The organism is Phytobacter palmae (genome assembly GCF_039409775.1).
Classification (GTDB): domain Bacteria; phylum Pseudomonadota; class Gammaproteobacteria; order Enterobacterales; family Enterobacteriaceae; genus Phytobacter; species Phytobacter palmae.
In genome coordinates this window covers 57,672-115,342 of the sequence record NZ_JBCIVJ010000013.1, presented here as the reverse complement: position 1 = coordinate 115,342, position 57,671 = coordinate 57,672, and the positions used below count along the sequence as shown (strand labels likewise).

General features: G+C 52.7%; 52 protein-coding genes and 1 pseudogene (2 of these 53 cut by a window edge). 29 read left to right on the top strand and 24 right to left on the bottom strand.

Annotated features, from left to right (window positions below; translation table 11 throughout):
* The 11 genes from ftsW to mutT all read left to right on the top strand — a co-directional run.
* Window positions 1-703, top strand: partial view of a cell division protein FtsW gene (gene ftsW, locus AAIG39_RS16500; RefSeq protein ID WP_047371825.1) — the 3' portion only. The gene continues 542 nt to the left of window position 1, outside the view; 703 of the gene's 1,245 nt are visible here — the last part of the coding sequence; its start codon lies beyond the left edge, outside the window; its stop codon occupies window positions 701-703.
* Window positions 700-1,767: an undecaprenyldiphospho-muramoylpentapeptide beta-N-acetylglucosaminyltransferase gene (gene murG / locus AAIG39_RS16495; RefSeq protein ID WP_090081619.1), complete on the top strand. Its 1,068-nt coding sequence runs from the start codon at window positions 700-702 to the stop codon at window positions 1,765-1,767. Before ftsW ends, murG begins: the two co-directional genes overlap by 4 nt.
* 56 nt (window positions 1,768-1,823) lie before the next feature.
* A complete protein-coding gene (murC, locus tag AAIG39_RS16490; protein ID WP_249569304.1) occupies window positions 1,824-3,296 on the top strand; it encodes a UDP-N-acetylmuramate--L-alanine ligase in 1,473 nt (490 codons plus the stop codon).
* Window positions 3,289-4,209 (top strand): D-alanine--D-alanine ligase, encoded by a 921-nt coding sequence (locus AAIG39_RS16485; RefSeq protein ID WP_090081624.1) that lies wholly within the window; start codon window positions 3,289-3,291, stop codon window positions 4,207-4,209. The genes murC and AAIG39_RS16485 overlap by 8 nt, the downstream gene beginning before the upstream one ends.
* A 1-nt stretch (window position 4,210) precedes the next feature.
* Window positions 4,211-5,041 carry a cell division protein FtsQ gene (gene ftsQ / locus AAIG39_RS16480; RefSeq protein WP_249569303.1) on the top strand — a complete coding sequence of 277 codons (831 nt, stop codon included), beginning with the start codon at window positions 4,211-4,213 and terminating at the stop codon, window positions 5,039-5,041.
* On the top strand, window positions 5,041-6,297 hold the full coding sequence (gene ftsA, locus AAIG39_RS16475; RefSeq protein WP_039078371.1) for a cell division protein FtsA: 1,257 nt from the start codon (window positions 5,041-5,043) through the stop codon (window positions 6,295-6,297). Before ftsQ ends, ftsA begins: the two co-directional genes overlap by 1 nt.
* A 60-nt stretch (window positions 6,298-6,357) precedes the next feature.
* Window positions 6,358-7,509: a cell division protein FtsZ gene (ftsZ, locus tag AAIG39_RS16470; RefSeq protein ID WP_039078372.1), complete on the top strand. Its 1,152-nt coding sequence runs from the start codon at window positions 6,358-6,360 to the stop codon at window positions 7,507-7,509.
* Between the two features lie 100 nt (window positions 7,510-7,609).
* Window positions 7,610-8,527 (top strand): UDP-3-O-acyl-N-acetylglucosamine deacetylase, encoded by a 918-nt coding sequence (gene lpxC, locus AAIG39_RS16465; protein ID WP_090081628.1) that lies wholly within the window; start codon window positions 7,610-7,612, stop codon window positions 8,525-8,527.
* A gap of 286 nt (window positions 8,528-8,813) precedes the next feature.
* Entirely contained in the window at window positions 8,814-9,314 is a 501-nt protein-coding gene (secM, locus tag AAIG39_RS16460; RefSeq protein ID WP_090081629.1) for a secA translation cis-regulator SecM, read from the top strand.
* Window positions 9,315-9,372: 58 nt separating this feature from the next.
* Window positions 9,373-12,078, top strand: a complete 2,706-nt coding sequence (gene secA / locus AAIG39_RS16455; protein ID WP_090081632.1) for a preprotein translocase subunit SecA — start codon at window positions 9,373-9,375, stop codon at window positions 12,076-12,078.
* A 58-nt stretch (window positions 12,079-12,136) separates the two neighbouring features.
* Window positions 12,137-12,526, top strand: a complete 390-nt coding sequence (gene mutT, locus AAIG39_RS16450; protein ID WP_343194284.1) for an 8-oxo-dGTP diphosphatase MutT — start codon at window positions 12,137-12,139, stop codon at window positions 12,524-12,526.
* 39 nt (window positions 12,527-12,565) lie between these two features.
* On the opposite strand, the gene yacG is transcribed toward mutT, so the two are convergent.
* Genes yacG through coaE form a run of 3 tightly spaced genes read right to left on the bottom strand, consistent with a single transcriptional unit; the run spans window position 12,566 to window position 14,133 of the window.
* Complete coding sequence (gene yacG / locus AAIG39_RS16445; RefSeq protein WP_039078377.1) at window positions 12,566-12,760, bottom strand: DNA gyrase inhibitor YacG; 195 nt, start codon at window positions 12,758-12,760, stop codon at window positions 12,566-12,568.
* A 9-nt stretch (window positions 12,761-12,769) separates the two neighbouring features.
* Complete coding sequence (gene zapD / locus AAIG39_RS16440; RefSeq protein ID WP_090081637.1) at window positions 12,770-13,513, bottom strand: cell division protein ZapD; 744 nt, start codon at window positions 13,511-13,513, stop codon at window positions 12,770-12,772.
* Entirely contained in the window at window positions 13,513-14,133 is a 621-nt protein-coding gene (gene coaE / locus AAIG39_RS16435) for a dephospho-CoA kinase (protein ID WP_090081639.1), read from the bottom strand. Before coaE ends, zapD begins: the two co-directional genes overlap by 1 nt.
* A 328-nt stretch (window positions 14,134-14,461) precedes the next feature.
* Between coaE and AAIG39_RS16430 the strand changes: the two genes are divergently transcribed.
* Window positions 14,462-15,505, top strand: coding sequence for a GMP reductase (locus AAIG39_RS16430; RefSeq protein ID WP_249569299.1), 1,044 nt, complete (start codon window positions 14,462-14,464; stop codon window positions 15,503-15,505).
* Window positions 15,506-15,537: 32 nt separating this feature from the next.
* Here AAIG39_RS16430 and hofC read toward each other — a convergent pair whose 3' ends face one another.
* From hofC to nadC, 4 genes and pseudogenes are all read right to left on the bottom strand, one after another.
* On the bottom strand, window positions 15,538-16,740 hold the full coding sequence (hofC, locus tag AAIG39_RS16425; protein WP_343194301.1) for a protein transport protein HofC: 1,203 nt from the start codon (window positions 16,738-16,740) through the stop codon (window positions 15,538-15,540).
* Window positions 16,741-18,114, bottom strand: a pseudogene (gene gspE / locus AAIG39_RS16420) (type II secretion system protein GspE); the annotation flags it as partial. It abuts the gene before it with no gap.
* Between the two features lie 9 nt (window positions 18,115-18,123).
* Window positions 18,124-18,558 carry a prepilin peptidase-dependent pilin gene (gene ppdD, locus AAIG39_RS16415; RefSeq protein WP_343194283.1) on the bottom strand — a complete coding sequence of 145 codons (435 nt, stop codon included), beginning with the start codon at window positions 18,556-18,558 and terminating at the stop codon, window positions 18,124-18,126.
* Between the two features lie 235 nt (window positions 18,559-18,793).
* Complete coding sequence (gene nadC, locus AAIG39_RS16410; RefSeq protein ID WP_047371810.1) at window positions 18,794-19,687, bottom strand: carboxylating nicotinate-nucleotide diphosphorylase; 894 nt, start codon at window positions 19,685-19,687, stop codon at window positions 18,794-18,796.
* 142 nt (window positions 19,688-19,829) lie between these two features.
* On the opposite strand from nadC, the gene ampD reads away from it, so the two are divergent.
* Window positions 19,830-20,393 (top strand): 1,6-anhydro-N-acetylmuramyl-L-alanine amidase AmpD, encoded by a 564-nt coding sequence (gene ampD / locus AAIG39_RS16405; RefSeq protein WP_090081651.1) that lies wholly within the window; start codon window positions 19,830-19,832, stop codon window positions 20,391-20,393.
* Complete coding sequence (gene ampE / locus AAIG39_RS16400) at window positions 20,390-21,244, top strand: beta-lactamase regulator AmpE (RefSeq protein WP_090081653.1); 855 nt, start codon at window positions 20,390-20,392, stop codon at window positions 21,242-21,244. The genes ampD and ampE overlap by 4 nt, the downstream gene beginning before the upstream one ends.
* Before the next feature lie 16 nt (window positions 21,245-21,260).
* On the opposite strand, the gene AAIG39_RS16395 is transcribed toward ampE, so the two are convergent.
* The 3 genes from AAIG39_RS16395 to aroP form a co-directional block, all read right to left on the bottom strand.
* Window positions 21,261-22,211 carry a glycoside hydrolase family 43 protein gene (locus tag AAIG39_RS16395; protein ID WP_090081654.1) on the bottom strand — a complete coding sequence of 317 codons (951 nt, stop codon included), beginning with the start codon at window positions 22,209-22,211 and terminating at the stop codon, window positions 21,261-21,263.
* Window positions 22,208-23,614 (bottom strand): glycoside-pentoside-hexuronide (GPH):cation symporter, encoded by a 1,407-nt coding sequence (locus AAIG39_RS16390; protein WP_090081657.1) that lies wholly within the window; start codon window positions 23,612-23,614, stop codon window positions 22,208-22,210. The genes AAIG39_RS16395 and AAIG39_RS16390 overlap by 4 nt, the downstream gene beginning before the upstream one ends.
* 167 nt (window positions 23,615-23,781) lie before the next feature.
* Window positions 23,782-25,155: an aromatic amino acid transporter AroP gene (gene aroP, locus AAIG39_RS16385; protein ID WP_343194282.1), complete on the bottom strand. Its 1,374-nt coding sequence runs from the start codon at window positions 25,153-25,155 to the stop codon at window positions 23,782-23,784.
* A 534-nt stretch (window positions 25,156-25,689) separates the two neighbouring features.
* Here aroP and pdhR point away from each other — a divergent pair.
* The 8 genes from pdhR to AAIG39_RS16345 all read left to right on the top strand — a co-directional run bounded on the left by pdhR (window position 25,690) and on the right by AAIG39_RS16345 (window position 38,303).
* The gene (pdhR, locus tag AAIG39_RS16380; RefSeq protein WP_039078390.1) at window positions 25,690-26,454 is read left to right on the top strand and encodes a pyruvate dehydrogenase complex transcriptional repressor PdhR; all 765 of its coding nucleotides are present in this window, start codon (window positions 25,690-25,692) and stop codon (window positions 26,452-26,454) included.
* Window positions 26,455-26,739: 285 nt separating this feature from the next.
* Entirely contained in the window at window positions 26,740-29,403 is a 2,664-nt protein-coding gene (gene aceE / locus AAIG39_RS16375; protein ID WP_343194281.1) for a pyruvate dehydrogenase (acetyl-transferring), homodimeric type, read from the top strand.
* 14 nt (window positions 29,404-29,417) lie between these two features.
* Window positions 29,418-31,322: a pyruvate dehydrogenase complex dihydrolipoyllysine-residue acetyltransferase gene (aceF, locus tag AAIG39_RS16370; protein WP_249569295.1), complete on the top strand. Its 1,905-nt coding sequence runs from the start codon at window positions 29,418-29,420 to the stop codon at window positions 31,320-31,322.
* A gap of 196 nt (window positions 31,323-31,518) precedes the next feature.
* Complete coding sequence (lpdA, locus tag AAIG39_RS16365; protein ID WP_090081862.1) at window positions 31,519-32,943, top strand: dihydrolipoyl dehydrogenase; 1,425 nt, start codon at window positions 31,519-31,521, stop codon at window positions 32,941-32,943.
* Window positions 32,944-33,098: 155 nt separating this feature from the next.
* Window positions 33,099-34,535 carry a hypothetical protein gene (locus AAIG39_RS16360; RefSeq protein ID WP_343194280.1) on the top strand — a complete coding sequence of 479 codons (1,437 nt, stop codon included), beginning with the start codon at window positions 33,099-33,101 and terminating at the stop codon, window positions 34,533-34,535.
* Between the two features lie 270 nt (window positions 34,536-34,805).
* Window positions 34,806-37,403, top strand: a complete 2,598-nt coding sequence (gene acnB, locus AAIG39_RS16355; RefSeq protein ID WP_343194279.1) for a bifunctional aconitate hydratase 2/2-methylisocitrate dehydratase — start codon at window positions 34,806-34,808, stop codon at window positions 37,401-37,403.
* A gap of 205 nt (window positions 37,404-37,608) precedes the next feature.
* On the top strand, window positions 37,609-37,971 hold the full coding sequence (gene yacL, locus AAIG39_RS16350) for a protein YacL (RefSeq protein WP_039078394.1): 363 nt from the start codon (window positions 37,609-37,611) through the stop codon (window positions 37,969-37,971).
* A gap of 158 nt (window positions 37,972-38,129) precedes the next feature.
* Window positions 38,130-38,303: a hypothetical protein gene (locus AAIG39_RS16345; protein WP_249569293.1), complete on the top strand. Its 174-nt coding sequence runs from the start codon at window positions 38,130-38,132 to the stop codon at window positions 38,301-38,303.
* Window positions 38,304-38,384: 81 nt separating this feature from the next.
* On the opposite strand, the gene speD is transcribed toward AAIG39_RS16345, so the two are convergent.
* The 3 genes from speD to AAIG39_RS16330 all read right to left on the bottom strand — a co-directional run bounded on the left by speD (window position 38,385) and on the right by AAIG39_RS16330 (window position 40,504).
* Window positions 38,385-39,179: an adenosylmethionine decarboxylase gene (gene speD / locus AAIG39_RS16340; protein ID WP_090081666.1), complete on the bottom strand. Its 795-nt coding sequence runs from the start codon at window positions 39,177-39,179 to the stop codon at window positions 38,385-38,387.
* A 14-nt stretch (window positions 39,180-39,193) separates the two neighbouring features.
* On the bottom strand, window positions 39,194-40,060 hold the full coding sequence (speE, locus tag AAIG39_RS16335; RefSeq protein ID WP_090081669.1) for a polyamine aminopropyltransferase: 867 nt from the start codon (window positions 40,058-40,060) through the stop codon (window positions 39,194-39,196).
* Window positions 40,061-40,156: 96 nt separating this feature from the next.
* The gene (locus AAIG39_RS16330) at window positions 40,157-40,504 is read right to left on the bottom strand and encodes a YacC family pilotin-like protein (RefSeq protein WP_047373393.1); all 348 of its coding nucleotides are present in this window, start codon (window positions 40,502-40,504) and stop codon (window positions 40,157-40,159) included.
* Between the two features lie 155 nt (window positions 40,505-40,659).
* Between AAIG39_RS16330 and cueO the strand changes: the two genes are divergently transcribed.
* Window positions 40,660-42,243: a multicopper oxidase CueO gene (cueO, locus tag AAIG39_RS16325; RefSeq protein ID WP_343194278.1), complete on the top strand. Its 1,584-nt coding sequence runs from the start codon at window positions 40,660-40,662 to the stop codon at window positions 42,241-42,243.
* A gap of 207 nt (window positions 42,244-42,450) precedes the next feature.
* Here the strand turns inward: cueO and AAIG39_RS16320 are convergent, their stop codons facing one another.
* Entirely contained in the window at window positions 42,451-44,838 is a 2,388-nt protein-coding gene (locus AAIG39_RS16320; RefSeq protein ID WP_249569291.1) for a glucose/quinate/shikimate family membrane-bound PQQ-dependent dehydrogenase, read from the bottom strand.
* Window positions 44,839-45,045: 207 nt separating this feature from the next.
* Here AAIG39_RS16320 and hpt point away from each other — a divergent pair, with 207 nt between their 5' ends.
* Entirely contained in the window at window positions 45,046-45,582 is a 537-nt protein-coding gene (gene hpt, locus AAIG39_RS16315) for a hypoxanthine phosphoribosyltransferase (RefSeq protein WP_343194277.1), read from the top strand.
* 72 nt (window positions 45,583-45,654) lie between these two features.
* Here the strand turns inward: hpt and can are convergent, their stop codons facing one another.
* Entirely contained in the window at window positions 45,655-46,317 is a 663-nt protein-coding gene (gene can / locus AAIG39_RS16310; protein WP_039078401.1) for a carbonate dehydratase, read from the bottom strand.
* 106 nt (window positions 46,318-46,423) lie between these two features.
* Between can and AAIG39_RS16305 the strand changes: the two genes are divergently transcribed.
* The 4 genes from AAIG39_RS16305 (at window position 46,424) to AAIG39_RS16290 (ending at window position 49,983) form a co-directional block, all read left to right on the top strand.
* Window positions 46,424-47,350: an ABC transporter ATP-binding protein gene (locus AAIG39_RS16305; protein WP_343194276.1), complete on the top strand. Its 927-nt coding sequence runs from the start codon at window positions 46,424-46,426 to the stop codon at window positions 47,348-47,350.
* Window positions 47,347-48,117 (top strand): ABC transporter permease, encoded by a 771-nt coding sequence (locus AAIG39_RS16300; RefSeq protein WP_343194275.1) that lies wholly within the window; start codon window positions 47,347-47,349, stop codon window positions 48,115-48,117. The genes AAIG39_RS16305 and AAIG39_RS16300 overlap by 4 nt, the downstream gene beginning before the upstream one ends.
* Window positions 48,118-48,234: 117 nt before the next feature.
* Window positions 48,235-48,675 carry a PTS sugar transporter subunit IIA gene (locus AAIG39_RS16295; RefSeq protein ID WP_090081683.1) on the top strand — a complete coding sequence of 147 codons (441 nt, stop codon included), beginning with the start codon at window positions 48,235-48,237 and terminating at the stop codon, window positions 48,673-48,675.
* 63 nt (window positions 48,676-48,738) lie between these two features.
* On the top strand, window positions 48,739-49,983 hold the full coding sequence (locus tag AAIG39_RS16290) for a polysaccharide deacetylase family protein (RefSeq protein ID WP_090081686.1): 1,245 nt from the start codon (window positions 48,739-48,741) through the stop codon (window positions 49,981-49,983).
* Window positions 49,984-50,044: 61 nt separating this feature from the next.
* Here the strand turns inward: AAIG39_RS16290 and panD are convergent, their stop codons facing one another.
* The 9 genes from panD to thpR form a co-directional block, all read right to left on the bottom strand.
* The gene (gene panD, locus AAIG39_RS16285; protein WP_039078406.1) at window positions 50,045-50,425 is read right to left on the bottom strand and encodes an aspartate 1-decarboxylase; all 381 of its coding nucleotides are present in this window, start codon (window positions 50,423-50,425) and stop codon (window positions 50,045-50,047) included.
* A gap of 140 nt (window positions 50,426-50,565) precedes the next feature.
* Window positions 50,566-51,420 (bottom strand): pantoate--beta-alanine ligase, encoded by an 855-nt coding sequence (gene panC / locus AAIG39_RS16280; RefSeq protein WP_090081688.1) that lies wholly within the window; start codon window positions 51,418-51,420, stop codon window positions 50,566-50,568.
* A gap of 11 nt (window positions 51,421-51,431) precedes the next feature.
* The gene (gene panB / locus AAIG39_RS16275) at window positions 51,432-52,223 is read right to left on the bottom strand and encodes a 3-methyl-2-oxobutanoate hydroxymethyltransferase (RefSeq protein WP_343194274.1); all 792 of its coding nucleotides are present in this window, start codon (window positions 52,221-52,223) and stop codon (window positions 51,432-51,434) included.
* 117 nt (window positions 52,224-52,340) lie between these two features.
* A complete protein-coding gene (gene folK / locus AAIG39_RS16270; RefSeq protein WP_343194273.1) occupies window positions 52,341-52,826 on the bottom strand; it encodes a 2-amino-4-hydroxy-6-hydroxymethyldihydropteridine diphosphokinase in 486 nt (161 codons plus the stop codon).
* Window positions 52,827-52,895: 69 nt separating this feature from the next.
* Entirely contained in the window at window positions 52,896-54,293 is a 1,398-nt protein-coding gene (gene pcnB, locus AAIG39_RS16265; protein ID WP_343194300.1) for a polynucleotide adenylyltransferase PcnB, read from the bottom strand.
* 55 nt (window positions 54,294-54,348) lie between these two features.
* On the bottom strand, window positions 54,349-55,245 hold the full coding sequence (gluQRS, locus tag AAIG39_RS16260; protein WP_343194272.1) for a tRNA glutamyl-Q(34) synthetase GluQRS: 897 nt from the start codon (window positions 55,243-55,245) through the stop codon (window positions 54,349-54,351).
* Between the two features lie 125 nt (window positions 55,246-55,370).
* Window positions 55,371-55,826: an RNA polymerase-binding protein DksA gene (gene dksA, locus AAIG39_RS16255; protein WP_001155227.1), complete on the bottom strand. Its 456-nt coding sequence runs from the start codon at window positions 55,824-55,826 to the stop codon at window positions 55,371-55,373.
* Between the two features lie 180 nt (window positions 55,827-56,006).
* Window positions 56,007-56,711 (bottom strand): DNA/RNA nuclease SfsA, encoded by a 705-nt coding sequence (gene sfsA / locus AAIG39_RS16250; protein ID WP_090081702.1) that lies wholly within the window; start codon window positions 56,709-56,711, stop codon window positions 56,007-56,009.
* Between the two features lie 12 nt (window positions 56,712-56,723).
* Window positions 56,724-57,254: an RNA 2',3'-cyclic phosphodiesterase gene (gene thpR / locus AAIG39_RS16245; protein WP_090081705.1), complete on the bottom strand. Its 531-nt coding sequence runs from the start codon at window positions 57,252-57,254 to the stop codon at window positions 56,724-56,726.
* 136 nt (window positions 57,255-57,390) lie between these two features.
* Here thpR and hrpB point away from each other — a divergent pair, with 136 nt between their 5' ends.
* On the top strand, window positions 57,391-57,671 hold the 5' portion of the coding sequence (gene hrpB, locus AAIG39_RS16240; protein ID WP_343194271.1) for an ATP-dependent helicase HrpB. The gene runs 2,149 nt beyond the window's last position; only the first 281 of its 2,430 coding nucleotides appear in the window; the start codon lies at window positions 57,391-57,393; its stop codon lies beyond the right edge, outside the window.

Here is a 57,671-nt window from a genome sequence, read left to right as displayed (position 1 = left end):
GATGGGCGTCATTATGGTGCTTGCCGTGCTACTGCTGGCTCAGCCCGACCTGGGTACTGTGGTTGTGCTCTTTATTACGACGCTGGCGATGTTATTCCTGGCAGGGGCAAAGCTGTGGCAGTTCATCGCCATTATCGGCTCTGGTATCGCAGCGGTGATTTTGCTGATTCTGGCTGAGCCATACCGTATCCGTCGTGTGACATCGTTCTGGAACCCCTGGGATGATCCCTTTGGCAGCGGCTACCAGCTGACGCAATCGCTGATGGCATTTGGTCGCGGTGAGCTGTGGGGACAAGGACTTGGGAACTCAGTACAAAAGCTGGAGTATCTGCCCGAAGCTCATACCGACTTCATCTTCGCCATCATCGGCGAAGAACTGGGTTATATCGGTGTGGTACTGGCACTTTTAATGGTATTCTTCGTCGCTTTCCGCGCCATGTCCATCGGACGCAAAGCGCTGGAAATTGATCAGCGGTTTTCTGGTTTCCTGGCCTGCTCGATTGGCATTTGGTTCAGCTTCCAGGCATTAGTAAATGTCGGCGCTGCCGCAGGTATGCTGCCGACTAAAGGGCTGACTCTGCCGCTCATCAGTTATGGCGGCTCCAGTTTATTGATTATGTCGACGGCAATCATGCTGTTGTTACGAATTGATTATGAAACGCGTCTGGAAAAAGCCCAGGCGTTTACACGAGGTTCACGATGAGCGGTCAACCGAAGCGGTTAATGGTGATGGCAGGCGGTACCGGCGGACATGTTTTCCCCGGGCTGGCGGTTGCGCACCATTTAATGGATCAGGGCTGGCAAGTACGCTGGCTCGGAACCGCTGATCGCATGGAAGCCGATTTAGTACCGAAGCACGGTATTGAGATTGACTTCATCCGTATTTCCGGTCTTCGCGGTAAAGGGGTAAAAGCCCTGTTGCTTGCGCCGGTGAGAATTTTTAACGCCTGGCGTCAGGCGCGCGCGATTATGCAGCGCTTTAAGCCAGACGTGGTGTTGGGTATGGGGGGATATGTCTCCGGCCCTGGCGGTTTAGCCGCATGGTCGCTGGGTATTCCCGTCGTGCTGCATGAGCAAAATGGCATTGCAGGGCTGACCAACAAATGGCTGGCGAAGATCGCCACCAAAGTCATGCAGGCTTTCCCGGGCGCATTCCCGAAGGCAGACGTGGTAGGAAACCCGGTACGTGTGGATGTACTGGCACTGCCATTGCCACAAGAACGTTTGCCGGGGCGTGAAGGGCCGGTACGTATTCTGGTCGTGGGTGGTTCGCAGGGGGCGCGCGTACTGAATCAGACCATGCCGCAGGTCGCGGCAAAACTGGGCAGCACGGTGACTATCTGGCATCAGAGCGGAAAAGGAGCTCAGCAAGCCGTTGAGCAGGCTTATGTCGATGCTGGTCAGCCTCAGCATAAAGTGACCGAATTTATTGATGATATGGCGCAAGCCTATGCCTGGGCGGATGTCGTGGTATGCCGTTCCGGCGCACTGACGGTGAGTGAGATCGCTGCCGCTGGCCTTCCAGCGTTATTTGTTCCGTTCCAGCATAAGGATCGACAGCAATACTGGAATGCACTGCCGCTGGAAAAAGCAGGCGCAGCGAAGATTCTGGAACAGCCGCAATTTACGGTCGATGCCGTGGCAGAGACACTTGCGGGCTGGAACCGGGAAGCATTACTGGAAATGGCTGAGCGTGCACGCGCCGCCGCCATTCCCGATGCCACTGAACGGGTGGCAAATGAAGTGAGTCTTGCAGCACAGGCTTAATACTGGCGACGCCTTTTGCGTCGCGCGAATTTGAAGTGGTAGATGGCGTTTAGAGAATGAATACACAACAACTGGCGAAACTGCGTTCAATCGTGCCCGAGATGCGTCGCGTTAGGCACATTCACTTTGTCGGCATTGGCGGTGCTGGCATGGGCGGTATTGCCGAAGTTCTGGCTAACGAAGGCTATCAAATCAGCGGTTCTGATTTGGCGCCGAATCCGGTAACGCAGCAGTTGGCGTCGCTTGGCGCGACAATCTATTTCAACCATCGCCCGGAGAACGTTAGCGATGCAAGTGTTGTCGTGGTGTCCAGCGCGATTGCGGCAGATAACCCGGAAATCGTCGCTGCTAATGAAGCGCGTATCCCTGTGATTCGCCGTGCCGAAATGCTGGCCGAGCTTATGCGCTTTCGCCACGGTATCGCTATCGCCGGTACGCATGGTAAAACGACAACCACGGCGATGGTTGCCAGCATTTATGCCGAAGGCGGGCTTGATCCTACCTTTGTGAATGGCGGTCTGGTGAAAGCGGCAGGCGTACATGCTCGTCTGGGCAACAGCCGTTATTTGATTGCGGAAGCAGACGAGAGTGATGCGTCATTCCTCCATCTGCAGCCGATGGTGGCGATTGTCACCAATATCGAAGCTGACCATATGGATACTTACCAGGGCGACTTCGAGAATTTAAAAACAACCTTTATCAATTTCCTGCATAACCTGCCGTTCTATGGCCGAGCGGTGATGTGCGTGGACGATCCAGTTATTCGCGAATTACTTCCGCGCGTGGGTCGTCAGCTCACTACGTACGGCTTTAGTCAGGATGCGGATGTGCGCATTGAAAATTATCAGCAGCAGGGCGCGCAAGGGCATTTCACCCTGATTCGTCAGGACAAGCCGGAGCTGCATGTCACGCTGAATGCGCCTGGTCGCCATAATGCGCTTAATGCAGCGGCTGCGGTCGCGGTGGCGACTGAGGAAGGCATCGACGACGAAGACATTCTGAGCGCGCTGGAGAGCTTCCAGGGCACCGGGCGTCGTTTTGATTTCCTTGGTGAGTTTCCGCTGGAGTCCGTGAACGGTAAACCAGGGACTGCGATGCTGGTGGATGATTACGGTCACCATCCGACGGAAGTGGATGCCACCATTAAAGCGGCCCGCGCAGGCTGGCCGGATAAAAATCTGGTGATGGTATTCCAGCCGCATCGCTTTACCCGTACACGCGATCTGTATGACGATTTTGCCAACGTTCTGACGCAGGTAGATTCGCTGCTGATGCTGGATGTTTACCCTGCGGGCGAAACGCCGATCCCTGGTGCAGATAGCCGTTCCCTGTGTCGTACCATTCGTGGTCGTGGAAAAATCGATCCGATTCTGGTATCCGACCCGGCGCAAACCGCGGCAATGCTGGCGCCGGTCCTGACCGGTAATGATTTAATTCTTATCCAGGGCGCGGGCAACGTCGGCAAGATTGCACGTCAACTGGCAGAAGTGAAACTCAGGCCGCAACAGGAGGACGAGCGCAATGGCTGATAAAGTCGCGGTCCTGCTGGGCGGGATTTCTGCTGAACGCGAAGTGTCGCTAAACTCCGGCGCTGCGGTGCTTGCGGGTTTACGTGAGGGGGGGATTGATGCGCACCCGATTGACCCGCGTGATGTGGATGTCACTCGCCTGAAAGCAATGGGCTTCGATAAAGCATTCATTGCGCTGCATGGGCGTGGCGGTGAAGACGGTACGCTGCAAGGGGTGCTGGAGCTAACCGGCGTGCCTTATACCGGCAGCGGTGTTATGGCATCGGCTATTGCAATGGATAAATTGCGCAGTAAGTTGCTCTGGCAAGGTGCAGGGCTACCTGTTGCCCCGTGGGTTGCTTTAACACGCAGCGAATTTGAATCGGGACTTAATAACGACGTTATTCAGCGCATTGATGCGTTAGGTTTACCGGTTATCGTTAAACCGAGCCGTGAAGGTTCAAGCGTCGGTATGTCAAAAGTTGAAGAATCTGGTGCGTTAACGGGTGCGTTAGCGCTTGCCTTTCAACATGATGATGAAGTTCTTATCGAAAAATGGCTAAGTGGGCCCGAATTTACAGTTGCCATGCTCGGAAAAGAAATTTTACCTTCAATTCGTATTCAGCCCGCTGGAACCTTCTATGATTATGAGGCGAAGTATCTCTCTGATGAGACGAAGTATTTCTGTCCGTCAGGTCTGGAAGCTAAAGATGAGGCCAATTTACAAAACCTGGTACAGAAAGCCTGGCGTGCGCTGGGATGTCGGGGCTGGGGGCGGATTGATGCCATGTTAGACAGTGATGGTCAGTTTTATTTGTTAGAAGCCAATACCGCGCCGGGTATGACTAGTCATAGCCTGGTACCGATGGCAGCGCGACAGGCGGGGTTAACATTCTCGCAATTGGTCGTGCAAATTCTGGAACTGGCGGAGTGATATGTCTCAGGCTGCGCTGAACACGAGAAATCGCGATGTCGAGGAAATGCCATCCTCCCGCCGCAATAATGGAACGCGTCTTGCAGGAATCCTGTTCCTGCTGACGGTGTTATGTACCGTGTTGGCTAGCGGCTGGGTAGTCCTGGGCTGGATGGAAGATGCGCAACGGTTACCGTTGTCGAAGCTGGTGTTGACAGGCGATCGTCATTACACCCGCAACGACGATATTCGCCAGTCAATTCTGGCGCTTGGCGCACCCGGCACGTTTATGACGCAGGATGTCAATATTATCCAGAGCCAGATTGAACGTCTGCCCTGGATAAAGCAGGCGAGTGTCAGAAAGCAATGGCCTGATGAATTGAAGATTCATCTGGTTGAATATGTGCCTATAGCACGTTGGAATGATCAGCATCTGGTGGACATGGACGGTAATTCGTTCAGTGTTCCTGCGGATCGAACCAGCAAGCAGGTTTTACCCATGCTGTATGGCCCGGAAGGGAGTGAGAGCGAAGTTTTACAGGGCTTCCATGACATGGGGCAGGTGCTGGCGAAGGATAAATTCACGTTGAAAGAGGCAGCGATGACTGCCCGGCGGTCGTGGCAGGTGACGCTCAATAACGATATTAAGCTCAACCTCGGCCGTGGCGATACGATGAAACGCCTGGCGCGCTTTGTCGAACTCTATCCGGTTCTGCAACAGCAGGCGCAGGTGGATCGCAAAGAAATTAGTTACGTGGATTTACGCTATGACTCTGGCGCGGCGGTAGGTTGGAAGCCGGCCCCAGTTCAGGACCCTAATCAGCAACAGAATCAGGCACAGGCAGAACAATAATGATCAAGGCGACGGACAGAAAACTGGTAGTAGGACTGGAGATTGGTACCGCGAAGGTAGCCGCTTTGGTAGGGGAAGTTCTGCCCGACGGTATGATCAATATCATTGGGGTGGGAAGCTGCCCGTCCCGTGGAATGGATAAAGGTGGCGTTAACGACCTGGAATCTGTGGTGAAATGCGTTCAGCGAGCCATCGATCAGGCCGAACTGATGGCCGATTGCCAGATCTCTTCTGTTTATCTGGCGCTGTCGGGTAAACATATTAGCTGCCAGAATGAAATTGGTATGGTGCCGATTTCAGAAGAAGAAGTGACGCAGGAAGATGTAGAGAACGTGGTGCATACGGCGAAATCGGTGCGTGTGCGTGATGAACACCGCGTTCTGCATGTCATTCCTCAGGAATATGCCATTGACTACCAGGAAGGTATCAAAAACCCGGTAGGTCTTTCGGGTGTGCGTATGCAGGCGAAAGTACATTTGATCACCTGCCATAACGATATGGCGAAAAACATTGTTAAAGCAGTGGAACGTTGCGGTCTGAAAGTTGACCAACTTATTTTCGCCGGGCTGGCCTCCAGTTATTCCGTATTGACGGAAGATGAACGTGAGCTGGGTGTCTGCGTTGTAGACATTGGTGGTGGTACAATGGATATGGCCGTCTATACAGGCGGAGCGCTGCGCCACACGAAAGTAATCCCGTATGCAGGGAATGTCGTGACCAGTGATATCGCCTATGCGTTCGGTACGCCGCCAAGCGACGCCGAAGCAATTAAAGTTCGCCATGGTTGCGCACTGGGTTCTATCGTAGGTAAAGATGAGAGCGTTGAAGTGCCGAGCGTGGGAGGTCGTCCACCACGTAGCTTGCAGCGCCAGACGCTGGCTGACGTGATTGAGCCGCGTTATACCGAGTTGCTCAATCTGGTGAATGATGAGATTTTGCAGTTACAAGAGCAGCTTCGTCAGCAAGGGGTTAAACATCATCTGGCGGCGGGGATTGTGTTAACGGGCGGGGCAGCGCAAATTGAAGGTCTGGCGGCATGTGCCCAGCGTGTATTCCATACGCAAGTGCGTATTGGCGCGCCGCTCAATATTACTGGTTTAACGGATTACGCCCAGGAGCCGTATTACTCAACGGCGGTGGGATTGCTGCACTACGGGAAAGAAACCCATCTGAGTGGTGAAGCAGAAGTGGAAAAACGTGCATCAGTCGGCTCGTGGTTTAAACGAATCAATAGCTGGCTGCGTAAAGAATTTTAATTTTCGGAGACCTGAAAACATTAGCGGTCTCAGGCGACAGGCACAAAACGGAGAGAAATTATGTTTGAACCTATGGAACTGACCAACGACGCGGTGATTAAAGTCATCGGCGTCGGTGGCGGCGGCGGTAATGCCGTTGAACACATGGTGCGCGAGCGCATTGAGGGTGTTGAATTCTTCGCAGTGAATACCGACGCGCAAGCGTTGCGTAAGACTGCGGTGGGTCAGACCATTCAGATCGGCGGTGGTATCACCAAAGGTCTGGGCGCTGGGGCTAACCCGGAAGTAGGTCGTAATGCGGCAGAAGAGGATCGTGAAGCACTGCGCGCTGCGCTTGATGGTGCTGACATGGTCTTTATCGCAGCGGGTATGGGCGGCGGCACCGGCACGGGTGCGGCACCGGTCGTTGCGGAAGTGGCTAAAGATTTGGGTATCCTGACGGTTGCTGTCGTGACCAAGCCTTTCAACTTTGAAGGCAAGAAGCGTATGGCATTCGCTGAACAGGGTATTGCTGAGCTGTCCAAACATGTGGACTCGCTGATTACTATCCCGAACGATAAACTGCTAAAAGTTCTCGGTCGAGGTATCTCTCTGTTGGATGCATTCGGTGCGGCCAACGATGTATTGAAAGGCGCAGTGCAGGGTATCGCCGAACTGATTACCCGTCCTGGTCTGATGAACGTCGACTTTGCGGACGTGCGTACCGTGATGTCCGAGATGGGCTATGCCATGATGGGCTCCGGCGTTGCGAGAGGCGAAGACCGCGCAGAAGAAGCTGCGGAAATGGCGATTTCCTCTCCGCTGTTGGAAGATATCGATCTGTCTGGTGCGCGCGGCGTGCTGGTTAACATCACCGCGGGCTTCGACCTGCGTCTGGATGAGTTCGAAACAGTGGGTAACACCATTCGTGCATTCGCATCTGACAATGCTACTGTTGTTATCGGTACGTCGCTGGATCCGGATATGAATGACGAGCTGCGTGTGACTGTTGTAGCAACCGGTATTGGTATGGACAAACGTCCGGAAATTACCCTTGTGACCAACAAACAACAGCAGCAACCGGTGATGGACCGCTACCAGCAGCACGGTATGTCGACGATGCAGCAGGAGCAGAAACCTCAGTCTAAAGTGGTTAATGACAATACGCCGCAGACGACTAAGGAACCGGATTACCTGGATATTCCAGCATTTTTGCGTAAGCAAGCTGATTAAGAATACGCTGGAAGTTGGGCATCTTCGCTCTTTGTGCTAAACTGCCCCACCGATTGTGTAGTACACTTCGGTTGGATGGTTAATTAGGCGAGATTATACGATGATCAAACAAAGGACACTTAAACGTATCGTTCAGGCGACTGGTGTCGGTTTACATACCGGCAAGAAAGTCACACTGACGTTGCGCCCTGCGCCGGCCAACACCGGGGTCATCTATCGTCGCACTGACTTGAATCCACCGGTAGATTTCCCGGCTGATGCTAAATCTGTGCGTGATACAATGCTCTGTACGTGTCTGGTGAACGAGCATGACGTGCGGATTTCAACTGTAGAGCACCTTAATGCTGCTCTGGCCGGTCTGGGTATCGACAACATTATTGTTGAAGTTGATGCGCCGGAAATCCCGATTATGGATGGCAGTGCTGCACCGTTCGTTTATCTTCTGCTGGATGCAGGCATCGAAGAACTGCGCAGTGCGAAGAAATTCGTGCGAATCAAAGAGACGGTTCGCGTTGAAGACGGTGATAAATGGGCAGAGTTCAAGCCGTTTAACGGTTTCTCTCTCGATTTCACCATCGACTTTAACCACCCGGCCATTGATGCCAGCACCCAGCGTTACGCGATGAACTTTTCTGCCGACGCGTTCATGCGCCAGATTAGCCGCGCGCGTACTTTCGGTTTCATGCGTGATATCGAATATCTGCAGTCCCGTGGTTTGTGCCTGGGCGGCAGCTTCGATTGTGCCATCGTTGTTGACGATTATCGCGTATTGAACGAAGACGGTCTGCGTTTTGAAGACGAATTCGTTCGTCACAAAATGCTCGACGCGATTGGTGACTTGTTCATGTGTGGTCACAATATCATCGGTGCGTTTACCGCATATAAATCAGGTCACGCGCTGAACAACAAATTGTTGCAGGCAGTCCTTGCGAAACAGGAAGCCTGGGAATATGTGACCTTCGAAGATGATGCTGAACTGCCATTGGCGTTCAAAGCACCGACGATGGTTCTGGCGTAATACCAGACAATTAGTAAGATCTAAATTCGACTGGTCCACCTGGCACACTCTCTCCTGCCAGGCGCGCCAGTCGTTTTTTATTTTAAAATCTGTACTTTTGCCTCGCTTTGGTTCATGAAGATTCTTTTTACCACTCAATGAGCGCGATCGCTGCTTTCCTGGCCGTTTTTATCCCCCGGAGCGCCTTATAATCGCTGTCCTCCCGCTGCATTAATGGTAATATCTTTGCGCAAAATAACGCATACCGAAGTAAAAAGCGGACAACAGTGATTTTTTGGTGGGCTGAGTGAGCGGAATTCTGACGTGCTGGCGACAATTTGGCAGACGTTATTTCTGGCCGCATCTCTTATTGGGGATGGTCGCGGCAAGCTTTGGCATGCCTGCGTTCAGCAACAGCAACCACACTGAACCAGCCAAAGCGACGACGCGTAATCATGAAGGCGCTGGCAGCGTTAACTTCACCAATTTCGCGCTGCTTGAAGGGACTCGCCGTCCGAGCTTTACTGTTGATTACTGGCATCAGCATGCCATCCGTACCGTTATTCGACATCTCTCTTTCGCGATGGCGCCACAGGCGTTACCCGTTGTGGAAGAGCCGCTGCCTTTGCAGGCTCACCACCTTGCTCTGCTGGATACGCTCAGCGCACTGCTGACCCAGGAGCAGAGACCGTCGGCAATTGTTAGCCAGACATGTGGTACCGATTCCCCCACCCATTCCGCGTTTAGCGTTCGGGCCTGGATCAGCCAGGTCCAGGGCATCCGTGCGGGACCTCAACGCCTTAGCTGAAAAATTATCCTTCAACTAAATTTGTGACTCCGCAGAGCGGGGCGTTTGAGATTTTATTATGCTTATCAAATTATTAACAAAAGTATTCGGTAGTCGTAACGATCGTACACTGCGTCGTATGCGCAAAGCAGTCGGCATCATCAATGCGATGGAGCCGGAAATGGAAAAGCTGTCAGACGATGAGCTGAAAGCAAAAACAGCGGAATTTCGTGGCCGTCTGGAAAAAGGCGAAACAGTTGAAAGTTTGATCCCGGAAGCGTTTGCCGTTGTGCGCGAAGCCAGTAAACGTGTCTTCGGTATGCGCCACTTCGACGTTCAGTTACTCGGCGGCATGGTATTGAATGAACGTTGCATCGCAGAGATGCGTACCGGTGAAGGTAAAACCCTGACCGCGACGCTACCTGCGTATGTTAATGCCCTGAGCGGCAAAGGTGTTCATGTGGTCACCGTGAACGACTATCTGGCGCAACGTGACGCCGAAAACAACCGTCCATTGTTCGAATTCCTTGGCATGACCGTTGGGATCAACCTGCCGGGTATGCCGTCTGCGGCGAAGCGCGAAGCTTATGCCGCTGATATCACTTACGGTACTAACAACGAATACGGTTTTGACTATCTGCGCGACAATATGGCGTTCAGCCCTGAAGAACGTGTACAGCGCAAACTGCACTATGCGCTGGTGGATGAGGTGGACTCCATCCTCATCGATGAAGCGCGTACACCGCTGATCATTTCTGGTCCGGCTGAAGACAGCTCCGAAATGTACAAAAAGGTGAACAAAATCATTCCACATCTGGTTCGCCAGGAGAAAGAAGACTCTGATACCTTCCAGGGCGAAGGGCACTTCTCGGTGGATGAAAAAGCGCGTCAGGTTAACCTGACCGAACGTGGCCTGGTGCTGATTGAAGAACTGCTGGTTAACGAAGGCATTATGGATGAAGGTGAGTCACTGTACTCTCCGGGCAACATTATGTTGATGCACCATGTTACCGCAGCGTTGCGCGCGCACGCTTTGTTCACCCGTGATGTGGATTACATTGTTAAAGATGGCGAAGTTATCATCGTCGACGAGCACACTGGCCGTACCATGCAAGGGCGCCGCTGGTCTGATGGTCTGCACCAGGCCGTGGAAGCCAAAGAAGGTGTGGATATTCAGAACGAAAACCAGACGCTGGCTTCTATTACCTTCCAGAATTACTTCCGTCTGTACGAGAAACTGGCGGGGATGACAGGTACTGCTGATACCGAAGCATTCGAGTTCAGTTCTATTTACAAACTCGATACCGTGGTGGTGCCGACCAACCGTCCGATGATCCGTAAAGATATGCCGGATCTGGTCTACATGACCGAGGCGGAAAAAATTCAGGCAATTATTGAAGATATTCGTGAGCGTACTGCCGCAGGCCAGCCGGTACTGGTAGGTACGATCTCCATTGAGAAATCCGAAGTGGTTTCCAATGAGCTGACGAAAGCGGGTATCAAACACAACGTACTGAATGCTAAGTTCCACGCCAAAGAAGCAGATATTGTGGCTCAGGCGGGTTATACCTCAGCGGTAACGATCGCAACTAACATGGCTGGTCGTGGTACCGATATCGTGTTGGGTGGTAGCTGGCAGGCAGAGGTCGCAGAGCTGACCGACCCGACGCCGGAACAGATTGCGCAGATTAAAGCCGACTGGCAGGTACGTCACGATGCTGTGCTTGCTGCGGGCGGTCTGCATATCATTGGCACCGAGCGTCACGAATCGCGCCGTATCGATAACCAGCTGCGTGGCCGTTCTGGTCGCCAGGGCGACCCGGGTTCATCCCGCTTTTACTTGTCTATGGAAGATGCGCTGATGCGTATTTTTGCCTCAGATCGCGTATCGAGCATGATGCGTAAACTGGGCATGAAACCGGGCGAGGCGATTGAACACCCGTGGGTAACCAAGGCGATTGCCAACGCACAACGTAAAGTGGAAAGTCGCAACTTCGATATCCGTAAACAGCTGCTGGAATATGATGACGTGGCGAACGATCAGCGTCGCGCGATTTATACCCAGCGTAACGAACTGTTGGATGTGTCTGATGTTAGCGAGACCATTAACAGTATTCGTGAAGACGTGTTCAAGGCGACCATTGATGCCCATATTCCACCACAGTCTCTGGAAGAGATGTGGGATGTTCCTGGCTTACAGGAACGCCTGAAAAATGATTTCGACCTCGATCTGCCGATTGCTGAGTGGCTGGATAAAGAGCCGGAATTGCATGAAGAGACCCTGCGTGAGCGTATCCTCGCGCAGGCAGTCGAAGTCTATGGCCGCAAAGAAGAAGTTGTTGGCGCCGAGATGATGCGCCACTTCGAAAAAGGCGTCATGCTGCAAACGCTGGACTCTCTGTGGAAAGAGCACCTGGCGGCGATGGATTACTTGCGCCAGGGGATCCATTTACGTGGTTATGCGCAAAAAGATCCGAAGCAAGAGTACAAGCGAGAATCTTTCTCGATGTTCGCTGCGATGCTGGAGTCGCTGAAATATGAAGTGATCAGCACCCTGAGTAAAGTTCAGGTACGTATGCCGGAAGAAGTTGAAGCAATGGAACAGCAGCGTCGCGAAGAAGCAGAGCGTCTGGCGCAGATGCAGCAACTGAGCCACCGTGACGATGAATCTGAGGCGGCTGCAGCGCTGGCGGCGCAGACCGGCGATCGTAAAGTTGGTCGTAACGATCCTTGCCCTTGCGGATCAGGTAAAAAATACAAACAGTGCCATGGTCGTCTGAGCTAAGGCACGAATAAATGAAGAAAGGCGCAGATATCTGCGCCTTTTTTATGGAGTAACGACAATGAAAATACTGCAAATCGCCGTCGGGATTATTCGCAACCCACAGGATGAAATCTTTATCACCCGCCGCGCAGCCGATGCGCATATGGCTAATAAATGGGAGTTTCCTGGCGGCAAGATTGAAGAAGGCGAAACGCCTGAACAAGCTGTTGTCCGCGAGTTGCACGAAGAAGTGGGTATCAAAGCTGGAACTGTCAGTCTGTTCGACAAGCTGGAATATCGTTTCCCGGACCGCCACATTACGCTCTGGTTTTTTCTTGTAGAGCAGTGGGAAGGTGATCCATGGGGAAAAGAGGGACAGCCTGGACGTTGGGTTCATCAGACTCAACTGCTGGCGGATGAGTTCCCGCCAGCCAATGAACCAGTTATCTCAAAACTGGCAAGTATGTGATCGTTCAGGATGTGGCGGGATTACCCGCCACCGCGCAATTTACTGCTGCTCTTCGCTCCAGTCGTCGCTGTCGGAAAGATCTCCTGCACTCGGGATGCGTTTTTCCTCCGCAGCCCATTCACCCAGATCTATTAACTGGCAGCGTTTTGAACAGAACGGACGAAACGGGCTGGTTTCGCTCCATACCACGCTTTTACCGCAGGTTGGACAATTAACACGGGTTGCGTCTGACATCATTTCTCCTTAACAACAAGCTAATTCGAAATCCAGGCGTTCCGGAACGATGCCATTTTCACTGTCGAGCGGCAGGAAACGAATCGCAAAACGACTTTTATGACCCGAAATCTGTGGGAAAAGCTGGCTACCTAAGTCCAGATGCAGGCGAAGCAGATCGGCATCTTCACCATTATCCTGGTAAAAACCGTTCAGACTGGTTTGCTTACGGAACGGGGCTGAGTTACGGATCAAATCCAGAATCAGTGACAACGTGTGATTGAGTGGCGTCAGGCTGGACAGCCAGATATTGACCTGCTCGTCACGCTGAACCTGAGGCAAATGAAGCCAGACATGCAAAGTGGGCAAATCAAAGCTGCAACAACCGCCGGGTATACTCAGACGCTGGCGTACCAGGCCGATTAGCCTATCTTCACGCAGAAGCTGCCCAATGCGGGGAGCCGCCATCAGCATGGTGCTGGTCTCTTTTAACTGCTGGCGGATAGCATCGATACGTCCCTGATCAACGCCAGGTACTTCGGCCCAGGCTTTCAATTTACGTTGCTGGCGTTCCAGTTCTTTAAGCAACTCGGTACGCGTGTCACCACGTTCGAAAATATCCAGTAGCTCACCGGCGTTACGGAAGAAATGCAGTGCGTCTGCATGATCGGCAAGAGGAAGGCGAGCTGTCAGTTGCTGGAGCAGGAATTCGATACGTAGCCATGTGCGCATCTTTTCATTGAGCGGGTGTTCAAATAGGACGTGGGTCTGCATTAAGGATTTTCCTGTGAAACTGCCTGCGATGCATAACTCAAATAAGCCGCATGCAGGCGGGCAACATCCGATGCAATTGCATCTGGTGCGCCATTATTGTCAATAATATCATCCGCAACGGCAAGGCGTGCTTCACGTGTCGCTTGCGCCGCCAGAATATGCTCAGCATTTTCACGGCTTACGCCGTCACGCTGCATCGTTCGCAAAATTTGCGTCTCAGGGGAGACGTCGATAACCAATATCCGGTCGGCTTTGTTCTGTAAGTGGTTTTCAACCAACAATGGAACAACCCACAATACATAGGGGGAGGTTGCCTCGGCTATTTGTCTCTGGGTTTGCTGATGTATTAACGGGTGCAGCAAACCATTAAGCCAGGCTTTCTCGACTGGGGAAGCAAAAATCCGTTCGCGTAATAAGCGACGGTTCAGTGAACCCTCCGGTGTGAGGATGTCCGAACCAAAATGTTCCGCGATGGCATGTAATGCAACAGAGCCCGGTTCAACAACCTGACGGGCAATAATATCCGCATCGACAATATCCACCCCTAAACGGGCGAAGGCATCAGCGACCGTACTTTTGCCGCTACCTATACCTCCGGTTAACGCGACCGTATACCCCATAGCGCCTGATCTCAAAAAGTCGGTGAAAAAAATCATAACCCACACGTTTTCAATTTTGCCAGTTTGCTTTACTCAGGTCGTCAGTAAGCGAAACGCGGAAAAATAACTATGCATTTTCCATCTGAATCAGTAGGTTATAATTTGTGCAAGTCGAACTTACACAAATGCGGCTAATCTTGCCCTTTCACCAGGTAAATTTATAGGATTGTAGCGTAAAAAAAGAGAATTTCGCAGTCTTGCGGAGTCCTGATTAGTGCGTATGATAGCGTCACTGGAGTTGTGTGTTTGCAAGTCTGCGTTGTTCGCCATTAACCCCAGGAATCCGCACATGCGTATTGAAGAAGATCTGAAGTTAGGTTTTAAAGACGTTCTTATCCGCCCTAAACGCTCTACCCTCAAAAGCCGTTCCGATGTTGAGCTGGAACGCGAGTTTACCTTTAAGCATTCAGGTCAGAACTGGTCTGGCGTACCGGTAATTGCTGCCAATATGGACACTGTTGGTACCTTTGCGATGGCGAAAGCGCTGGCTTCGTTCGATATTCTGACTGCGGTGCATAAACATTATTCTGTTGAAGACTGGAAAGCATTTATCCAGTGCGAGTCTGACGATGTTTTGCGCCACGTGATGGTATCAACAGGTACCTCAGATGCCGATTTCGAAAAGACCAAACAAATTCTCGCGCTGCACTCGCAACTGAATTTTGTATGCATTGATGTTGCCAATGGTTATTCCGAGCATTTCGTGCAGTTCGTGTCGAAAGCACGTGAAACCTGGCCGAATAAAACGATTTGCGCAGGTAACGTCGTGACCGGCGAAATGTGTGAAGAGCTGATCCTTTCCGGTGCGGATATTGTAAAAGTCGGTATCGGCCCAGGCTCTGTATGTACCACACGTGTGAAAACCGGTGTTGGCTATCCTCAGCTTTCAGCTGTTATTGAATGTGCCGACGCGGCGCATGGTTTAGGTGGTCAAATCGTTAGCGATGGCGGTTGTACCGTACCTGGCGATGTGGCGAAAGCCTTTGGTGGCGGCGCTGATTTTGTCATGCTCGGCGGGATGCTGGCAGGGCACGAAGAAAGTGGTGGTACCCTGGTTGAAGAAAACGGTGAAAAATTCATGCTGTTCTATGGCATGAGTTCTGAGTCGGCAATGACCCGTCACGTTGGTGGAGTAGCTCAGTACCGTGCAGCAGAGGGTAAAACCGTTAAGTTGAAATTACGTGGCCCGGTGGAAAATACGGCGCGCGATATCCTTGGTGGCTTGCGTTCAGCCTGTACTTATGTGGGCGCATCTCGTCTGAAAGAGCTGACCAAACGTACGACTTTTATCCGCGTACAGGAGCAAGAAAACCGCGTTTTCAATAGCCTCTAATCGGCTTACAGGCGCAGTTCGCTGCGCCTGTCTCATCCCATTCCACTCATTGCATCTCCCAGATGGAAAATCGGCAGATACATGGCCACAATCAGCGTGCCGACAATAATACCTGTCACCACCAACAGTAATGGTTCCAGCATTGACGCCAGCCCATCAGCCTGGTACTGCGTATGTTCACTATGATGCTTTGCCAGATTCAGTAACATTGCGTCCAGTGCGCCTGAGACTTCCCCCGTACTGATCAGTTGAATGCACAACGGTGTAAAAACCCCTCTGGCACTGAACGCTGCTGAAATCGACAAACCCTGGGTAATATCCCGCTGTATTGCAGCAACTATATCTCGCCACCATGGGCATGTAAGCGTTTCTCTGACACTTTCCAGACCTTGTAAGAAGGCGATACCAGCTTGCTGCGTCAGCGATAGTACGGTAAAGATCTGGCTGAGTTTCTGCCCAAGAACAAGCCGCCCTGCCAGTGGGCACGCCAGCAGGATACGTTGCTGATAACGCAGCCAGCCGGAATGTTTCTGTAAGCGACCCAGCAGAATTGCCAACATCAGGCTGATAATGACTAAGGGAAGGCTGCCTTGCTGGAGAATATCCGCACATGCCAGTACACCACGCGTGAGCGCAGGCAACGGCGTATTGAATGTCTGGTAAATGGTGGCAAATTCCGGCAGGACGAAATAGATCATCGCCAGTACCACGATAAATGCCAATATCAGAACAATAAGCGGATAGCGCAGCGCTTTTTTTACTTTCCGCGTGAGGGCAAGCTCTGTTTTTTGCTGCGTGGCGAGCTTAAAGCAGCACTCATCCAGCTTTCCCGTAAGTTCACCCGTTCGTATCATTGCCAGGTAAAGCGGCGGGAAGACCTCCGGCCAACGTGATAGTGCGCCAGAGAATGTCTCGCCCTGTGCCAGATTTTCTGCCAGCGTCTGTAACAGCGCCTGCCACTGAACAGAAGACTGTTGTTTGGCCAGTAGCTGCAAGCCATCCGGTAACGTCAGACCAGCCTGCAGTAGTGTGGCAAGTTGATGGATGACCTGGCTACTGTGTTCTGCGTGCCACTGCGCCTGGCGTACCGGGCGACGACGCAGAGAGAGTGGGTGAAGGCATTGCTGTTGCAAAGCGAACAGTACATCGCCGCGCTGTTCCGCCCAACAGGCGCCTTTATGCCGCTCACCGTTGTCGTCCAGCCCGGACCACTGCCAGAGTTGTTTAGTCGCCATCGGGTATACCAGTACGCGAACCAACTCTTCAAAAGTAGTGATCCCTTTTTCCACAGCCAGACAACCATTCTGAAATAGTGTCGTCATACCCGATGAACGTGATTGCTTTTCAATGTCGCTGACCGGGAGTCCGCTGGCAATGGCCTGGCGCAGTACACTGTCTATTTCCAGAACCTCAAAGAGCGCTACTCGTCCATAAAATCCGTGATAACAACGTTCACAGCCTTTTGATACCCAGCGTGGTAATGGACGCGGCCAGAGCGCTGTCGGCAGATTCACATCCTCATGCAGCCGGCTGCGGCAATAGGGGCATACTTTTCGCACCAGGCGCTGTGCGACCACCAAAGAGAGTGCGGAGGAGATCATCCAGCGGGCAACCCCCATTTGTTGGATACGCACTAGCGTTTCGGCCGTCGAGTTGGTGTGAAGCGTCGACAGAACCAGATGCCCGGTTTGCGCGGCCGTGATGGCGATTTCAGCTGTTTCGCCATCACGGATCTCGCCGACCATAATGACATCCGGATCCTGGCGTAAAAGTGCACGTAACACGTTCTGGAAGGTCAGCCCTGCGCGTGGGTTGATCTGCGTCTGATTCAGACCCGTAAGCGGGATCTCTATCGGATCTTCTACGCTGCAAAGGTTGATATCAGGCTTATTGCGAGCCTGCAACGCACTGTACAGGGTTACGGTTTTTCCACTGCCCGTGGGGCCTGTAACCAGCAGCAGTCCCTGTGGCTTGTTCAACGCCTGCTGAAATTGCGCCAGTTGGGGTTGGGTCATTCCGAGCTGAGGGAGGTCGAGTGCCTGACTTACCTGATGCAACAGCCGCAGTACGACTTTTTCGCCATGTCGGCACGGTAGGGTGGCTATGCGAAATGAGACATCCTGTCCGTTAAGCACGATGCTAAACTGCCAGTCTTGCGGCAGCCTGCGTTCGGCAATGTCCAGATTACCCAATACTTTCAGCCGCGCAGTCAGGGTGTTGGCGAGCGCGCTGGAAACCAGAGGCAGAGCATGCAATACGCCGTCAACGCGCAGCCGGATGCGATAGGTATGTTCTGCCGGTTCAAAATGGATATCTGATGCCCTCTGGCTAAGAGCCTGTTGCAGCGTCTGGTCAAGCAACTCGACCGCTGATCCTGAATCTTCGGCGGGCATGAGCGGTTGTACTTCTGTCGACTGTTGGTGATGGCTGTCCATTTGTTCCTGCGTCCAGCATTCGATATCAATCCGTTTTTGTGTAGCAAAACGTAATGCTTCGAGCAGCTCTGATGAAGGGTCGCCCACGACGGCAATGGTCAGCATCTTTTCGTCACAGTTAAGTAGACAGGCATGGTGACGTTTGCACAGTGTGGTGAGTTTATCCTGGCGCATGGGCTGTCCTTAGTTGTTTCCGCGGAAGACATCTTCACACGCCTGTTTTAGCGTACCGTTATCGGCTACCGTGCAGCTGCGTGCCCAGCCCGACATACCATTGCCCGCATTCCACTGCGGCGTCATGACAACGCTCAGGCCAGTAAGGCTTTCCTGTCCGGTGAGGGTAATCACGCCTTTACTGATGGTCATGGCTGAGACATAGCGGGTGGTAGCAGGGGCAGGGATGCCGTTAGTGTTGCCATCACAACCCGTGACGCCGCCACGGTCCAGCGCGCATAGCTCAACGGCTGTTCGGTAGGGGATAAAGGTTTGCAGCATGTCGGTGAGAGCGGCTTTACTCAGGTAGTTCTGATATGCCGGAATACCGATCGCGCTCAAAATCGCAATAATGCCAATGACCACCATCAATTCGATAAGGGTGAAGCCTCGTTGTTTGTCCATTGTTCGCTCCTTAAGTTAGATGGCGCTACTTTGGCAAACATAAGGAATAACCAGCGAGGGGCAAAAAACAAAACGGGAACGGGTCTTCAGCCGTTATTGAAGAGATTGCAGAACTGAACAACAAGTTTGCGAGGCCTGACGAACAATGAGTCACAAAGCGGCGTAAAAGCTTTACCTGACAGAGGAAACAGAGAAGGATAAGCCCGACAGACAGAGGCCATCGGGCCCATGGGGATCAGCGAAAACGCATCGACAGGTCCAACGCGTGAACATGCTTGGTCAGCGCACCGACGGAGATGAAATCGACGCCCGTTTCGGCAAATTCCCGGATAGTCTCAAACGTGACGTTACCGGAAACTTCAAGACGCGCCTGACCATGGGTACGTTTAACTGCTTCGCGCATCATCGGGGTATCGAAGTTGTCCAGCATGATGATATCGGCACCGGCTTTCAGCGCATCATCCAGCTCTTCCAGGGTTTCCACTTCCACTTCAACTGGAACGTCAGGATGCAGCCAGAAGGCTTTCTCTACGGCCTGGCGAACGGAGCCAGCAGCGATAATATGGTTTTCTTTAATCAGGAACGCGTCGGACAGCCCGAGGCGATGATTCGCGCCACCGCCGCACAGTACCGCATATTTCAGTGCGGTACGCAGGCCTGGCAGGGTTTTACGCGTATCCAGCAACTGCGTTTTGGTCCCGTCCAGCAAGGCGACATAGCGGCGAACTTCACTGGCAACTCCAGACAACGTTTGCACAAAGTTAAGCGCCGTACGTTCACCGGTTAGCAAAACGCGGGAGGGGCCTTCCAGTTCAAATAGTGGCTGGTTCGGCGTCACAGCATCGCCATCAGCGACATGCCAGGTGATGCGAACATCGTCGCCAGCCAACTGAATAAAGACCTCTTCAACCCAGCGCTTGCCACAAAATACGCCTTCTTCGCGGGTAATAATCACCGCATGGGAGCGGTTATCCGGCGGCAATAATTGCGCAGTAATATCGTTGTTCGCATCCACTTCACCGCCTAAATCTTCGCGCAGGGCCTGCGCGACAGCAGCGGGGATGTCCAGTTCAATGCGTTGCAAAAGCGCGTCACGTCGAAGATCGGGGTTGTAACGGCGAGGCGGCATGATAAAACTCCAAAAAGGGTAACGAATCAGAAAGTTAGACAGTGTCCTGTCATTGATCGTTTCGTCAACGTACAATGACCGGACAGCGTCTGAACATGCTACTCTAGAGCGTGTTTGAGCACCATAATTAAGGAGATCCTGCATGCAGTTAAATGAGGGCTGGCTGGCGGATGCGCGGCGCGTACCTTCTCCGCACTTTGATTGCCGCCCGGATGGTGAAACGCCTTCGTTGCTCGTGGTCCACAATATCAGCCTGCCTCCCGGCGAATTTGGCGGACCGTGGATCGATGCGCTGTTTACCGGTACGTTGGATCCAGACGCACATCCTTTTTTTGCCGGGATCGTTCATCTGCGCGTCTCTGCTCATTGCCTGATTCGTCGCGACGGTGAGGTCGTTCAGTATGTTCCGTTTGATAAGCGAGCCTGGCATGCAGGGGTTTCACGTTATCAGGGGCGGGAACGCTGCAATGATTTTTCCATCGGTATTGAGCTGGAAGGCACCGACAATCAGCCCTACACCGACGCCCAATACCAGCAACTGGCGAACATTACTCACGCTTTGATTGCGCTATATCCCGGGATTGCCAACAACATGACCGGTCACAGCGATATCGCTCCTGAGCGCAAAACCGATCCTGGCCCTGCATTTGACTGGCCAAGGTTTCGCGGGCTGGTGGCGGGAGAATCAGATAAGGAGATGTCATGACACTGTTTACCATGCTGCTGGTTCTTATTTCCGAGCGGCTTTTTAAACTCGGGGAACACTGGCAACTGGATCATCGCCTGGAAGTGTTATTCCGGCGGGTCAAACACTACTCTGTGCTGAGAACGTTGCTGATGGCGGTGCTCGCCATGCTGGTAACGTTCCTCATTTTGCAGGTACTGGAGGGGCTATTTTTCAATGTGCCGCTGCTGGTGGTGTGGATCCTGCTGGGATTGTTGTGCATCGGTGCCGGAAAAGTGCGTCTGCATTACCATGCTTACCTCAAAGCGGCGGCACGCAATGATAGCCATGCCCATAACGCGATGGCGAATGAGCTCACGTTGATTCACGGTATACCGCCGGGCTGTGATGAACGGGAGTATCTGCGTGAACTGCAAAATGCGCTTTTGTGGATCAACTTTCGTTATTATCTGGCACCGCTGTTCTGGTTTATCGTGGGTGGAATATGGGGGCCTGTGACGCTGGTTGGTTACGGCTTTTTGCGTGCATGGCAGTCGTGGCTGGCACGTTATCAGACCCCGAATGAACGCCAACAGTCCGGGATCGATGCTATTTTACACGTGCTGGACTGGATCCCGGTGCGCCTGGCGGGTGTGGTTTATGCGTTAATTGGTCACGGTGAGAAGGCGCTACCAGCGTGGTTTGCCTCGCTGACCGACCGACATTCTTCCCAATATCATGTACTAACGCGCCTCGCCCAGTTCTCGTTGGCCCGCGAACCGCATATGGATAAAGTCGCGACACCAAAAGCCGCTGTATCGATGGCCAAAAAGACCTCATTTGTCATGGTGGTTGTGGTGGCGCTGTTAACCATTTACGGCACGCTGATGTAGCCGCGTGCCGTTATGCTCATAGCGTGTCCGCAGGCGGGATGCCGAAATCTGGCATCCCGTTTTCTTGCCAGCGAATCAGCTTCAGACGGGTATGGCGATTAGGATCGTAAAGCGGGTCGCCTTCAATCTCCGTATAGTTTCGCGCATGGTAGACCAGCACATCTTCACCGTCCGCGGTTTGGGTAAAGCTGTTATGGCCGGGGCCATATTGCCGGTTCTCATAACTGGTTCGGAATACCGGTTGCGGTGATTTATGCCAGTTGGCCGCGACCAGCGGGTCAGCGTTAATATCAATCCACAACAGTCCCAGACAGTAGTTTTCATCCGTGGCGCTGGCAGAGTAACTGATAAATAGCCTGTCGCCGTGAAACAGCACCGCCGGACCTTCGTTTACCAGAAAACCTCTGCATTCCCAGTCGTACTCCGGCTTGCTCAGTAATACAGGCTCGCCTTTTAACGTCCAGGGATTTTCCATCTCAGCAATATAGAGGTTTGAATTGCCGGTAATTTCGGGTGATTTTTGCGCCCACAGGTACCAGCGTTTACCCTGATGAACAAAGGTTGTGGCATCCAGTGCGAAGGTATCGAACGGGGTTTTCACCTGGCCTTTTTCCCTCCAGGCCCCGCTAAGGGGATCGGCATCGGTGCACTCCAGCACAAACATCCGGTGCTGGAACATGTTCAGCGCATCCAGCGCTTTCGTCCAGGTGGCGGCAAAATAGAGATACCATTTACCGTCAATATAATGGAGTTCAGGCGCCCAGATGAGTTCACTCATTGGTCCGGTAGCCGGCTTACGCCAGACGGTGACGCCTTGCGCTTCGCGCAGCCCTTCCAGGGTACTGGCCCGGCGGATTTCCAGCCGGTCATACTCCGGGACTGAGGCGACAAAATAATAATTGCCATCATGACGCAAAATATACGGGTCGGCGCGTTGCTCAATAAAGGGATTCGGCCAGTTCATTATGCTTTCCTTACGTGTTCACCCACAGGCATGCCCGGGTTCTCACTTAGTTCATGATAATTGATGCGGCGTTTTTCCAGGTCGGCCTGGATAGTTTTCATCAGTTCCCGATCAACTTTCAGCAGACGTACAACCCCCGCGGTAATGAGATATCCCACGCCAGGTATAACGGTGAACAGCAGTACGATGCCATTGATAGCGCTGGCGCTCTGCGCTTTGGCACCTGCATCATAACCGTACCAGGAGAGCAAAAAGCCTACCATAGCACCTGCAACCGCCAGCCCCACTTTCAGGAAGAACAGGTTGCCGGAGAAGCTGATTCCGGTGATACGTTTACCGGTTTTCCACTCACCGTAATCGTCTACATCGGCCATTAGCGACCAGTGCAGCGGGGAGGGGATCTGATGGAGAATATTCAACAGGAAGTAGAGCACCACAATCATGACTGTGGCTTTCGGATCGAAAAAGTAGAAGGCGCAGGAGAAAATCGCCAGTGCGATATTTGTCCAGAAGAAGACTTTCAGCTTGCACCAGCGGTCGGTCAGGACTTTTGCCAGCATGCTACCGAGCATCATGCCGATAACGCCCAGGCTGATAAAGAGAGTGGCAAAGTGTGTGCTTTGCCCCATGACCCAGGTCACGTAATACATGGTAGCGGCCATGCGAATAAAGCCCGGGCAGACGTTACACAGCGTGAGCAGCAAAATGCGCACCCACTGATCGTTCTTCCAGACATCCTTCATGTCCTTTTTCATATCGTCATTGGTGGGGACCGCCGGACGAACACGCTCGCGGACCGTAGCGAAACAGAACAGGAACATACACATGCCGATAAACGCCAGCACTGTCATCGCCATTTGATAGCCTTTGGCTTTGTCTTCACCGCCAAACCATTCGGCCATTGGAAGTAACGTTAATGACAGCAGCAGAGTGGCAATGCCCACTAGCACAAAACGATAAGACTGGCAGGCCACTCGCTCTTTCGGATCATTGGTTATTACGCCGCCTAACGAGCAGTAAGGGATATTGATTGCGGTGTAGGTCAGCGAGAGCAGGAAGTAGGTGATAAAGGCATAGATAACTTTGCTGTTGTAGGTCCAGTCCGGCGTGGTAAACATCAACACACTGAATACGGCGTAGGGTAAGGCAATCCATAAAAGCCATGGTCGAAAGCGTCCGTACTTGCTTTGCGTTCGGTCAGCAATCGCCCCCATGATCGGGTCGGTGATGGCATCTATCACGCGTATTGAGAGTAATAACACGCCTACCAGAGCAGGCGCCAGACCGAAAATATCCGTATAAAAATAGTTAACAAACAGCATGATGGCGCCAAAGATGATGTTACATCCGGCATCGCCCATGCCATAGCCGATTTTCTCTTTAACAGACAGTTTACTGTTGTCCATTGACGCTACTCCCGGTGAGTTTTGGGAATAATTATTTGCCTGCTAAAGGTAATTTGCGTGACAGGATGTTGGCGGGAACATGGACAAAACAGCTACATCGGAGAAAGTGTGAGTTTGGTTGCATTTCAATAACAACCCTCTCCCGGGCGGGAGAGGGGCGGGCAAAATTAGTGAGCTTTCACCGTTTTTGCGCTTTTCTCTTTGAACATATAGCCGATGCCAAGGACGACAAGCCATACCGGGATCAGGTAGACGGAGATAGCCATACCGTCAGTCATCAGCATAATGACCAGAACGGCCGCCATAAACAGCAGACAAATCCAGTTACCTAACGGGTATAAAAGCGCCGGGAAACGCGGCGTCACGCCTTGCTGCTGCTTAGCTTTGCGGAACTTCATATGCGCCAGGCTAATCATCGCCCAGTTGATAACCAGGGCAGATACTACCAGCGCCATCAGCAGGCCAAATGCAGATTCAGGTGCCATATAGTTAATCAGTACGCACAGCGCAGTGACCACAGCGGAAACCAATATGGTATTAACCGGAACGCCACGTTTGTCCACGGAAAGCAGCATTTTGGGGGCATTACCCTGTTGCGCCAGGCCGAACAGCATACGGCTGTTACAGTATACGCAACTGTTATAAACAGACAGCGCGGCCGTCAGCACGACGATATTCAGTGCATTCGCTACGAAGGTGTCACCCAGCTCGTGGAAAATCAGTACGAACGGGCTGGTATCAGCGGTAACGCGCGTCCACGGCAGCAGAGAAAGCAGGACAGCCAGTGAGCCCACATAGAAAATCAGAATGCGGTAGATAACCTGGTTGGTAGCTTTTGGAATGCTCTGCTCCGGGTTGTCTGCTTCTGCGGCGGTGATCCCCACCAGCTCCAGACCACCGAAGGAGAACATGATGATAGCCATCATCATCACCAGCCCTGAGATACCGTGCGGCAAGAACCCGCCTTGCTCCCACAGGTTGCGTACGGTTGCCTGTGGGCCCGCGTTGCCGCTGAACAGTAGCCAGCCGCCGAACAGGATCATCGCCACTACGGCAACCACTTTAATAATGGCGAACCAGAACTCCATCTCACCAAATACTTTGACGTTAGTGAGGTTAATGGCGTTGATAATAACGAAGAAGGCCGCAGCGGAGGCCCATGTTGGGATTTCCGGCCACCAGAACTGGATATATTTACCGACAGCGGTCAGCTCCGCCATCGCAACCAGCACGTACAGCACCCAGTAGTTCCAGCCGGAAGCAAAACCCGCGAAATTACCCCAGTATTTGTATGCAAAGTGGCTAAATGAGCCTGCAACCGGCTCTTCAACGACCATCTCGCCCAACTGACGCATAATCAGAAAAGCGATGAAACCTGCAATGGCATAACCCAGGATAATACCTGGCCCTGCAGAATTGATGACTGAAGCGCTGCCCAGAAACAGGCCAGTCCCGATAGCGCCGCCCAGCGCAATAAGCTGAATATGGCGGTTCTTAAGGCCGCGCTTAAGCTGATCGCCGTGCTGTTGACCTTCCATCATGAAACCTCGTGTGTGGTTATTATGTCTACGCTGTTGTCTGCGTGTAAGGGAGAAATTCCATTTATTGTATTTTTTTATTTACGAAATGCTGACATGAATTTGCACTCATCCCTTTCGTGAAGCTCAGAATAGTGGTAAGCGCTGGCGTTTGCACCTGCTTTATGAAGGTGAGATGACGACTTGCATAAAAAGAAACCATTTGTAAATCGCCCCGGCTTAGGTCGTTTTATAATCAATTGGGTGTTTATGCAGTTATTTGGCTTAAGTATGCGAAAATATTCAGACTGAATCGGTTCAAATTTGTTTGAGCGCGTTTCAATAAAGTTAAAATTGCCTCTTTAGGGGTAAAGGAGTCATTTGTGCAAGGTTACATGTTTGAAACGTTATTTCTGTAACGTTGTTAAAATGTGCAGTGTTTACTGATTTCAATCAAAACCTGTATGGACATAAGGTGAATACTTTGTTACTTTAGCGTCACGAATATGAAATTGGTAAGACCAATTTACTCCGGGCGAATGGTAGAGACAGGGAACAATGGCCTACAGCAAAATCCGCCAGCCAAAACTATCCGATGTGATTGAGCAGCAACTGGAGTTTTTGATTCTTGAGGGGACTTTACGCCCCGGTGAAAAATTGCCTCCAGAACGCGAACTGGCCAAACAGTTCGACGTTTCACGTCCTTCACTGCGCGAGGCCATTCAGCGTCTCGAAGCGAAAGGGCTCCTGCTGCGTCGCCAGGGTGGCGGTACGTTTGTTCAAAGCAGCCTCTGGCAGAGCTTCAGCGATCCGCTGGTTGAGTTGCTCTCCGATCATCCCGAATCCCAGTTTGATTTGCTCGAGACGCGTCACGCACTGGAAGGCATTGCCGCTTATTACGCCGCATTACGTAGCACGGATGAAGACAAGGTACGCATTGGCGAGCTGCATCAGGCGATTGAACTGGCGCAGCAGTCCGGCGACCTCGACGCGGAATCGAACGCCGTCGTGCAATATCAAATCGCTGTAACCGAAGCGGCACATAATGTTGTGCTTTTACATCTGCTTCGTTGCATGGAACCCATGTTGGCACAGAATGTTCGTGAGAATTTCGAGTTACTCTACGCGCGCCGCGAAATGCTGCCGCTGGTGAGTAAGCACCGCAGCAGTATCTTTGCAGCCATTATGGCGGGCGAGCCTGAAGAAGCGCGTGAAGCCTCTCATCGCCACCTGGCCTTTATCGAAGAGATCTTGCTGGATCGCAGCCGTGAGCAGAGCCGTCGTGAACGCTCGCTCCGTCGGCTGGAACAGAGAAAGAATTAGCATTTTCTGGTGGAGTTTGTGCCGGAAGAGTTGTAACCGGAGCGCCAAAAATTTAGAGCGCGGCAACTAAACGCAGAACCTGTCTTATTGCTCTTTTAGTTGTTCAAAATCATTCGGGTTGTATCGCGGCGGCAAAGGCGCACGTCATCACGAGCATAGTGAACTATGTGACTGGTGCGAGGAAGCGCAGTCAACAAAGAGACAATCTGAGGTATGAAGAACAAAGAGAGCAATGGGACAGGTTCCAGCTAAATCAACGTATTAGATAGATAAGGAATACCCCCCATGTCAGAACGTTTCCAAAATGACGTGGATCCGATTGAAACTCGCGACTGGCTACAGGCGATCGAATCGGTAATCCGTGAAGAAGGTGTTGAGCGTGCTCAGTATCTGATTGACCAGCTGCTTTCCGAAGCCCGCAAAGGGGGCGTGAAAGTCGCCGCTGGTACCGGAGCTAGCAACTATGTCAACACTATTGCCGTTGAAGATGAACCGGAATACCCGGGTAATCTGGAGCTGGAACGTCGTATTCGCTCGGCAATTCGCTGGAACGCCATCATGACGGTTCTGCGCGCTTCCAAGAAAGATCTGGAACTGGGTGGCCACATGGCGTCCTTCCAGTCTTCCGCAACTGTTTACGAAGTGTGCTTCAACCATTTCTTCCGTGCAGCCAACGAGAAAGACGGCGGCGATCTGGTGTACTTCCAGGGCCACATCTCTCCGGGCATCTATGCACGTGCCTTCCTGGAAGGTCGTCTGACTGAAGAGCAGATGAACAATTTCCGTCAGGAAGTTCATGGCAAAGGCCTCTCTTCCTACCCGCACCCGAAACTGATGCCGGAATTCTGGCAGTTCCCGACCGTATCTATGGGTCTGGGCCCTATCGGTGCTATCTATCAGGCTAAATTCCTGAAATACCTGGAACACCGTGGTCTGAAAGATACCTCTGAGCAAACCGTTTACGCCTTCCTGGGCGACGGTGAGATGGATGAGCCGGAATCGAAAGGTGCGATCACCATCGCGACCCGTGAGAAGCTGGATAACCTGTGCTTCATCATCAACTGTAACCTGCAGCGTCTGGATGGCCCGGTAACCGGTAACGGTAAGATCATCAACGAACTGGAAGGCATCTTCGCAGGTGCTGGCTGGAACGTTATCAAAGTCATGTGGGGTTCCCGTTGGGACGAACTGCTGCGTAAAGATACCAGCGGTAAACTGATCCAGCTGATGAACGAAACTGTTGACGGTGATTACCAGACCTTCAAATCCAAAGACGGTGCCTACGTGCGTGAGCACTTCTTCGGTAAATATCCAGAAACCGCAGCCCTGGTTGCAGACTGGACTGATGAGCAGATCTGGGCCCTGAACCGTGGTGGTCACGATCCGAAGAAAATCTACGCTGCACTGAAAAAAGCGCGTGAAACCAAAGGTAAAGCGACTGTAATCCTGGCCCACACCATCAAAGGTTACGGCATGGGTGATACCGCAGAAGGTAAAAACATCGCGCACCAGGTTAAGAAAATGAACATGGACGGCGTGCGTTATATTCGCGACCGTTTCAATGTGCCAGTCACCGATGAGCAGGTTGAAAAACTGTCTTACCTGACCTTCCCGGAAGGCTCTGAAGAGTACAAGTACCTGCACGAACGTCGTCAGGCGCTGAAAGGCTACCTGCCTGCTCGTCAGCCTAAATTCACCGAGAAGCTGGAACTGCCAGCACTGGAAGACTTCTCTCAACTGCTGGAAGAGCAGAATAAAGAGATCTCCACTACTATCGCCTTCGTTCGTGCCCTGAACGTGATGCTCAAGAACAAGTCGATCAAAGATCGTCTGGTACCGATCATCGCTGACGAAGCGCGTACCTTTGGTATGGAAGGTCTGTTCCGTCAGATCGGTATCTACAGCCCGAACGGCCAGCAGTACACCCCGCAGGACCGTGAGCAGGTTGCATACTACAAAGAAGACGAGAAAGGTCAGATCCTGCAGGAAGGTATCAACGAGCTGGGCGCAGGCGCATCCTGGCTGGCTGCTGCGACCTCTTACAGCACCAACAACCTGCCGATGATCCCGTTCTACATCTACTACTCCATGTTCGGGTTCCAGCGTATTGGTGACCTGTGCTGGCAGGCAGGCGACCAGCAGGCTCGCGGCTTCCTGATCGGTGGTACTTCCGGTCGTACGACCCTGAACGGTGAAGGTCTGCAGCACGAAGATGGTCACAGCCACATTCAGTCTCTGACTATCCCTAACTGTATCTCTTACGACCCGTCTTACGCGTACGAAGTGGCAGTCATCATGCATGACGGTCTGCAGCGCATGTACGGTGAAGCGCAGGAGAACATTTACTACTACATCACCACCCTGAACGAAAACTACCACATGCCGGCAATGCCAGCAGGTGCCGAGGAAGGTATCCGTAAAGGTATCTACAAACTCGAAACTATCGAAGGTAGCAAAGGTAAAGTTCAGCTGCTGGGCTCCGGTTCTATCCTGCGTCACGTCCGTGAAGCAGCGCAGATCCTGGCGAAAGACTACGGCGTAGGTTCTGATGTGTACAGCGTCACCTCCTTCACTGAACTGGCGCGTGATGGCCAGGATTGTGAGCGCTGGAACATGCTGCACCCGCTGGAAACTCCACGCGTTCCGTACATCGCTCAGGTGATGAACGATGCGCCGGCTGTTGCATCTACTGACTATATGAAACTGTTCGCAGAGCAGGTTCGTACTTATGTACCGGCTGATGATTACCGCGTACTGGGTACTGACGGCTTCGGCCGCTCTGACAGCCGTGAAAATCTGCGTCACCACTTTGAAGTTGATGCTTCTTATGTGGTTGTAGCAGCACTGGGCGAACTGGCTAAACGTGGCGAAATCGACAAGAAAGTGGTTGCGGAAGCAATTACCAAATTCAACATCGATGCAGAAAAAGTTAACCCACGTCTGGCGTAAGAGGTAAAGAGATAATGGCTATCGAAATCAAAGTACCGGACATCGGGTCTGATGAAGTAGAAATCACCGAGATTCTGGTCAAAGTGGGCGACAAGGTTGAAGCAGAACAGTCGCTGATCACTGTAGAAGGCGACAAAGCCTCTATGGAAGTCCCGTCTCCGCAGGCTGGCGTCGTTAAAGAAATTAAAGTTTCTGTTGGCGACAAAACCGAGACTGGCAAACTGATTATGATTTTCGATTCCGCCGACGGTGCAGCAGCAGCTGCACCTGCTAAGGCAGAAGAGAAGAAAGAAGCCGCTCCGGCCGCTGCAGCACCTGCAGCCGCAAGCGCGAAAGAAGTCCATGTACCGGATATCGGCGGTGATGAAGTAGAAGTCACTGAAATCATGGTTAAAGTCGGCGACACCGTTGCCGCCGAGCAGTCTCTGATCACTGTAGAAGGCGATAAAGCCTCTATGGAAGTTCCGGCGCCGTTCGCGGGCGTTGTGAAAGAGATCAAAATCAGCACCGGTGACAAAGTTTCTACCGGTTCTCTGATCATGATCTTCGAAGTGGCAGGTGCTGCACCTGCTGCTGGCGAGGCTAAACCGCAGGTTAAAGAAGAAGCGGCTACCGCTCCGGCTGCTGTGGCGGGTGCTAAAGACGTTAACGTACCGGACATCGGCGGTGACGAAGTTGAAGTGACCGAAGTGATGGTGAAAGTGGGCGACAAAGTTGCCGCTGAGCAGTCACTGATCACCGTTGAAGGCGACAAAGCTTCTATGGAAGTGCCTGCACCGTTCGCGGGCGTGGTGAAAGAGCTGAAAGTTAACGTTGGCGACAAAGTTTCTACCGGCTCTCTGATCATGGTCTTCGAAGTGGAAGGCGCTGCGCCTGCTGCGGCTCCGGCTGCTGCACCTGCCGCGGCTGCCCCGGCCCCGGCCGCTCAGGCTGCTAAACCTGCCGCTGCTCCGGCAGCGAAAGCCGAAGGCAAATCTGAGTTTGCTGAAAACGACGCTTACATTCACGCGACTCCGCTGATTCGCCGCCTGGCGCGCGAATTTGGTGTAAATCTGGCGAAAGTGAAGGGCACTGGCCGTAAAGGTCGTATCCTGCGTGAAGACGTTCAGACTTACGTGAAAGAGGCTATCAAGCGTGCAGAAGCCGCGCCTGCTGCCGCTACCGGTGGTGGTATCCCGGGCATGCTGCCGTGGCCGAAAGTCGACTTCAGCAAGTTTGGTGAAATCGAAGAAGTGGAACTGGGCCGTATCCAGAAAATCTCTGGTGCTAACCTGAGCCGTAACTGGGTAATGATCCCGCACGTTACGCACTTCGACAAAACCGATATCACCGATCTGGAAGCGTTCCGTAAACAGCAGAATGCCGAAGCTGAGAAACGTAAACTGGACGTGAAATTCACCCCGGTTGTCTTCATCATGAAAGCCGTTGCCGCTGCTCTGGAACAGATGCCGCGCTTCAACAGCTCTCTGTCCGAAGACGGTCAGCGCCTGACTTTGAAAAAATACATCAACATCGGTGTTGCGGTTGATACCCCGAACGGTCTGGTTGTTCCGGTCTTTAAAGACGTGAATAAGAAGAGCGTTACCGAGCTGTCTCGTGAGCTGACGGTCATCTCCAAAAAAGCGCGTGATGGCAAGCTGACTGCTGGCGAAATGCAGGGCGGTTGCTTCACTATCTCCAGCATCGGCGGCCTGGGTACTACCCACTTCGCACCGATTGTTAACGCGCCGGAAGTGGCTATTCTGGGTGTTTCCAAGTCTGCGATGGAGCCGGTCTGGAACGGTAAAGAGTTCGTTCCGCGTCTGATGATGCCGATCTCTCTGTCCTTCGACCACCGCGTGATTGACGGTGCTGATGGTGCGCGCTTCATTACCATCATCAACAACATGCTGTCTGACATCCGTCGTCTGGTGATGTAATCGAAAAGCCGGCCTGACGGCCGGCTTTTTTGCTTTTAATCTCATAATGTCTGTGAGGTTATTAGCGAATCGAGAATTCGTGAGCCGTTTGTTGTTTCAAAATTGTTAACATTTTTGTAAACTGCGGGCGGATAGAACGTCCCGGTGGATAAAGGGCGACAAGTACCTGACTGCCGGAAATCAATAAGAGGTCATGATGAGTACTGAAATCAAAACTCAGGTCGTGGTACTTGGGGCAGGCCCGGCAGGTTACTCTGCTGCCTTCCGTTGCGCTGATTTAGGTCTGGAAACCGTCATCGTAGAACGTTACAACACTCTCGGCGGTGTTTGCCTGAACGTCGGCTGTATCCCTTCTAAAGCGCTGCTGCACGTAGCAAAAGTTATTGAAGAAGCTAAAGCGCTGGCGACTCACGGTATCGTATTTGGTGAGCCGCAGACTGATATCGATAAAATCCGTACCTGGAAAGAGAAAGTTATCACTCAACTGACCGGCGGCCTGGCAGGCATGGCGAAAGGTCGTAAAGTGAAAGTGGTTAACGGTCTGGGTAAATTCACCGGGGCAAACACCCTGGAAGTTGAAGGCGAAAACGGCAAAACCGTGATCAACTTTGACAACGCCATCATCGCAGCGGGCTCCCGTCCGATTGAACTGCCGTTCATTCCGCATGAAGATCCGCGCGTATGGGACTCCACCGACGCACTGGAACTGAAAACCGTTCCTAAACGCCTGCTGGTTATGGGTGGCGGTATCATCGGTCTGGAAATGGGTACCGTGTACCATGCGCTGGGTTCAGAAATTGACGTGGTTGAAATGTTCGACCAGGTTATCCCGGCTGCTGACAAAGACATCGTGAAAGTCTTCACCAAACGCATCAGCCAGAAATTCAACCTGATGCTGGAAACCAAAGTGACTGCCGTTGAAGCGAAAGAAGACGGTATTTACGTTTCTATGGAAGGCAAAAAAGCTCCGTCTGAACCACAGCGTTACGATGCGGTGCTGGTGGCTATCGGCCGCGTACCGAACGGTAAACTGCTGGATGCAGGTCAGGCGGGTGTAGAAGTTGACGAGCGTGGCTTTATCCGCGTTGACAAACAGCTGCGCACCAACGTACCGCACATCTATGCTATCGGCGATATCGTCGGTCAGCCGATGCTGGCGCACAAAGGTGTTCACGAAGGTCATGTTGCCGCCGAAGTTATCGCCGGTAAAAAACACTACTTCGACCCGAAAGTTATCCCGTCTATCGCTTACACCGAGCCAGAAGTTGCATGGGTAGGCCTGACCGAGAAAGAAGCGAAAGAGAAAGGCATCAGCTACGAAACCGCCACCTTCCCGTGGGCTGCTTCTGGCCGTGCTATCGCCTCCGACTGCGCTGACGGTATGACCAAACTGATTTTCGATAAAGAAACTCACCGTGTAATCGGTGGTGCGATTGTCGGTACCAACGGCGGCGAGCTGCTGGGTGAGATCGGTCTGGCTATCGAAATGGGCTGTGACGCAGAAGATATCGCACTGACTATCCACGCGCACCCGACGCTGCACGAGTCAGTTGGCCTCGCGGCCGAAGTGTTCGAAGGTAGCATCACTGACCTGCCGAACCCGAAAGCGAAGAAAAAATAATTTCGCCTTCTACTAAGCGCCTCCCCGGAGGCGTTTTTTTTTGCCCGCCGCCTGAGAATAAATTCATAATTTCTCCATTTTGGTATAAATAATGCGCGCGATCTGCCGATGTATATACTCCATACCTTATCGATGAGAGAGGGAGTTTCATCGTCATGATCACTGGCATCAACAACAAGACGTTTCTGACCACGCTGTCACATCTTGCGTCCTCTGTCGGCAACTCCTCACCGACAGTGAAATCCAACGCCTCGGCATTGCCTGCTGCGGCATCCGCTTCTGCAAAAGTGATTTTCGGTAGCCAGACGGCAGAAATTGCCGCCGTCTACTCCATGTCGCCAACCAAAATTAGCGACGCTGCGAAAGCGTCCACGCAAGCGGACAGTGCGCTTTCGGGGCTGATGCAGCTAGGGTTGAGCAGTGAAGGCGTATCCTCGTTAAGCGGGCTGGGGGGATTACTGCTCAGCAACTACGCCGATAATCAGGGCGATGTGAGTCAGGCGCTCACCAGCCTCGGGCTGGATAACAACATAAGTTTCTCAACAAAATCCGCCGTGTCGCTGAATATCACGACGCAATCAGGGTCTGTTGTCCACCTGAATCTGACGCGTCAGAGCGATGGTATTGCGGTGGAGCTCACAACCGAGGGCGGTAAAGCCAGCGATGACGAAGCGGCAGAGATTGCGAAATTAGGAAATGCTTTCCAGTCTGCGCTTAATGGTTTGAGTGAGAAGCCACCGAGAATGGACGTTTCTGGCTTGACGCAATTTGACACATCTCTCATCAAATCTGTTGATCTCAAAACCGATCTCAGCCGTGGCGATTTGTCGCAGCAATCCCTTAATTTCCATGCGGATGCCAGTGAACGCTGGATTGGCTACCAGGACAATAATTTCTCGCTGAAAATGACCAGCGATACGTCTAATCCGTCTCTGGTGGGCAATGCGGCTGAACAACAGGCGGCCTTAAACGCCTGGGACAGCAAGTTTGATAAAGCACGTCGTGATGGCCACGGCGATAGCGATCAAATGGCGATGCTTAAATCCGCCTTCCATGCGCTGAATAAGACGCAGCCCAAAGAGAGCCACAAGGCTAACTCAACGGGCGCAATTCAGATGGGCGGTGATGGCAAGGTACAGATCCGGGGGCTGAACGATTTCTCTTTGTCGCTGACAGAAACTGAGAAAGCCATCAACCCGTATCGTATGGATGAGAAAGAGAGCTTCGCGTATCAGGCATCACAATCTACACAACAGAGTACAGCCCATGATGGTTCGCTGAGCGTCAAGCAGACGCTTCACACGCATCTGACCGCATCCTGGTATCAGGCGCTGGACCCGGCCACACCGCTTTCGCTCAACTCAAGCAAAAACTCACAGAATTATCTGTACCACACTGTAGATAATGAAGAGACCAGCGCTACCACCCTTAATTACAATGCGAAAGGCTACCTCGCCAGTATTGGTAACTATACGCAGGTGAATAATGTCGAAACGGTGCGTAAATATGTTTTGGGCGAGCTGGTGGACAAGACCATCACACCAGAGAAGTATGAGCGCAATAACTTACTCAATATGTTAAAAAACGAGTAACGCTTTTCTGATACGGCCCTGCGGGGCCGTATTCCATGGTTTCTACCGTTTTTTGTGTGCCTTAAAAAGACGATTTCCTCTGCTTTATCCTGCCCTTAACGATTCAGCTAATTTTTAATGTTGCTTTTTTGTAAACAGATTAACACCCCCTGAAAATCCTGCTATCCTGCGCGTTGCGGTATTGCGGATTTACCCTACAAACTGCTGTCTCACAGGAGCGTGAAGAGAATCGCCTGCCGCATTATGACAATGAGAGCGAGGAGAACCGTCGTGCTAGTAGAATACCGTAAGCACGTAGCCGAACGTGCCGCTGAGGGAATTGCGCCAAAACCGCTAGATGCAACCCAAATGGCAGCACTTGTTGAGCTGCTGAAAAACCCGCCTGCTGGCGAAGAAGATTTCCTGTTAGACCTCCTGACCAACCGTGTCCCGCCAGGCGTTGATGAAGCTGCCTATGTTAAAGCGGGTTTCCTTGCTGCGATTACCAAAGGTGAAACCACCTCTCCGCTGGTTACCCCAGAAAAAGCCATCGAATTGCTGGGTACCATGCAGGGTGGTTACAACATTCATCCGCTGATTGACGCGCTGGATAACGACAAGCTGGCGCCCGGTGCCGCGAAAGCGCTCTCCCATACCCTGCTGATGTTCGATAATTTCTATGACGTCGAAGAAAAAGCGAAAGCGGGTAATGCTTATGCGCAGCAGGTACTGAAATCCTGGGCTGATGCCGAGTGGTTCCTGAGCCGTCCGGCACTGGCAGAAAAAATTACTGTTACCGTCTTCAAAGTGACCGGTGAGACCAACACCGATGACCTGTCTCCGGCACCGGATGCCTGGTCGCGTCCGGATATCCCGCTGCATGCCCTGGCGATGCTGAAAAACGCCCGTGAAGGTATCGAGCCGGATCAGCCAGGCGCCGTTGGCCCAATCAAACAGATTGAAGCCCTGCAACAGAAAGGTTTCCCGCTGGCGTACGTTGGCGACGTTGTGGGTACCGGTTCATCCCGTAAATCCGCCACCAACTCCGTACTGTGGTTCATGGGTGATGATATTCCTTATGTACCGAACAAACGCGGCGGCGGCCTGGTGCTGGGCGGTAAAATCGCGCCTATCTTCTTCAATACTATGGAAGATGCGGGTGCACTGCCTATTGAAGTGGACGTAAATAACCTGAATATGGGCGACGTGATTGACGTTTACCCGTTCAAAGGCGAAGTGCGCAACCACGAAACCGGCGAGCTTCTGGCCAGCTTCGAACTGAAAACCGATGTGCTGATCGACGAAGTTCGCGCCGGTGGTCGTATTCCGCTGATTATCGGCCGTGGCTTAACCACCAAAGCACGTGAAGCGCTGGGGCTGCCGCACAGCGATGTCTTCCGTCAGGCGAAAGACGTGGCGGAAAGCAGCCGTGGTTATTCACTGGCACAGAAAATGGTCGGTCGTGCCTGCGGCGTAGCCGGTATCCGTCCGGGTGCCTACTGCGAGCCGAAAATGACCTCTGTCGGTTCTCAGGATACCACCGGCCCAATGACCCGTGATGAGCTGAAAGACCTGGCGTGCCTGGGCTTCTCCGCCGACCTGGTGATGCAGTCCTTCTGTCATACGGCAGCCTATCCGAAGCCGGTTGACGTGACCACGCATCACACGCTGCCGGATTTCATCATGAACCGTGGCGGTGTCTCCCTGCGTCCGGGCGATGGCGTTATCCACTCCTGGCTGAACCGTATGTTGCTGCCGGATACCGTGGGTACAGGCGGTGACTCCCATACTCGTTTCCCGATCGGCATCTCCTTCCCGGCGGGTTCAGGCCTGGTGGCGTTTGCTGCGGCGACTGGCGTGATGCCGCTGGACATGCCGGAGTCTGTTCTGGTGCGCTTCAAAGGCAAAATGCAGCCGGGTATTACCCTGCGCGACCTCGTACATGCGATCCCGCTGTACGCTATCAAACAGGGGCTGCTGACCGTTGAGAAGAAAGGCAAGAAAAACATCTTCTCTGGCCGTATCCTGGAAATTGAAGGTCTGCCGGACCTGAAAGTCGAGCAGGCATTTGAGCTAACCGATGCCTCTGCTGAACGTTCTGCTGCAGGCTGCACCATCAAGCTGAACAAAGAGCCGATCATTGAGTACCTGAACTCCAATATCGTCCTGCTGAAATGGATGATTGCTGAAGGCTATGGCGATCGTCGTACGCTGGAGCGTCGTATTCAGGGCATGGAGAAATGGCTGGCCGATCCGCAACTGCTGGAAGCTGATGCTGATGCTGAATACGCGGCGGTTATCGACATCGATCTGGCAGAAATCAAAGAGCCGATTCTCTGTGCGCCGAACGATCCGGATGACGCGCGTCTGCTTTCTGATGTTCAGGGTGCGCAGATCGATGAAGTCTTCATCGGTTCCTGCATGACCAACATCGGTCACTTCCGTGCTGCCGGTAAACTGCTGGATGCGCATAAAGGCCAGTTGCCGACCCGCCTGTGGGTTGCGCCGCCGACCCGTATGGACGCCGCTCAGTTGACCGAAGAGGGCTACTACAGCGTGTTTGGTAAGAGCGGCGCGCGTATTGAGATCCCTGGCTGCTCCCTGTGTATGGGTAACCAGGCGCGCGTAGCGGACGGTGCGACGGTGGTCTCCACCTCAACCCGTAACTTCCCGAACCGTTTAGGGACTGGCGCTAACGTCTACCTGGCGTCTGCTGAGCTGGCGGCGGTGGCGTCTCTGCTCGGTAAACTACCGACGCCGGAAGAGTATCAGACCTATATTGCTCAGGTTGATAAGACTGCGGTAGATACCTACCGTTATCTGAACTTTGATCAACTGAACCAGTATACGGACAAAGCTGACGGCGTGATTTTCCAGACAGCGGTGTAAGAGGTTCCCCTCACCCTGGCCCTCTCCCAAAAGGGGAGAGGGACTGTTCAGGGCTGAGGTGAGGGCGCCAGACCATAGCTTGTTCCAAAGCGGAGACTTTCTCCGCTTTTTTATTGCATCCTTCCCACCGTTACGCTTTTTTTCTTCCGTTGTGCTGCGATAATTAAGATATGGGCTGACGCTAAGCCTGCATGAGGAAGAGATTATGGATTATGAATTTTTGCGTGATATTACCGGTGGGGTAAAGGTGCGCATGTCGATGGGCCACGAAGCAGTCGGACACTGGTTTAATGAAGAGGTGAAAGACAATCTGGCCCTGCTTGATGAAGTGGAACAGGCGGCGCATACCGTGAAAGGCAGCGAACGCTCGTGGCAGCGTGCAGGGCATGAATATACGCTGTGGATGGATGGCGAAGAAGTTATGGTGCGAGCCAACCAACTGGAGTTTTCAGGTGATGAGATGGAAGAGGGTATGAGCTATTACGATGAAGAGAGCCTTTCGATGTGTGGTGTGGAAGACTTTCTCAATGTGGTAGCGGCGTACCGTGAGTTCCTGAAACAGCGTTAATTTACCCCTTGTTTCTCCGGGGCCGGTCTTGCGCATTGCCGGAACCGGCGCTCCGTCCTTATAAATGCGCGTAGTGAAAAACCTCAGCTGTTTTTCATATTTCCCTTTGTCGATTTTTTACGCTGAAATGGTCTTCCGGACACCTTACGGAGACTGAGATGAAAGCGTTTATTTCCCGTTATTTTTTTCGCAGTTCAGCGCGCGCTCAGCGCCCTGATGCGGAACATAACAGCAGACGAATGATGGAGTCGCTGCTCGCCGTAGCCAGCCTGTACGGTGTTGATGTCGCCAATGTTGACGTGGAGTGGTTCCATGACCAAACAACACGCTGAGCATCGCGCGACCCGCGAGACATACTGGAATGAGCGATGCGCGCTGATAAACAGGCCGGAGCATCCTTGCTCCGCTGTGGATTATACGGCCGGAATGTTACGACCGTAGTAGATCTCACGCATCTCTTTCCATAATGCTTCCGTAATTTCTTTCCGTTCTTGCGCTGTCAGCTCTTCTGGTTTGGTATGGAACATGTAGTGCTTAAGATCGAATTCTTTAAGCAACATCTTGGTATGAAAGATGTTTTCCTGATAAACGTTCACGTCCACCATGTCATACAGCGATTTCATATCATCTGACATAAAATTCTGAATAGAATTGATCTCATGATCGATAAAGTGCTTCATGCCATTCACGTCACGGGTAAAGCCACGAACGCGATAATCGATTGTCACAATGTCCGATTCAAGCTGGTGAATCAGATAATTCAGCGCTTTCAGCGGTGAAATAACCCCGCAGGTCGACACTTCTATATCTGCACGGAAAGTGCATAGTCCCCCTTCGGGATGGCTTTCCGGATAGGTATGTACGCAGATATGGCTCTTATCGAGATGGGCGACCACGGCTTCAGGAAGCGGCCCGGGATGCTCGGTTTTATCTATAAGCTGCGGGTCGACTGGCTCTTCACTGACCAGAATGGTAACGCTCGCACCCTGCGGCTCATAATCCTGACGAGCAATGTTGAGGATATTGGCGCCAATGATATTACAGGTTTCCGTCAGAATTTCCGTCAGACGATTGGCGTTATAAAGCTCATCGATATAAGCGATATACCCGTCACGTTCTGCTTCCGTCTTGGCATAGCAGATATCGTAAATACAAAAACTCAGGCTCTTGGTCAGGTTGTTAAAGCCATGCAGTTTCAGTTTTTTCAATTTCGTATCTCTCCTTAGGACGACTGCGAAGAGAGTGCGTCTTGCAGATATTGTGGCAGAGCAAACGCCGCCGTATGAATAGCCGGATTGTAATAACGGCACGTCAGGCCAGCGGTATGGAAACGCGCCTGAATAATTTCGCTGGAAAGGTGACGTAACGCCTCATTATCTGTCGCCCAGGCGAAAGTCATAATGCCGCCGTAATAGGTGGGAATGGCCGCCTGGTAAAAACCGACATCGGCGAAGTAATGACCGAGCTTACGGTGGCTGTCCAGTGCTTCATCCTGCTGCAGGAAGCAGACGCCATTCTGTGCCACAAAGATGCCGCCGGGATTCAGACAGCGTTTGCAGCCTGCATAAAAAGCGGAGGTAAACAGACTTTCGCCGGGGCCGACCGGATCGGTACAGTCGGAAATGATCACATCAAACGTTTGCGTGGTTTGCGTAACAAAATTCACGCCATCATCGATAACCAACTGGAAACGGGGATCGTCGTAAGCGCCAGCGTTGTGTTTTGGCAGATACTGGCGGCAGAAGGAGACGACGCCTGCATCAATTTCCACCATGGTAATGGTTTCGATATTTTTATGACGGGTGACTTCACGCAGCATGGCGCCATCACCACCGCCGATAATCAACACATGTTTCGCGCGGCCATGGGCGAGCAGCGGAACGTGGGTCATCATTTCGTGATAAATAAATTCGTCGCGTTCGGTGGTTTGTACCACGCCATCAAGCGCCATCACACGGCCAAAAGCGGCATTTTCGAAAATGATAAGGTCCTGGTGCCCGGTTTTCTCGTGGTACAGCACCTTATCAACGGCAAAGTATTGCCCAAACTGGTCGTGCAGCGTTTCGTGCCACAGCGTGTTATCGGCCATAGGTTGCTCCTTTGTTAACACCTGCTCAAAACAGGCGCAACATCATAGCTAACTCTGACTGTGGATGCACGGCCAGCGTCCCCCGCTGGAAATAACTTATTTCACGTAGGCGAGCAGGCTGAGCGAGTCACGTGCCAGCGCTTTGCATTTTTTTGCGGTAGGAATGCGGATGCCACTCAGGTCGCGATAGCTTGCTTCGCCGAGCGATTTCATATCCCAGGAGTCGTAGTTGCTCAGATCCCACTGATTTTGCTGTGCGAAGAAAACCAGCGCCCGGCGAATCTGACCATTAGGTAAGTTGTTATAGCCACAGTCATTTTTCAGAAAGACAAACACAGCCGTAAGGTCGGCCATATCTTCCGCTTCGGATTCATTCAGGGCGTAGCTATTAGCGGAGACAGCCAGCAGGCTGCCGAATAAAATCGTTCTGAAAAGCGTCTTCATTATTTCTACCACGGCATAACGGAAATTAAACGTTAGCACACTGTTGGCGAGGCGACGATATTTATTATCGTCCGAATGCAGCCACATTTCTTGACCTTCCGGCAAGGGGAGGGTTTATGCTCAAATTCCAGGCTGAAAACCATAAGGAAAGGGACATGCAACGTCGTGATTTTTTGAAATACTCTGCTGCGCTGGGCGTGGCGAGTGCACTACCGCTCTGGAGTCGTTCTTTGCTGGCGGCGCAAAGGCCCGCGTTACCGATTCCCGCGTTGCTGAGCGCCGATGCACAAAACCATATTCAGCTTACGGTGCAGACAGGAACATCAACGTTCGCGGGCAAGCTGGCGACAACCTGGGGCTATAACGGCAGCCTGCTCGGGCCGGCGATTCAACTGCGTCAGGGAAAGACCGTCAACGTATCAATTCGCAACGCACTGGCGGAGGAGACAACCGTACACTGGCATGGGCTGGAAGTGCCTGGCGATGTTGATGGCGGGCCGCAGGGCGTGATTAAGCCCGGCGATAGTCGTACGGTCTCGTTTACCCCGGATCAACCGGCATCAACCTGCTGGTTTCACCCTCATCAACATGGAAAAACCGGTCATCAGGTGGCGATGGGGCTGGCCGGGCTGCTGCTGATTGAAGATGATAACAGTCGTAAATTACGGTTGCCGCAGCAGTGGGGCATTGATGATATTCCGGTCATCATGCAGGACAAACGTTTTGCTGCTGACGGGCAGATTGATTATCAGCTGGATGTGATGAGTGCGGCGGTAGGGTGGTTTGGCGATACGTTACTGACGAACGGCGCTATCTATCCACAGCATGCGGCACCCCGTGGCTGGCTGCGTTTACGTCTGCTCAACGGGTGTAACGCCCGCTCGCTTACCGTGGCTGCCAGCGATAATCGCCCGCTTTACGTGATTGCCAGCGACGGGGGCTTGTTGAATTCACCGGTAAAAGTCAGCGAGCTGGCCATGTTGCCGGGAGAGCGCTTTGAGGTGCTGGTTGAGACCCGCGACAATAAAGTTTTCGATCTGGTCACGTTACCTGTACAGCAAATAGGTATGACGGTTGCGCCATTTGATAAGCCGTATCCGTTGTTGCGTATTCAACCGGTGGTGGTTACCGCATCCGGAACCTTGCCTGACACTCTGGCGACGCTCCCCGGCCTGCCAGCGCTGGAAGGGTTAACACAACGAACGTTGCAACTTTCCATGGATCCCATGCTGGACATGATGGGGATGCAGGCTCTGCAGCAAAAGTATGGCGATGCTGCAATGGCGGGTATGGGGATGCATCATGGCAATATGAGCCATGGTCAGATGCAGATGAACCACGACGGTATGAACCATGGTGACATGGGGCAGATGAATCACGGTAATGGAGAAATGGAGTTCCATAGCGCTAATCGAATCAACGGCAAGGCATTTGATATGCAAGTGCCTGCGTTTGCCGCGCAGAAAGAGACCTGGGAGCGTTGGGTTATTTCCGGTGAAGGCGACATGATGCTGCATCCGTTCCATATCCATGGCACACAATTCCGCATTCTGTCGGAAAACGGTAAACCGCCTGCTGCGCATCGCGCAGGCTGGAAAGATATTGTCAGCGTTGAAGGCGCGAAAAGCGAAGTCCTGGTCCGTTTTGCGCATGATGCGCCGAAGGAGTATGCCTATATGGCGCACTGCCATCTGCTTGAGCATGAAGATACAGGCATGATGCTTGGATTTACAGTGTAGGCTACCTTCCTGTTTGGCGCAGGAAGGAGAGAAGCCCGGATAAGCGCAGCCCATCCGGGGGAAAATGAGCAGTTGAGAGACCTGATCTCCCTCTCCCGGGAGGAGAACGAGCAGGCATTAAAAAAGGCAACTCGCGTTGCCTTTTTGCTTTTACCTTGCTCATCCTGGCCCTCTCCTCAGTAGGAGAGGGCCAGAGTGAGGGCACTCTTATTTTTCGTCCGGCAGGGCATAGGCAACAATATAGTCACCCATCTTCGTACCAAACGAACCGTGGCCACCGGCAGAGATGACAACATACTGCTTGCCATTAACCTCATAGGTCATTGGCGTTGCCTGACCACCTGCTGGTAAACGACCCTGCCAGAGTTTCTCGCCGTTGCTCATGTTATACGCGCGCAGGTAATTATCTGCGGTTGCCGCAATGAACAGCACGTTACCGGCGGTAGAGATTGGGCCGCCCAGCATCGGCATACCCATATTGAACGGCACCGGAACTGGCATCGGGAACGGCATGCTGTCCTGCGGCGTACCAATACGTTTTTTCCACACCACCTGATTAGTTTTCAGATCCAGCGCGGAGATATAACCCCATGCAGGTTGCTTACACGGCAGGCCAAACGGAGAGAGGAACGGGTTCAGCGTTACGCCGAAGGGCACACCGTACTGCGGCTGAATACCCGCTTCGGTACCGCTGCCTTTCGCATCTTTCGGTTGCTCCATCGGATTGCCCGGACCGCGTGGGATCAATTTGGAAACAAACGGCAGCGCCATCGGGTTGGCAATCGCTACCTGGCGGTCAGGATCAACGGAGATACCACCCCATTCGAACATCCCCAGGTTCCCCGGGAATACCAGCGTGCCTTGCTCAGATGGCGGGGTGAAGATGCCTTCATAGCGCAGCTGGTGGAACATCACGCGGCAGACCAGTTGGTCGAACATGGTTGCGCCCCACATATCCGCCCCGCTGAGATCTTTCTTCGGACGGAAACTCAAATCCGAGAACGGCTGAGTTTTAGTGACGTAATCACCTTTCGCTGCACCTTGCGGAACCGGTTTTTCCGGCGCCGGTACAACCAGCTTACCGTTGCTGCGATCCAGCACGAAGATGTTGCCGGTCTTCGCCGGGGCGTAAATCACCGGAACCGTTTTGCCGTTAATTGTGATGTCTGCCAGCGTCGGCTGGGACGGCATATCCATATCCCACAGGTCGTGGTGAACGGTCTGGTAGCTCCAGGCCAGTTTACCGGTAGTGGCATTCAGAGCCACGATGGAGCTGGCATAGCGTTCTTGCTCCGGCGTACGATAGCCGCCCCAGATATCCGGGGTAGTTACACCCATTGGCAGGTAAACAAGATCCAGCTTCGCATCATAGGCGGCTGGAGCCCACGAGTTGGGCGAGTTGAAGGTAAAACTATGTTCGTCAGACGGAATAGCGTTAGGATCTTTCGCGCCTGGATCAAAAGCCCATAACAGCTTACCGGTATTGACGTCAAAGCCACGAATAACGCCAGACGTTTCACGGGTAGAGAAGTTATCGGTTACCGAGCCGGCAATCACAATCACTTTATCGGTGATGATCGGCGGTGAGGTCGGCTCATACAGACCCGGGGTGGTGTCCGGCATATTGGTCTGCAGATTCAGAATACCTTTGTTGGCAAAGGTTTCGCACAGTTTGCCGTTGTCGGCATTGATTGCAAAAAGACGACCATCGTTTACCGGCAGCATAATGCGGCGCGGGCAATCCGCCACGACATCCGGGCTGGCGTTATCTGCACGTGCTTCATGATAAGAAACGCCGCGACAGGTTACGTGCTGGAAGGACTGGTTAGCATTTAACTGCGGGTCAAAATGCCATTTCTCTTTACCGGTCGATGCATCCAGAGCGAACAAGCGCTGGTGAGCGGTGCACAGATAAAGGGTATCGCCCACTTTGATCGGCGTCACTTCGTTGGTCAGTTCACCCGGATCGGTTGGCAGCTTCAGGTCTCCGGTGCGGAACACCCAGGCTTCCTTCAGATTTTTGACGTTATCGGCATTGATCTGTTTAAGCGGGGAGTAGCGTTGACCTTCCTGGTTACGACCATAAGCCGGCCAGTCGCCATCAGCAACCTGTGAGATAGGGGCGGCTGGCGTGGCATCCGCTTTCAGCGTTCCGTTCACTTCTTGTGGATCATTAAAGCCAGCCCACGTAAGAATGCCGCCGCTAATCAGCAGCGCGACCACCAGTGCGGCAACCGCACCGCCGGAAGGAAAAATCAGTCTGCGCCAGACAAAGGGCAGGATCAGCCAGATACCGAAGAAGACCAGGATATCGCTGCGTGGTGTAAGCGCCCAAAAGTCGAAGCCTACCTCCCATACGCCCCAAATCATGGTCGCCAGCAGCAACGCCGCATACAGCCATAGCGCAGAACGCTTACGTCGCCATAAAAGTGCGGTGACACCCAGCATGACAATACCCGCGATGGGGTAGTACCAGGAGCCGCCAAGGGAGACCAGCCATACCCCGCCGATCAGTAACCAAAGCCCGCAGAATGCTGCGAACAGCGCTGTCAGTATCACGAGGATACCTGACCGTTGCGTTTTTGTTTCAGCCATAAAAAGACACTCATCAAATTCATTAATGTTTTAGTAGCAACTAATTATAGGATTTAACAAGTGTGATCGTCATCACAAAATGAGCTTTATCGACATATAAACATCGGAAATGCGTTTGCTGGTATACTGCACGCCTTGCGCTTCAGTAACCAAAGCAATAAGCGGGTTATTGAGTGATTTATTATTTAAATCATATGGTTATTTAAAATGAAACATATTGTTGAAGTGATGATCCCGGAAGCGGAGATCAAAGCGCGTATCGCCGAATTGGGTCGTCAAATCACAGAGCGTTATCAGGACAGCGGCAGTGAAATGGTGCTGGTGGGCCTGCTGCGCGGCTCATTTATGTTCATGGCGGATCTTTGCCGTGAAGTGCAGGTGGCGCACGAAGTCGATTTTATGACCGCCTCCAGCTATGGCAGCGGCATGTCTTCGACCCGCGATGTTAAAATTCTCAAAGATCTGGATGAAGATATTCGCGGTAAGGATGTTCTGATCGTTGAAGACATCATCGATTCCGGCAACACGCTCTCCAAAGTGCGCGAAATTCTCAGCCTGCGTGAGCCAAAGTCTCTCTCTATTTGCACCCTGCTCGATAAACCGTCGCGCCGCGAAGTGGAGGTTGATGTGGAATTTGTCGGCTTTTCGATCCCGGACGAATTCGTGGTGGGCTATGGCATCGATTATGCGCAACGTTATCGCCATCTGCCGTATGTCGGTAAAGTTGTGATGCTGGAAGAGTAAGCATAAAAAAGCCGGGCTTAGCCCGGCCTGATGCGTTATCCCGGCTGGCATCATGCCGCCGGGAATGCAAGATTACCTGTGATTGATGTGTTTCTTGCTGAGGTTCGAGACGCCCTGACGGTAGCGCTGCTCCAGACTTTCGCGGTTCGTTGCGGTGACTTCCAGGTCACGCAGTAAACCATCGTGAATGCCATACGCCCAACCGTGAATCGTGACCTTTTGTCCACGTTTCCACGCGGATTGCATAATGGTGGAGTGGCCCAGGTTATAGACCTGCTCCATCACGTTCAGCTCACAAAGGGTATCAAGGCGGCGCTCCTGCGGCATCTCGCCAAGCAACGAACTATGCTTGAACCAGATATCGCGAATATGCAGCAGCCAGTTGTTAATCAACCCCAGTTCCGGGTTTTCCACCGCCGCCTGCACACCGCCGCAGCCGTAGTGACCACAGATGATGATATGCTCAACTTCCAGTACATCAACCGCGTACTGAACAACAGAAAGGCAGTTCAGGTCGGTATGAATAACCAGGTTGGCAACGTTACGGTGAACAAACAGTTCGCCTGGCTCAAGGCCGGTAAGGCGTTCTGCGGGAACGCGACTGTCAGAACATCCAATCCATAGAAAACGCGGTTTCTGCGCTTGCGCCAGTTTTTCGAAAAATCCGGGATCCTCTTCCACCAGCATTTTTGACCATAGTGCATTATTGCTGATGAGTGTATCTATGTCTTTCATGGAAGTTAACGACCTGTAACTAAATAAGTGCGTTGCGCTAATATAGGTCAACTCCCACGTTTTTTAAACCACACATCGAGTGTAAGAATAAGGTAAGTGAAAATTCATGACCATTGCACTGGAGCTTGAGCAGCTTAAAAAAACATACCCGGGCGGCGTTCATGCGTTACGTGGTATTGATCTTAAAGTAGAAGCGGGGGATTTTTACGCGTTACTGGGACCAAACGGCGCAGGAAAATCTACCACCATAGGTATCATCAGCTCACTGGTAAATAAAACGTCCGGACGCGTGAGTGTCTTCGGCTATGACCTGGAAAAAGACATCGTTAATGCTAAACGGCAGCTCGGTCTTGTTCCTCAGGAGTTCAATTTTAACCCGTTTGAAACCGTACAGCAGATTGTGGTGAACCAGGCGGGTTATTACGGTGTTGAACGTAAAGATGCCCTTGAGCGCAGCGAAAAATACCTGAATCAGCTCGATCTGTGGGAAAAACGTAACGAACGTGCGCGTATGCTGTCGGGCGGGATGAAGCGTCGTTTGATGATTGCCCGCGCCATGATGCATGAGCCGAAGCTGTTGATTCTTGATGAGCCTACTGCCGGGGTGGATATCGAACTGCGTCGTTCTATGTGGGGCTTCCTGAAGGATCTCAATGACAAAGGCACCACGATCATTCTGACCACCCATTATCTGGAAGAAGCTGAGATGCTGTGCCGCAACATTGGCATTATTCAGAGCGGTGAGCTGATTGAAAACACCTCGATGAAGTCACTCCTGGCGAAGCTCAAATCGGAAACTTTTATTCTTGATCTGGCAACAAAAAGCCCGCTGCCGAAGCTGGAAGGCTACCAGTATCGGCTGGTAGATACCTCGACGCTGGAAGTCGAAGTACTACGTGAACAAGGGATAAACAGCGTGTTCAGTCAGCTTAGCGCGCAGGGCGTACAGGTCTTAAGTATGCGCAACAAGGCTAACCGGCTGGAAGAGCTATTCGTCACGCTGGTGCATGAGAAAAAAGGAGAGCACGCATGATGCAGCTTTACTGGGTGGCGTTGAAGAGTATCTGGTATAAAGAAATTCAACGGTTTATGCGTATTTGGGTACAGACACTGGTGCCGCCGGTTATTACCATGACGCTCTACTTTATTATCTTTGGCAATCTGATTGGCTCACGTATCGGTGAAATGCATGGTTTTACCTATATGCAGTTCATCGTGCCAGGCCTGATCATGATGGCCGTGATCACTAACGCCTATGCAAACGTGGCGTCATCATTTTTCAGTGCCAAGTTTCAACGCAATATTGAAGAGCTCCTGGTCGCCCCGGTGCCAACACACGTGATTATCGCTGGGTATGTTGGCGGCGGCGTGGCGCGTGGTTTGTGTGTCGGGGTGCTGGTGACCGCCGTGTCGCTGTTTTTCGTGCCTTTTCAGGTCCATTCGTGGGTCTTTGTTGCGTTAACGCTGCTGTTGACCGCGGTATTGTTTTCGCTGGCGGGTCTGTTGAATGCGGTTTTTGCGACGACTTTCGATGACATCAGCCTGATCCCGACATTTGTTCTGACGCCGCTGACTTATCTTGGCGGGGTGTTCTATTCGCTAACGCTGTTACCGCCGTTCTGGCAGGCGCTCTCTCATCTGAATCCCATTGTTTATATGATCAGCGGTTTCCGCTTTGGTTTCCTCGGTATTACCGATGTGCCGCTCTTCACTACAGTGGCGGTTTTGGCGGTGTTCATCATCGCTTTTTATCTGTTTTGCTGGTACTTAATCCAGCGTGGACGCGGTCTGCGCAGTTAACTACCTCTTCCCGGCGGCGTTCGTCGCCGGGTTCTCATTGCCCCTTTAATCTATGATATCTGTCACCGACGGCTGACGATCACCTGGCTACACTGCAAACCTGCTAAGGAGATACGTATGCTGGGATGGGTCATTACATGCCATGGTGAGCTGGCGCAGGAGATGCTGGACAGTCTTGAGAGCCGGTTTGGTCCGCTTAGGCAGTGCAGAGCGGTCAACTTTCGCCAGGGGCTTAGTACCAATATGCTCAGCCGTATGATTTGCGATGCATTACATGAAACAGATTCCGGTGAGGGGGTGGTTTTTTTAACTGACATTTCTGGCGCCGCACCTTACCGGGCCGCCTCGCTGATGAGCCATAAGCATGAACATTGTGAAGTGATATCCGGCGTTGATGCTACCCTGCTGGAAGCGATGTATCCACTGCGTGAATTATGCAGCAGCGCCGATTTTCGTAACCAGATTGTTGTCGCCGGTGCGCCGGGGGTCAGCAGCCTCTGGCATCAGCAACAGAAAAATCCGCCGTTTGTGTTGTTACATGATTTGTATGGCAAATAAACGTTGGTATTCATTTTTCTTTTTCCTACAATAATCTAAATTAAGTTGAGCCTGGTTGGGTGCATGCCTCGTTTTCTCCTCATTCTGTTCTTGCTGGTGTCATATAGCGTTTTTGCTCGTCCCGCTAGTGAAAATCCCGATCCTGCGCGTTATATGCAAGTTACGGAAGATGCCGACATATGGGCGCAGATTGGCAACAATGTCATGACCGTTGGCAATATCCGCGCCGGACAAATTCTGGCTGTGGTGCCGGGGGCTGAAGATTACTACGAATTTCGTTTCGGCTTCGGCAAAGCGTGGATCGATAAAGGACATCTGGGGACGGTTCGTGGTAATGAAAAGGTACAGGACAGCCTGGGTGACCTGAATAAACCCCTGAGTAATCAAAACCTGATAACCTGGCGCGATACGCCGATGTATAACGAGGCGGATAATACCAGTGAGCAACTGGGTACTCTGGCCGGAAATCTGCGCTATCCCATCATCAGCAAGCTGAAAGACAGACTCAACCAGACCTGGTATCAGATTCGCATTGGCGAACGGCTGGCCTGGGTCAGTAGCCTGGATGCGCAGGAAGATAACGGTATCCCGGTGCTCACCTACCATCATATTCTGGAAGATGAGGAAAACACGCGTTTTCGTCACACCTCGACGACCACCTCTCTTCGCGCTTTCACCAACCAGATGACCTGGCTGCATGACCAGGGCTATACGACGTTAAATATGTATCAGCTGGAAGGTTATGTGCGTAACGCGATGAACCTGCCCGCACGTTCGGTGGTGATCACCTTTGATGATGGGCTGAAATCGGTCAGTCGATATGCCTATCCGGTATTAAATGAGTACGGTTTCAGAGCGACTGCCTTTATTATTTCGTCGCGCATTAAGCGCAAACCGCAGCCCTGGGATCCAAAATCTCTGCAGTTCATGAGCATCTCTGAACTGGAACAAATTTCCCATGTGTTTGATTTTCAGTCGCATACACATTTTTTGCATCGCACCGATAACGTGGGGCATCCGATCCTGCTTAGTCGCAGTTATGACAATATTCTGATGGATTTCAAGCACTCACGCCGCGCGCTTTCACAGTTCAACCGGCATGTATGGTATCTGGCGTACCCGTTCGGTGGCTATGATGATAAGGCCCTGGCTGCTGCGAAAGATGCCGGGTTCCATCTTGCGCTGACCACGGTTCGAGGAAAGGTTAAGCCTGGAGATAATCCGTACTTACTAAAACGGCTGTATATCTTAAAAACGGATTCGCTGGAGGATATGTCGAGGTTGATCAGTAATCAGCCTCAGGGATAAATCAGGCAAAATGGCCAATAAAAGCGCCAATTTTGCCTGATTACTTAGCGGGTTATACCATTCAGGCAACCTGTACCGGGACTGCTTTAGCCGTGCGTTTCATTTCGTTGTCGCCGTCAAAATAGGCGACTTTCGGCTGCCAGCTACGCGCCTGCTCATCCGGCATGGTGACGTAGCTGGCGATAATCAGGATATCGCCAACGTCAGCGCAGTGCGCCGCAGCACCATTGACCGAAATGATGCGGGAGCCGCGTTCACCAGCGATAGCATAGGTGGAAAAGCGCTTACCGTTGGTGACGTTGTAAATATCGATGGCTTCGTATTCCAGGATACCAGCCGCCTCAAGGAAATCCTGGTCAATCGCGCAGGAACCTTCATAGTGCAGGTCGGCCTGTGTCACTTTGACGCGGTGGAGCTTGCCTTGCAGCATCGTGCGAATCATAACTTCTACCTTTAATGGCGTAACGAAATACAGGTATATCGCCGGGAGGCATTTGGCTGCCCGGCCAGACTTTCCCGGCCCGGCGACAGCGCCAGACCAGGCCGATAACAGGGCAGTATTGCCCGTTTTTTAACCCCTGTCTACAGGGGGAGATCAACCACTTTATTGTCGATAAGACGCGCCTGGCCCAGCCATGCGGCCATCAAAATCACTGCGCGTTTGCTGGTCTGAGCAAGCTCCAGAAGCGTGTCTGCATCGCGGATCTGGATATCATCCGCGCGCAAACCTGCGTCATTCAACTCCTGTTCAGCCAGGGCAATGATCTCATCAATATTACGTTCGCCAGCCTGCAGTTTTGCCGCCATTGCATTCATGGTTTTGCTCAGCGCTGGCGCGATTTTGCGCTGATCGGCAGTGAGGTAGCCGTTACGTGAGCTTAGCGCCAGGCCGTCTTTTGCACGCACGGTCGGTACGCCGACAATCTCAATGTCGTAGCCCATATCGGCAACCATTTTGCGGATTAGCTGCAGCTGCTGGTAGTCCTTCTCACCAAAGCAGGCGATATCCGGCTGGACCAGATTAAAGAGCTTGCTGACGATGGTGGATACACCGCGAAAATGCCCGGGACGGCTTGCGCCTTCAAGCATGGTGGAAATGCCCGGAACATCCACATAGGTTTGCGTGTCCGTACCCTGCGGATAAATATCATTCGGCGCAGGGGCGAAAACAAAATCCACTTTTCGTTTATTCAGCTTTTCGCAATCTTCCTGCAGGGTACGCGGGTAGCGTGCCAGATCGTCGGCGCGATCAAACTGCATGGGATTGACGAAGATACTCACTACGACCACATCCGCGCGGGCTTTGGCTTCCTCAACCAGCGTCATATGGCCATCGTGCAGGTTACCCATCGTTGGTACCAGCGCAATCCGTTTTCCTTCCTGACGCGCTCTGCGGATATGCTGGCGCAGCAGCGGCAGGGTTTCGATAATCAACACAACGGCACTCCTTAATGGAAACTGTGTTCTTCGCCCGGGTAAACCCCGGACTCAACATCGGCAACATACTGGCGCACGGCAGCGCGCATGTCGCCTGCCTCGCTCAGAAAGTTTTTCGCAAATTTTGGGATATGACCACCGGTAATGCCGAACGCGTCGTGCATCACCAGAATCTGGCCGTCTGTGACGTTACCTGCCCCGATACCAATTACCGGAATGGTCAGCGCGTCTGTGACACGCTTTGCCAGATCTACCGGCACACACTCCAGTACCAGCAACTGCGCACCTGCGGCTTCCAGCGCCAGCGCGTCGTCCAGCAGCGTTTGCCCGGCATCGCCGCGCCCCTGAACTTTGTAGCCTCCGAAGATATTCACAGACTGCGGCGTTAACCCCAGATGCCCGCACACCGGCACAGCGCGTTCGGTGAGCATTTTCACCGTGTCACTCAGCCAGCGACCACCTTCGATTTTTACCATATTGGCCCCGGCGCGCATCACGGCGGCGGCGCTTTCAAAGGCCTGCTCCGGTGTGGCGTACGCCATAAACGGCAGATCGGCCAGCAGCAAACAATGAGGAGCGCCACGACGCACTGCGCGCGTGTGATAGGCAATGTCGTCTACCGTCACTGGCAGGGTTGAATCATGACCTTGTACCGTCATCCCTAACGAGTCGCCAACCAACATCACGTTGATGCCTTCTTCGGCGAACAGTTTAGCGAAGCTGTAATCGTAGGCTGTGATGGTAGCGAAGCGTTTCTTTTCCTGTTTGCATTTAAGCAGCCAGGAGATGGTGGTGGGTTTCATAACGTTTCCTGATGGCTAAAAACGAATTCTGGCGCATTCTAACAGCAACATTCAGGTGAACAATGATTTTAGGCAACCGTTTAACACCGATCACATCAGATGCGCCAGAAAAGCGTTTTACCACAAGGCAGGTTTGTCTGCTGCGCATTCTTTGAGGGCCGCGTTCAGCGTCACGCCATCAGGAAATATCAGCGCAGGAGCAATTTCAAATAAGGGCCACAGCATAAAGCCGCGATTTTTCATGTCGTAGTGGGGAACGGTAAGGCGCGGCGTCTGAATGACCTGATCGCCAAAGAGCATGATGTCCAGGTCCAGCGTGCGTGGGCCCCAGCGCTCCGCTTTGCGTACGCGCCCCTGCTGCAATTCAATGCGCTGGGTATGGTCCAGCAATGTTTCAGCCTCAAGTGTGGTTTCCAGCGCGACTGCGGCATTCAGATAGTCGGGCTGATCCTGTGGGCCAAGCGGAGGAGTGCGATAGAACGAAGAGACGGCAACCACGCGGCTTTGCGGGATCTCCCCAATGGCGTCCAGCGCTGCCTTTACCTGCTCCAGAGGCGATGCGAGATTACTGCCGATGGCGATATAGCAAAGGGTCGGGGACATACAGGCTCCTGCGTTTTTCGTTTCTGGATAGCATCAGGCCTGCACGTGGCAGGCCTGAAAGGGATGATGTTATGCGCTGCCTTCACGGCGCGGCGCGCGTTTGCGCGGGCGGCGGTGACGACGACGAACGGCGGGTTCATCGCCAAGGTCCTCAAGCATATCTTTTTGCTCCGGTGGTGCGGAAACCTGAAACTCTCCCCACCATTTCACCAGGCGCTGCAGTTCACCGTTGTTTTCCACCTCAGCACGCAGGGCCAGCAGATCGTAGGCCGCGCGGAATTTCGGATGCTCCATCAGTTTCCATGCGCGTTTACCCTGACGACGGGACATACGCAGCTGTAGCTGCCAGATATCGCGAATCAACGAGGTGATGCGTTTCGGGATGGCCAGCGAACGGCAGGCTTCATCAAGTACATCGTTCATGGCAAGCGCAAAGGCATCGTAATACGCCAGACCACCTTCCTGGGTAATACGCTGCGCGGTTTCCAGTAGCGGATACCAGAACATGGCGGCAAACAAAAACGCCGGGTTTACTCGCATATCGTTGCGAAGGCGGGTATCGGTATTTTTCAGCACCTGCGCAATAATGCGTTCCATCGGGCTGTCACCGTTTTCGGTGAAGAAGCGACTGAAAGTAGGGAACAGGGGCTGGAAGAGGTTGTATTCGCGCAGCAGCATATAGGTATCGAAACCATAGCCCGCTTGCAATAATTTCAGCGACTCTTCAAACAGGCGCGCAGGGGGGACGTCATTAATCAGGGCGGCCAGACGAGGAATCGGTTCTGCTGTTTCGGCGCTGATGCTCATACCCAGTTTGGCGGCGAAACGCACCGCGCGCAGCATACGTACCGGGTCTTCACGATAGCGGGTTTCCGGGTTACCAATCAGGCGAATGACGCCTTCTTCCAGATCGCGCATTCCGCCGACATAATCACGTACGGTGAAGTCAGCCACGCTGTAATAAAGGCTGTTAATGGTGAAATCGCGACGCTGGGCATCTTCTTCGATAGAACCGAAAATATTGTCGCGCAGCAACATGCCATTTTGCCCACGCTGTGAAGTGGTGCGGTCGGCTTCGGTATCTTCGTGATGACCACGAAAGGTAGCGACTTCAATGATTTCCGGTCCGAACATGACGTGGGCCAGGCGGAAACGGCGCCCCACCAGGCGGCAGTTGCGGAATAATTTACGTACCTGGTCTGGCGTGGCGTTCGTCGTGACGTCAAAATCTTTTGGTTTTTTGCCCAGCAACAAATCACGCACGCCACCACCGACGAGATAAGCCTCATAACCGGCTTTGTTCAGGCGGTAGAGAACCTTGAGCGCATTTTCACTGATATCTTTGCGTGAAATAGCGTGCTGTTCACGCGGGATAACCGTCATCTGAGGTTGTACGATAGCCTCAACGACCATGCTCTCTTCGCGACTTAGCACCTTTCGGCAAAAATTAGCGACTCGGGTAAAAATAGTGCACCTCGGTAGTGTCAAACGTCAGGACAAAAAAATAGCGGCTAATCATAGCTCAGCGCGAGGCGTTTGAGAATGCTGTATTCACATCCACTGCAGTGGGTACGTCAGTAAGCGTCCAGTTCGCCACCGCATTTTTCAACAAATCGTCGACGCTGAGGTCCTGCCACTCATTTGTTGCGCTCTGGTTTAGGAATTGTAACGCCCTGATTATTATGGGGCGAGGATCGCCGCCGGGCAAGGCAGGAGCGTGGTTTTGCTTGGAGAGTTTATTCCCTTGCGCATTGAGCGCCAGCGGTAGATGGACATACTGTGGCACGGGCCAGCCAAACTGCTGGTAGAGGGAAATTTGCCTCACCGTGGGTTCAATCAAATCTGCACCGCGCACAATTTCCGTGATGCCCTGAAAATGGTCATCAACCACAACGGCGAGGTTATAAGCAAACAGACCATCCCGGCGATGAATAATAAAATCCTCTCGCGCCAGCTTTTCATCCGCATAGAGTTCGCCGCGCAGTCTGTCGTGAAAATGGAGCACCGGATGTCGCTGCACCAGACGAACAGCTGCGTTTTCAGGGCCATTATCAGCACGACGGCAATGTCCGTCATAGATGCCGCCCACGCTCTGAATACGCGCCCGCGTACAGGTACAGTAGTAACTCAGCCCATGGTTATGAAGCCAGTCCAGTGCCTCGCGATAGGCCTCATGACGTTGTGATTGCCAGAGCACGTCGCCGTCCCAGTACAGGCCGTAATGCTCAAGCTGGCGCAGGATGGTGTCTGCGGCGCCGGGGACTTCACGCGGGGGATCAATATCTTCGATACGCACTCGCCAGATACCCTGCTGCGCACGCGCCTGCAGGTAGCTGCCAAGTGCAGCAATCAGCGAGCCAAAATGGAGTTCACCGGACGGTGACGGCGCAAAGCGCCCAATATAGTGAGAGTCAGACATACAGAGAGGAAACGCCGACAATACGGGAAATTTTCCCCGACTATAGCACAGCCGGATTTTAAGGCGCAGGCCGGAATCAGCGCTGCGCCGTCTGAGGGGGTGACCGATTGTCGGTCAGAGGCGAATTAACCCGCCATCTGTTTTTCGCGAATTTCCGCCAGTGTTTTGCAATCGATGCACAGGTCAGCGGTCGGACGCGCTTCCAGGCGGCGAATGCCGATTTCAACACCGCAGGATTCGCAATAGCCGAAATCTTCGTCTTCAACTTTTTTCAGCGTTTTCTCGATCTTTTTGATCAGTTTACGCTCGCGGTCACGGTTACGCAGTTCGAGGCTGAACTCTTCTTCCTGTGCGGCACGATCTACCGGGTCCGGGAAGTTAGCCGCTTCATCCTGCATATGGGTGACGGTGCGATCGACTTCATCCCTGAGTTGATTACGCCATGCTTCAAGGATACGCCTGAAGTGCGCCAGCTGGGCTTCATTCATATACTCTTCGCCCGGTTTCTCTTGATACGGCTCCACCCCAGCGATGGCGAGAATACTCAGGGACGATGTTTTACGGTTTTGCCCTTCTTGCATGTTGCTTCTCCTTAACACGCACTATCGATCCCCGTGTCGGGGGAAAATCAGGCCGCTATAAATAGCAGATGCTTTTCCGGATGGCAAATATCTAAACGTAACACTTGACAAGCCTGTGAGGAAAAGCGTATTTGCGCACGCGACCAGAACACTTATTAGTCAATTTAGTCAATGGCTGCCCTATATCGTAAAAGGCAGCGGCAATCTCAGAGTCATATTTGTAGCAGAAAGTTCCGCTTTTACCGCCAGAATTTCTACCCCCTGACCTTGTGCTTCCTTTAACAATCGTGCGTATTTCTCATCAATATGGCGCGCTGGAGAAAAATGTTCAACGGCTGAATGCAGCACGGCAAACAGTATAACGGCGCGGTCGCCGCTGGCCGCTACGCTCATTAACTCACGCAGATGCTTTTGTCCGCGTAGCGTAACTGCATCAGGGAAAAAACCGCATTCCCGCTCGGCGAGCGTTACTGATTTAACTTCAATATAGCAGTTGCGGCGGCCATCTGCCTGTAACAGAAAATCAATTCTGCTGCCTTCGGCACCATATTTCACTTCATTTTTCAGTGTGCTGTAACCCAGCAGCTCAGGCAGGCGGTTTTGCTGCAGCGCTTCCTTCGTTAAGGTATTCGCGCGAAGCGTATTAACGCAAATAAAGTCGCCCTGCTGGGTTTGCGTTAATTCCCAGGTATGCGGATATTTGCGTTTAGCACTTTCTGATGTGGAATACCACACCGTATCGCCAGGCGTGGCACAACCGGTCATTGCGCCAGTATTGGGGCAATGAATTGTCAGCGTTTCGCCTTCTGGGGTGATCACATCGGCAAGGAACCGCTTATAGCGCTGAATAAGCGTGGCGGAGCGAAGGGGGGGCGAAAATTCCATGACCTATCCTTTTTATGTGTTTAGCGTCCAGCGGTTTAACGCCGTGTAACGCAGACGTCCTCCGGCAAACTGCGATTCATATAAGACAAATTCTGTTACAGGAAAAGTCCAGCGAAAGCCCGGCGGCGGTATCGTGACCGCATGGCTTGCATCGCGTAGCAGTGTGATATGCGGATGAAACGGCGTCGGGCTTTGCCAGCATCCGCTACGTGCAGCCTGGGCGCGCAGCATGTCCGCCAGTTGCAACAGTCCGCGTGGTGACTGGCGACAGCCCAGCCAGACAACACGTGAACGCAGCCATTGCCCGGCGTCATCCAGTTGTAGCGTAAAGCCTGGCTGGCGAATGCGCCCGGCCAGCGTTTCCAGAGCACGCTGTTTTTCTGCACTCACTTCCCCTAAAAACGCCAGCGTCAGATGTAAGTTTGCTGCCGCAACAGCCCGTCCGGCATCCTGCGGGAAATGTTCCGCCCGCCAGCGCACCACCTCCTGTCGGATGGTATCGGGCAATTCGATGGCGAAAAACAGCCTTCTCGATTCAGACATGGCGGGCACTCTGTTAGGGTTTGTCGCGATGCTACAATGGCAGGCGGATGCCCGCAAATGCTTCGGCGCTCCAAAGCGCCGCAGTTCATGTACAATTGGCAGCGTCCTTATCAATGTGAGTCCTCTGGAGCCTTGTGTGTCCTTACTGCCGGTTTCTGCCGTTTTACCCGACCTTCTCAATGCGTTACAGCGCGCCCCCCAGGTATTACTGACCGCTCCAACAGGCGCGGGGAAGTCAACCTGGCTGCCGCTGCAATTGTTGCAGCAGAGCGGAATTGACGGGCGTATTTTACTGCTTGAACCGCGCAGACTGGCTGCCCGTAACGTGGCGCAACGTCTGGCGGAGCTGCTTGATGAGGAGCCCGGCGACACCGTCGGCTACCGGATGAGAGCCCAAACCTGTGTTGGGCCGAATAC

Coding starts and splice junctions, on each gene's coding strand:
- murG (WP_090081619.1), top strand. CDS start 700: ATGAGCGGTCAACCGAAGCGGTTAATGGTGATGGCAGGCGGTACCGGC.
- murC (WP_249569304.1), top strand. CDS start 1,824: ATGAATACACAACAACTGGCGAAACTGCGTTCAATCGTGCCCGAGATG.
- AAIG39_RS16485 (WP_090081624.1), top strand. CDS start 3,289: ATGGCTGATAAAGTCGCGGTCCTGCTGGGCGGGATTTCTGCTGAACGC.
- ftsQ (WP_249569303.1), top strand. CDS start 4,211: ATGTCTCAGGCTGCGCTGAACACGAGAAATCGCGATGTCGAGGAAATG.
- ftsA (WP_039078371.1), top strand. CDS start 5,041: ATGATCAAGGCGACGGACAGAAAACTGGTAGTAGGACTGGAGATTGGT.
- ftsZ (WP_039078372.1), top strand. CDS start 6,358: ATGTTTGAACCTATGGAACTGACCAACGACGCGGTGATTAAAGTCATC.
- lpxC (WP_090081628.1), top strand. CDS start 7,610: ATGATCAAACAAAGGACACTTAAACGTATCGTTCAGGCGACTGGTGTC.
- secA (WP_090081632.1), top strand. CDS start 9,373: ATGCTTATCAAATTATTAACAAAAGTATTCGGTAGTCGTAACGATCGT.
- mutT (WP_343194284.1), top strand. CDS start 12,137: ATGAAAATACTGCAAATCGCCGTCGGGATTATTCGCAACCCACAGGAT.
- yacG (WP_039078377.1), bottom strand. CDS start 12,760: ATGTCAGACGCAACCCGTGTTAATTGTCCAACCTGCGGTAAAAGCGTG.
- zapD (WP_090081637.1), bottom strand. CDS start 13,513: ATGCAGACCCACGTCCTATTTGAACACCCGCTCAATGAAAAGATGCGC.
- coaE (WP_090081639.1), bottom strand. CDS start 14,133: ATGGGGTATACGGTCGCGTTAACCGGAGGTATAGGTAGCGGCAAAAGT.
- AAIG39_RS16430 (WP_249569299.1), top strand. CDS start 14,462: ATGCGTATTGAAGAAGATCTGAAGTTAGGTTTTAAAGACGTTCTTATC.
- hofC (WP_343194301.1), bottom strand. CDS start 16,740: ATGGCGACTAAACAACTCTGGCAGTGGTCCGGGCTGGACGACAACGGT.
- ppdD (WP_343194283.1), bottom strand. CDS start 18,558: ATGGACAAACAACGAGGCTTCACCCTTATCGAATTGATGGTGGTCATT.
- nadC (WP_047371810.1), bottom strand. CDS start 19,687: ATGCCGCCTCGCCGTTACAACCCCGATCTTCGACGTGACGCGCTTTTG.
- ampD (WP_090081651.1), top strand. CDS start 19,830: ATGCAGTTAAATGAGGGCTGGCTGGCGGATGCGCGGCGCGTACCTTCT.
- ampE (WP_090081653.1), top strand. CDS start 20,390: ATGACACTGTTTACCATGCTGCTGGTTCTTATTTCCGAGCGGCTTTTT.
- AAIG39_RS16390 (WP_090081657.1), bottom strand. CDS start 23,614: ATGGACAACAGTAAACTGTCTGTTAAAGAGAAAATCGGCTATGGCATG.
- aroP (WP_343194282.1), bottom strand. CDS start 25,155: ATGATGGAAGGTCAACAGCACGGCGATCAGCTTAAGCGCGGCCTTAAG.
- pdhR (WP_039078390.1), top strand. CDS start 25,690: ATGGCCTACAGCAAAATCCGCCAGCCAAAACTATCCGATGTGATTGAG.
- aceE (WP_343194281.1), top strand. CDS start 26,740: ATGTCAGAACGTTTCCAAAATGACGTGGATCCGATTGAAACTCGCGAC.
- aceF (WP_249569295.1), top strand. CDS start 29,418: ATGGCTATCGAAATCAAAGTACCGGACATCGGGTCTGATGAAGTAGAA.
- lpdA (WP_090081862.1), top strand. CDS start 31,519: ATGAGTACTGAAATCAAAACTCAGGTCGTGGTACTTGGGGCAGGCCCG.
- AAIG39_RS16360 (WP_343194280.1), top strand. CDS start 33,099: ATGATCACTGGCATCAACAACAAGACGTTTCTGACCACGCTGTCACAT.
- yacL (WP_039078394.1), top strand. CDS start 37,609: ATGGATTATGAATTTTTGCGTGATATTACCGGTGGGGTAAAGGTGCGC.
- AAIG39_RS16345 (WP_249569293.1), top strand. CDS start 38,130: ATGAAAGCGTTTATTTCCCGTTATTTTTTTCGCAGTTCAGCGCGCGCT.
- speE (WP_090081669.1), bottom strand. CDS start 40,060: ATGGCCGATAACACGCTGTGGCACGAAACGCTGCACGACCAGTTTGGG.
- AAIG39_RS16330 (WP_047373393.1), bottom strand. CDS start 40,504: ATGAAGACGCTTTTCAGAACGATTTTATTCGGCAGCCTGCTGGCTGTC.
- cueO (WP_343194278.1), top strand. CDS start 40,660: ATGCAACGTCGTGATTTTTTGAAATACTCTGCTGCGCTGGGCGTGGCG.
- AAIG39_RS16320 (WP_249569291.1), bottom strand. CDS start 44,838: ATGGCTGAAACAAAAACGCAACGGTCAGGTATCCTCGTGATACTGACA.
- hpt (WP_343194277.1), top strand. CDS start 45,046: ATGAAACATATTGTTGAAGTGATGATCCCGGAAGCGGAGATCAAAGCG.
- can (WP_039078401.1), bottom strand. CDS start 46,317: ATGAAAGACATAGATACACTCATCAGCAATAATGCACTATGGTCAAAA.
- AAIG39_RS16305 (WP_343194276.1), top strand. CDS start 46,424: ATGACCATTGCACTGGAGCTTGAGCAGCTTAAAAAAACATACCCGGGC.
- AAIG39_RS16300 (WP_343194275.1), top strand. CDS start 47,347: ATGATGCAGCTTTACTGGGTGGCGTTGAAGAGTATCTGGTATAAAGAA.
- AAIG39_RS16295 (WP_090081683.1), top strand. CDS start 48,235: ATGCTGGGATGGGTCATTACATGCCATGGTGAGCTGGCGCAGGAGATG.
- AAIG39_RS16290 (WP_090081686.1), top strand. CDS start 48,739: ATGCCTCGTTTTCTCCTCATTCTGTTCTTGCTGGTGTCATATAGCGTT.
- panD (WP_039078406.1), bottom strand. CDS start 50,425: ATGATTCGCACGATGCTGCAAGGCAAGCTCCACCGCGTCAAAGTGACA.
- panB (WP_343194274.1), bottom strand. CDS start 52,223: ATGAAACCCACCACCATCTCCTGGCTGCTTAAATGCAAACAGGAAAAG.
- folK (WP_343194273.1), bottom strand. CDS start 52,826: ATGTCCCCGACCCTTTGCTATATCGCCATCGGCAGTAATCTCGCATCG.
- gluQRS (WP_343194272.1), bottom strand. CDS start 55,245: ATGTCTGACTCTCACTATATTGGGCGCTTTGCGCCGTCACCGTCCGGT.
- dksA (WP_001155227.1), bottom strand. CDS start 55,826: ATGCAAGAAGGGCAAAACCGTAAAACATCGTCCCTGAGTATTCTCGCC.
- sfsA (WP_090081702.1), bottom strand. CDS start 56,711: ATGGAATTTTCGCCCCCCCTTCGCTCCGCCACGCTTATTCAGCGCTAT.
- thpR (WP_090081705.1), bottom strand. CDS start 57,254: ATGTCTGAATCGAGAAGGCTGTTTTTCGCCATCGAATTGCCCGATACC.